Genomic DNA, 56,077 nt, shown 5'->3' with positions numbered 1-56,077 from the left:
GCGCTTGAACGCGGCCCGGGTGCCCGGCCCGGCGATGCCGTCGATGGCGCCCGTGTAGCCGTAGCTGTCCTTCAGCAGTCGCTGCAGCGCCTTGATGGTGTTGGGGCCCGGGTCCCCGTCGATGTCGTCCGTGTAGCCCCAGTACGTCGCGAGGCAGCGCTGGAAGGCCTTCCAGCTGTTGGTGCCCAGCTGACCGTCGATGGCGCCCGTGTAGCCCCAGTAGTCCGCGAGGAAGTCCTGGACGTTCTTGGCCTCGGCCGAGGTCAGACCGAAGTTCTGCGTCGCGGCCACGGCGGCGGGCTGGGCTGCCGCCGCCGTCTGCGCGGTGCTCGCGGTCGCCGCGAAGCTGGTGCCCGCGGTCGCCACACTGCCGGCGGCGAGGCCGACAACGGCGATGAGGCCGGCGATGGTCCTGCCCAGAGCGTTCGGTCGCATGCGTTCCTCTTTCGGTTGTGGGGTCGGCACTTGCGCCGCCGGGCGGAGCAAGTGGCGGGACCAAGGTGCAGGGCTTGCGGGCACGGCCGCCACGGCTGGGGGACAGGTGGCGGTCTTCCGGGACGGTCACCCTGCTGAGCTGCGACGACAGCGTTCCGCGGGACGGTGATGTGGGACGCCTGTGACAGATGTGGCGTGCTCATGCAGAATGCGCAGCAGCGGAGGAGATCTCTGTTCACGCACTGACCATGCTGACGACCGCTTTGGGGGAAACATGCCGCGCTCCACGACGCTGCCCGCGGAACCGGACCCCAGCGCACGGCAGTTGGCGGCACGCTTACGCCGGCTGAAGGATCACAGCGAGCTGACGATGCGCCAGCTCGCGGCCAAGACCGGCTACAGCGCCAAGTCCTGGGAGCGGTACCTCGGAGGTACGTCGCTGCCGCCGCGGGAGGCGGTGGAGTCGCTGGCCCGGATCACCGGCACGGATCCCGTCCCCCTGCTGGCGTTGCACGAGATCGCCGTCGACACCCGGGCCGGCCGCCGCGCCAGGCCCACCGGGCAGCAGCGGGAACAGGGGCAACCGGAAAGTCCGACCGGCCCGCAAGTCGCATCACCGGCCACACCGAACACCGGCATCTCACCAAGGGCCACCGAACCGGCTCCCGGCCACTTCCCGCACCTCGCCCTCACCGCAGGCGTCGCCGCCCTGGCCGTAGCCCTCTTGGCGGCGCTGCTGCTCGTGCTGCGCCTCGGCGACGACACCACCCCGGCGGCCGTCACCGTCCCGCCCCGCACCACCGCCTCCTCCCCACCGCCCTCCTACACCTGCCGCATCACCCGAATCGACGGCCGTTGGTCGGCCGGCATCAACAAGGGTCGCAACACCGAGATCGTCTACGGCGCCACGGGCGCCGACGTCGCCGAGGCGCAGTGTCTGCTGCGCCGGGCGGGCATCTCACCCGGCGGGATCGACGGAATGTTCGGCCCGCTGACGCTGCGGGCGGTCAAGACGTTCCAGCAGCGCGCGGGCCTTGTCGTGGACGGCATGCTGGGCCCGCGCTCCTGGAAGGCGTTGCGCGGATGACACCCGGCGCACCCTCGCCGCCGGGTGCCCGACTGGCTGCCGTACTCCAGCAGTTGCGGCAGCGCACCGGACTGAGCCTCGCGCAGCTCGCGAACGCGACCACCTACAGCAAGTCGTCCTGGGAGCGCTACCTCAACGCCAAGAGCCTGCCACCGCGCAGCGCGGTCAGAGAGCTGTGCCGTCTCGCCGACGAACCCGCCGACCGCTCGTTGGCGCTCCTGGACATCGCCCGCGCGGACCGGACAGACGACAGCACGCCGACCCAGGGAACACCGGCCCGACAGCGCACGGCCGCCCGGACGGACACGCCGGCCCCCGCCCCCACCACCGGCCGAACCGACACCGGCCCGAGCGAGACGGCCCCGACTGACCACGACCACAGGCGCGTGAACGTCGTCACCGCCCTCACGTCGATCTGCGCCGTCGTCCTCGGCACGCTCGTGATCGTCAACCTTCCCCCGTCGCACCGTGAGGAGGCGCCACCGTCCACCCTGCCCCCTGTGGCGACCGGGGCGCTGTGCCGGCACACCGCCTGTCAGGACAAGGACCCGATCACGACGAGATGTGGTGCCGAGCCGCTGACCCTCGCCGAACACGAGTCCGCTACCGGCGCCTGGATCCAGATCCGCTACAGCCAGGAGTGCGGGACGAGCTGGGCCCGGATGTGGGGCGCTGTCGTGGGCGACCGCGTCGAGATCCGGGCAGGAGGCCCGCACGGCTCCCTGCACAGCGCCCAGGTCACCACCCCGCACGAGGCGGACACCTACGTCCACACCCTCATGAGCGTGGTCGGCCCCGGAACATCCGTGCGGGCCTGCTTCAGCCCTGCGGCCGGCGGCGGAAAGGAATGCTTCAAGGCCATTCCCCGCATGGGACTGTGATCTTGCCCTGAACACGGCCGTCGGGAGCGGTCAAGGTGCGACTGCGTCGTTTGCCGTCTGGCCGAATGGAGGCCCGGCTGCCCGCCCATGAGAGCAGGAGGACGCCACCTCCGGATGCGGCGGAGCGGCCCATGGGCATCACAGCTGACGGCCATCTGCGGCAACGGGTGCGCGGGGCCCTTCGGCGTACGGAACAGGACTACTCGGGTGCGCTGGGCAGACCGTTGGGCGGATGTGCCGCGGCCCTGGCGGGGTTCGGGATGTACAACGCGGCCTGGGCGACGGCGGTACGGCTCCGGAGCGGCCGCTGCCCGACCGGCCCGAGCCGTGGGACGTGCTCCTGACCTCCGCGGCCACGTTCCGGGAGGCGCAGTCCGAGGACGGCAGGGAGACAGTGAACCTGCCAACGGCGTGGTGGATGTACGACCTCCTGCCCGCTCCCCGCGCCGCGCAGGCCGTACCTCCGTATAATTGCGCTCATCTGTGAGGTGCCTGCGACAAACGGGCACCGTTCCGCTTACGCATCGCTGTCCTGGGAACTTGGTGGTGCACGACACGCCGCCGCAGCCCCCGCTGAGGGATCGCCCGGGGACGGGACGGCGTCACGCACCTCAAGGAGCGACCGTGAGCATTCGTATCGGAGTGGAGGAAGAGTTCCACGTCCTGGAGGTGGAGACCGGGCTGCTTGTGCCGCGTGCCGCCCTCGTCCTGCGACGCCTCCCCCAGCGGACCTTCACGACCGAGCTGCACCAGTCCACCGTGGAGTCCAACAGCGCAGTGCACTCGACGCTGCACGATCTGTACGCCGACCTCTCCACCACGAGACGGCAGCTCGACGCCGCCGCCTCCTCGCTGGGGCTGGCGGCCGTGGCCGCCGGTACGGCCCCGCTGGCACCCGGTGCCTCCGCCCACCCCACCGCCGGTACGCGCTACCGCCACATGGTCGAGGAGTACGGCAAGGTCGCCGACGAGCAGCTCATCTGCGGCGCCCAGGTCCACGTCGACATCCCCGACCGCGACACGGCGGTACGGGTGATGTGTGCCGTCTCTCCCTGGCTGCCCGTACTCCTGGCGCTGTCCGCCAGCTCTCCGTTCTGGCAGGGGTCGGACACCGGCTACGCCAGCTGGCGCACCGTGCTGTGGCAGCGCTGGCCCACCGCGGGTCCGGCCCCGTGCTTCGCGAACGCGGCCGAGTACGACGCCGCGGTACAGGACCTCATCCAGGCCGGGATCATCAGCGACGCGGGGATGATCTATTACGACCTCCGCCCGTCCGCGCATCTGCCGACGCTGGAACTCCGGATCTGTGACGCCTGCCCCCGCGTGGAGACTGTCGTGCTCATCGCCGGACTGTTCCGCGCCCTGGTCACCGAGGCTCTCGGGCGGCTCGCGAAAGGCGGGGCACGGGCGTGCGACGGGCGGCACGAATGGCTGCGCGGCGCCTCCTGGCGGGCCGCCCGGTCCGGCCTCGAGGGCACCCTGGTCGACCCCGAGACCCACCGGGAAACACCCGCGCCCCGGGTCGCGCGCAAGCTCCTCACCCGACTGCGCCCCGCGCTCGAGACGCACGGTGACTGGCGCACCGTAAAGCCGCTGACCGAGGCGGCCCTCGCCGACGGCAGCGCCGCCCGGCGCATGCGCCGCACGGCACAGGAGGAAGACCTGCTGTCCTGCGTCGACATGCTGATCGCCGAGACCCGAGGCGAGCGCAGGGGACGCAGGCCGGCACCCGCCGACCGCGGGAACATGCCGCCCTTCGGGATGGGCACGGCCGGTCCCCCCGTCGACTCCGGGGCTCCGGAGGCCATCGGCCACTGAGGGGCCGGTGACCGCCATGAGCGGCGCAGGACGCCCCGCGGCATCACTCCACCTGTTCACGAGAGGCTTCATCATGTCCAGCAGCCCCCTCAGGATCGTGACCGGCACGCGCGCCCCCGCACCCCCGTACCGGCACGCACCCTGTGGTGTCCGGAAGGGAGGCGGCCTGTCATGTGCGGTGTGAGCGGGGAGATCCGCTTCGACGGCCGAAGGCCCGACCTCGGGGCCGTGCAACGCATGACTGACCGGCTGACCACGCGCGGACCCGACGGCGAGGGAATCTGGACACATGGCGCGGTGGCGCTGGGACACCGACGACTGAAGATCATCGACCTGTCGGATCTCGGAGCACAGCCGATGACCGACACCGGGGGCGAGCTCACCGGAGTCTTCAACGGCTGCGTGTACAACTACCGGGAACTGCGCGAAGAGCTCCGCCGCCTCGGCCACCGCTTCGAGTCGACGTCCGACACCGAGGTGGTGCTGAAGGCCTACCGGCAGTGGGGGACCGCCTGCGTCGAGCACTTCTACGGCATGTTCGCCTTCGCCCTCGTCGAACACCGCACCGGCCGCGTGGTGCTCGGCCGTGACCGGCTGGGCATCAAACCGCTGTACCTGGCCCGGACACCGGGCAGGCTGCGGTTCGCCTCCTCGCTGCCCGCCCTCCTCGCCGCCGGGGGCGTGGACACCTCGCTCGATCCTGTCGCCGTCCACCAGTACCTGAGCTGGCACGCCACCGTGGCGGCACCGCGCACCGTCCTCAACGGGGTGCGCAAGCTCCCTCCGGCCACCGTGCGCGTAGTCGAGCCCGACGGCACCCACCGGGACCACCGGTACTGGCAGCCGTCGTACACGCGGCGAACGGAACACGCGGGCATGGGCCCCGACGAGTGGCGTGACATGGTCCTGGAGGCGCTGCGTACGGCCGTACGCCGCCGGATGGTCTCCGACGTGCAGGTCGGAGTGCTGCTGTCGGGCGGCCTCGACTCCAGTCTGATCGTCGCGCTGCTCGCCGAGGAGGGCCAGCGCGACCTGATGACGTTCAGCGTCGGGTTCGAGGCGGAGGGCGGGGAGGAGGGCGACGAGTTCCGGTACTCGGATCTGGTCGCCCGGGAGTTCGGCACCGACCACCATCGGCTGATGGTCCCCTCCGACCGGGTCTCGACAGCCCTGGACGGGGCGGTCGCGGCGATGAGCGAGCCGATGACCAGCCACGACGTGGTCGCCTTCTACCTCCTGTCCGAACAGGTGTCCAAGGATGTGAAGGTCGTGCAGAGCGGGCAGGGCGCCGACGAGGTCTTCGCCGGCTACCACTGGTATCCGCAGCTGGCCGAGGTCGCCCGCGAGGAGGAACCGGAGCGCTACGCCGAGACGTACTTCGACCGGCCGCACGCCGATCTCGCCCACGTCCTCCAGCCCTCCATGCTGACCGCCGACGACGTCTCGGGCCGCTTCGTCAGGGAGCACATGGCGGTACCCGGCGCGCAGACCGCCCTGGACGCGGCCCTTCGGCTCGACACCTTCGTCATGCTCGTGGACGACCCCGTCAAGCGCGTCGACAACATGACCATGGCCTGGGGCCTGGAGGCCCGGGTGCCGTTCCTCGACCACGAACTGGTGGAACTGGCCGCGGCCTGCCCACCGGAACTCAAACTGGCCGACGGCGGCAAGGGCGTGCTCAAGGAAGCGGGCCGCAAGGTTCTGCCTCTCGAAGTCGTCGACCGCCCCAAGGGCTACTTCCCGGTCCCGGCGATCAAGCACATGGCGGGTCCCGTCCTGAACCGGGTCCGCGAGGCACTGGAGGCCCCCGAGGCGAAAGGCCGGGCCGTCTTCCAGGAGTCGTACGTGGCCGAACTGCTCGCGGCGCCCGACGCGCACCGGACCAAACGCGGAGCCAACGCCCTGTGGCAGGTAGCTTTGCTGGAGATATGGCTGCAGACGCACGGGATCAAGTGACCGAGGAGCCGACCGCACGGATCTCGCGCGGAGCGGCGCCCGCCCCGTGGCCGGACGCCCACCCGACCGGCTGCGCCGCCGCCCCGGCCCCTGTGCCGTTGCCCGAGGCCGGAGGCCCCCGGAACGTCGTGACCCGGCTGCAGGCACACGGCTGCTGGTACCCCTCCGCCGACCCCGAGGGCACCTGGGTCGCGTTCATCTGCGACCGCGGCGGCGTCCCCCAGCTGTGGGCCGGCCCCGTCGACGGTGACGACGTGCACCTGCTCGACTCCTCCCCGGACCCCGTCAAAGAGGTCTCCTGGTCACCGGACGGCCGCTGGATCGCCTACACCACCGCACCGGGCGGCGGCGAACACACCCGGGTGCTGTGCGTGCGGCCCGACGGCTCCGACCGGCACATCCTGGCCGGCGCCGACCCGGCCGAATCCGCCCACCTGGGCCGCTGGGCGCACGACGGCTCGGCCGTCGCCGTCACCGTCGCCGCCCCGCCCACCCGCGCGTACGGAGACGGTACGGGGGACCCCGTGGACGTCGGGTCCGCCGAAAGCCACCCCGACGGCACCCGCCTGCCGGCCGACTGGGCCGACCGCGACGGCCACCCGACGCTCCTGCGTGCGGCCGCGTACGACGTGGGACCGGGGACAGGGCCGACCGCACCACAGATCGACCTCACCACCCCGGCGGCACCCGCCGTCCGCTCCGGCGGCGGCCTGTCCGCCTACCTGATCGATCCCGACGGCCTGGCATCACCCGTCCTGCTCGCCACCGAGACGCACGCCGCCACCCTGCGCGTGTGCGACCTCAGTCGCGACGGCGCGCTCGTGCTGCTGCGGCGGGGGCCGCGCGGACGCCGGGAAGCGGTCCTCCGGCGCATCGCCGACTCGGCGACGACCTGCACCGTTCCCGTCGCCGACGGCGATCCGTGGATCGGCCGGTTCTCACCCGACGCGCGGACGCTGTGGCTGCGCAGCAACGCCGACCGCGAGTACGCGGCACTGGTCGCCGTCGCTCTCGACGCCGACGGCACCCCGCGCGGCAGGTCTGTAGTGGCGGAGCGCGAGGGCAGCGACCTCGAACTGCTGGCCTTCGCCCACGGCGGCCGCACCGCCGTGCTGGCGTGGAACGTGCAGGGCGCGAGCGAACTCGAATCCATGGCGATCTCCCCGACTGCACCCGCCCCGGACGGCCCGGTCGGGACGACCAGTCGCATCCCCCTGCCCCACGAAGTCGTCACGCGGATCGTGGCGGCCGGCCCGGGGGGACTGGTGCTGGCACTGTCCGGCTCGCAGCGTCGGCCGGGTGTATGGACCCACGACGGCGCGTATACGCCCCGCACTCCGTGGTCCTCCCGTGACGAGGACGCCGTCCCACCGGGCCGCCCGCCCGTGCGCCCCGTCCCCCTGCGCCTCACGGCCCGGGACGGACTGCCGCTGAGCGGCTGGTACTACCGGGCACCGGGGCGCCCCTCGGGCGAGCCGGCGCCCTGCGTGATCCATCTGCACGGCGGTCCCGAGGAACAGGAACGCCCGGTGTTCAACCCGCTCTACCACGAGCTGCTGGGGCGCGGACTGGATGTCTTCGCCCCCGATGTCCGCGGCTCCTCGGGGCACGGCAGGTCGTTCGTCGACGCCGACCTCGGCGCCGGCCGCTTCGCCGCTCTGGACGACGTGGCGGACTGCGCGACCCACGCCGTGACGGCCGGTCCGGCCGACCCGACCCGGCTGGCGGTCATGGGCCGCTCGTACGGCGGCTATCTGACCTTCGCCTCCCTCGTGTGGCACCCGGGTCTGTTCCGTACCGGCGTCGCCGTCTGCGGCATGTCCGACCTGCTGACCTTCTTCGCCGGTACGGAGCCCTGGCTCGCGGAGTCGGCGGCACACAAGTACGGCCACCCCGAGCACGACCGCGAGCTGCTGCGCACCCTCTCCCCGATGAGCCGCATCGACGCCCTGCGGGTCCCGCTGCTCGCCGTCCACGGCGAACACGACACCAACGTGCCACCGGGGGAGTCCGAGCAGTTCGTACGGGCCGCGCGTGCACGCGGTGTCGCCGCCGAACTCCTCACTCTGCGCGACGAGGGCCACGACTTCCTGCGCGCGGACAACCGGCGACTTTTCCGCCGGGCGGCGGCGGACTGGATGGAGCGCCACCTCCCCCCGTGATTTTCTCGCCACCATGGGTGAGGGTTCGACCACCGGGCGGCTGGGGTACCCGATATGTCCACAAACCAACTGGAACCAACCGGAACTTTCCGGAGGTGATGGGAGTGACAACCTCTCCCAGGTCGTCGATGGAGACCCATCCCGACATCGTCGCCATGCGCAACCGTCATGAGATGGCGGAGCGCGCCACCAGCACGCCGAGGGCGCAGGCCATCGAATCCATGGCCTTCCTCACCGGCGTCTACCTGGCGGCCTCCCCATGGATCGCGGGGTTCAGCAACCTGTCCGCCCTGGCCATCAACAACCTCGTCGTCGGCATCGCCTACGCGCTGCTGATGAGCGGAGGTTTCGGCCGCGCCTACGAACGTACGCACAGCATGGCGTGGGCCGCCTGCGCGCTCGGCGCGTGGACCATCATCTCGCCATGGGCCGTCTCCGGTGACGTCAGCACCACCAGGACCATCTGGAACAACGTCATCGTCGGCGCCATCGGCCTCCTGATGGCTCTGGCCGCCAGTGCCGTCGCCAGCGAGAAGCGACCGTCGCGAGGAGAACGCACGTCCGTCTGAGTAGGCAGGATTTACCGTTGCTGCCCGCGGCCTGGCCCGCCCGGGCACAGGCAGGGCCGCGGCGTGGAGCCGCTGGTGGCGGACAGTGCCGGCGCCGAGCGGGCAACGAACCGCACAGCTGCCGCTCAGTGCGGAAGCTCCACCGTCACACAAGGGCTCAGCGCTCGCAGGAAGTCCGCCGCGTCGAACATCGCGTCCCCGGAAGCATGGTGTGGGGGACTTGCAGAGGATGTGCGTGGCTGCCGGTAGCGTGAGCGCCGTGATGGTGGGCACCGAAGAGACCCGGCTGGTCATCCTGCGCGGCAACAGTGCCTCGGGCAAGTCGTCCGTCGCGGCCGGCCTGCGCGAGAGGTTCGGCCGCGGTCTGGCCCTGGTCGGTCAGGACAACCTGCGCCGCATCGTGCTGCGCGAGCGGGACCGGCCGGGCGCGCCGAACATCGGACTGATCGACCTGACGGCCCGCTACGCCCTGGACGCCGGCTACCACGTCGTCGTCGAAGGGCTCCTGTACGCCGACCGCTACGGTGAGATGCTCGCCCGGCTGCGCGCCGACCACCGGGGCCCGACCCACGCCTACTACCTCCACGTGCCGTTCGAGCAGACCCTCGTCCGGCACGCCACCAAGCCGATCGCGAACGAGGTCGGCGAACCGCAGCTGCGCGACTGGTACCGCCCCCTGGACCTCCTGACAGGCGCGATCGAAACCGTCATCGAGGCCGACAGCACCCTGGAGGCGACCATCGACCGCATCATGCACGACACCGGCCTGGCCGCTCTTCCTGCTCTCGAACTCTGAGCAGTGGGCGGCCGGCCGTTCACTGCCATCGGTAGAACCCCTGACCGGACTTGCGGCCCAGCTCGCCGCGGGCGACCTTCTCCCGCAGCAGCCGCGGCGGCGCGAACCGCTCGCCGAGCGTCGCGTGCAGGTGCTCCGCGATGGCCAGGCGCACGTCGAGTCCCACCACGTCGGTCAGGCGCAGCGGGCCCATCGGGTGCCGGTAGCCGAGGCGCATGGCCGTGTCGATGGCCTCCGGGTCGGCGACGCCCTCCTCGACCATGCGGATCGCCTCAAGTCCGAGGGCGAGGCCGAGACGGCTGCTGGCGAACCCGGGCGAGTCCTTGACGACGACGTCCTGTTTGCCGAGGGCGTGCGTCCAGCGGACCGCCGAGGCCAGGGTCGGTGCTGCGGTGTCAGGCGTCAGGACCAGTTCGACGAGGGCGGACACCGGCACGGGATTGAAGAAGTGCATCCCGAGAAACCGCCCCGGAATCCTCAGGCCCGCCGCGAGTTCGGTGACGGACAGGGCACTGGTGTTGCTGGCCAGCACGCATCCGTCGTGCACGGCGTCCTCGGCGGCGGCGAGCAACTCGCCCTTGAGTGGCGCGTCTTCGAAGACCGCCTCGACTACCAGGTCGGTGTCGTGGGGCAGTTCGGCGACCGAGGAGACGACGGTCACCAGGTCCGGCACCGTGAGGTCCGGCAGGCCGGCGAGCGTCCCTTGCTCGGCCGCCTGCCGAAGTCCCTTGGCGACCCGCTCCATTGCCGCGGCCGCCGTGGCTCCGTCGCGCTCCACCACGACCACCCGCGACCCGGCGGCCGCGAAGGACTGGGCGATGCCGGAGCCCATGCGACCGCCGCCGACGACCCCCACCACTGCGGGTGGCGCTGCTGCCGAGGTCATGCCCGGCCTCCCTGCTTCTCCAGGAAGCGCGTCATCCGCTCCTCCTTGTCCGGGCTTTCGAAGAGCACCGCCTGGGCGAGGTCGTCGGCCAGCGGATGCGCCCCCTGGGCGTCGGTGACGAGCTTCGTGAGCCGCAGGGCGAGCGCCGAGGAGCGGGCCATCCGGTCGAGCAGCGCGTGCGCTTCGTCGGCCAGCCGGTCCTCCGCTACGACGTCCAGGACCAGCCCACAGCCGAGTGCGGCGGGGGCATCGAGGACGCGTCCGGCGAGCAGGACCTGCTTGGCCACCGACTCGCCCACCAGCTCGCGCAGCCGCCAGCACGCACCGGCGGCGGCGAGGATGCCCAGGCCCGGTTCGGGGTTGCCGAAGACCGCGTTGGGCCCGGCGAGCCTGACGTCACAGGCGTACGCCAGCTCGGCGCCGCCGCCCAGCGCCCAGCCGGGCACGGCGGCCACGGTGGGCAGCGGCAGCCTGCGTACCCGTTCGAACAGGCGGCTGTTGATCCCCTCCAGTGCCTCGTCCCGCCCGCGCCGCCGCAGTTCGCCGATGTCGGCACCGCCGGCGAAGACCCCGCCGTGCCCGGTGAGCAGGAGGAGCTTCGGGGTGTGCTCCAACTCCTCGCACACGCGGTGCAGTTCGGCGATCATGCGGGTGTTGATGGCGTTGCGGGCGGCAGGCCGCCGCAGGGTGACGACCACCCGGTCGGCGCGCTCCTCGACCGTCAGCGTCTCGTACGCCGTCTTCTCGTACGACGCCTCCTCGCGCGCGCTCACACCCGCTCCACGAGCATCGCCACACCCTGTCCGACCCCGACACACAGGGTCGCAAGGCCCCGTCGGCCGCCCTCGCGTTCCAGTCGGCCCAGCAGGGTGAGGAGGATGCGGGCGCCGGAGCAGCCCAGCGGGTGGCCGAGGGCGATGCCTCCGCCGTCGGCGTTGACGCGGTCGGGGTCGAGCTTCAGCCGTCGTACGACCGCCAGAGCCTGGGCGGCGAAAGCCTCGTTGAGCTCGATCGCGTCGAGGTCCTCGGCGGTCCAGCCCGCCCGTTCCAGCGCCTTGGCGGTGGCCGGCACCGGGCCGAGTCCCATCAGGTGAGGCTCGACCCCGGCCGAGGCGGCGGTGACGACCCGGGCCCGGGGAGTCAGTCGGTAGCGCTCCACCGCGGTTTCGCTCGCCACCACCAGAGCGGCACTCCCGTCGGACAGCGGTGAGGAGTTGCCCGCAGTGACGATCCCGCCCTGACGGAAGACGGTGCGCAGGCCGCTCAGCTGCTCCAACGTGGTCGTCGGCCGCGGCCCTTCGTCCTCGGTCACCTCACCGCTCGCGACCGGCACCGGGACGATCTCCGCCGCGAAACGGCCCGCCGTCCGCGCGTCCACCGCGCGTCGGTGGCTGCGCAGTGCGAAAGCGTCCGAGTCCAGGCGGCTGATGCCGTCCAGGGCGGCGAGGTTCTCCGCGGTCTCGCCCATCGACACGGTCGTCGTCGCCGGCAGGCGCGGGTTGGTGAAGCGCCAGCCGAGCGAGGTGTCGTGAACCTCGCCGGGCCGGGCCCAGGGCGTGCCCGGCTTGGCCGTCACCCACGGCGCACGGGTCATCGACTCGACCCCGCCGGCCACGACCAGCTCGGCATCGCCCGCACGGATCGACTGCGCCGCCGACGCGACGGCCGTAAGCCCCGAGGCGCACAGCCGGTTGACGGTGTATCCGGGCACGGTGTGCGGAAGCCCGGCCAGCAGTACGGCCATCCGCGCAACGTCCCGGTTGTCCTCGCCGGCCTGGTTCGCGGCGCCGAGGATCACCTCGTCCACGGCGTCGGCCGGGATTCCGGCGCGGCGCACGGCCTCGCCCACGACGAGCGCGGCCAGGTCGTCGGGGCGCACCGAGGCCAGCGCGCCGCCGTAACGGCCCTGCGGGGTACGGGCCCCGTCGATCAGGTAGACCTCATCGGACATCGGTGTGCTCCTCGGTGGAGGACTGCAGGACGGAGAATCGGCCGGTGACGAACGCCGGGTCGGTCAGGGTCGCGTTGGCCGCCGGGTTGGCCGACGTGCCGTGGAAGTCGCTGAAGGCGGCGGACTGGTTGGGGAACACCTTGCCGGTCGCGTACACGCAGGCGGTGAGCGCGCCGTGGCGCCGTACGGTGTCGTGCAGGACGCGCAGGGAGTGCGCGGTGTCGTCGGTGGCGATGACCAAGGAGACGGGACCGAACCACTCACTCGTGTAGGTCTTCATCCGTACGTCGGGGTGGGTGGCCAGGGCGTGAGCGGCGCGCTCCTCGGGCCGCGAGGCGGCCAGCAGCACCACGTCCGGGTCGAAACCGGCCTCCGCCAGGACCTCACGGGCGATCCGCACGGTGATCGCCAGTGGCAGCACGGCCCGCCGGTGCGGTTTGACGGTCACCGCGTTGCCCGTGACCAGACTCGCGAAGAGTCCCGGACAGCCGTTCCAGGTGGGAAACGTGTTGCAGGCGACGAGCACGGCCACGCCCCGGCCGACCGGGGTATAGGTCTTGTCCATGACCAGCGGTCCGCCGCGCCGCCGGGGCTTGCTCCAGCGAGCCGTGGCCGGATGGCGCCGCTGCGCCTCCCAGGCGTACGCCACCGCTTCGAGCCCGCGGTCCTGCGCGTGCGGACCGCCCGCCTGGAAGGCCATCACGAAGGGCGACCGGTGGTGTGCTGGACGGCGTGCGCGATTTCGAAGCTCGCCGCGTTGAGGCGGGCCAGGATCTCGGCCGCCACGCCGGCCCGGATGTCAGGGGTCGCCGAACGCCATGCCTGGGACGCAACCTTGGCGGTCGCGACGGCGGCTTCGGGCGCCAGATACGGGTAGCTGATGCCGAGGGGGAAGCCGTACGGCGACACCTCCGTGGCCGGGACGGTGCCGGTGGTGGGGTGCCCGGCGAGCGGGAACGCGCGGTCGAGCAGGGCGCGGAAGGCCGCCTCGCCCGACTCCGCCGCCCCGGCCCCGTACACCGAGGCGCTGCGGGTTTCCGGGTACGGCGTCCAGTAGCCGCTGTCGGTGGTGCGGGCCACGGCCTGTTCGAGCAGGTCCGCGTGGCGGGCGTAGAAGGTTGACATGAAAGCTCCAGGCCGAACGTTCGATCGGTTGGTGGGTGGATTGGGCCCAGGCGTGAGGGCGACGAGAAGAGAGGGTCGGTCAGATGTCGGCGAGCAGGATCGCCGGGCGTTCCACACAGTCGGCCACGAAGCGCAGGAAACCGCCGGCCGAACCGCCGTCACAGACCCGGTGATCGAAGCTGAGCGAGAGCTGCGTGACCTTGCGGACGGTGAGCTCGCCGTCGACGACCCAGGGTTTGTCGACGATGCGGCCCACGCCGAGGAGCGCCGCCTCCGGGTGGTTGATGATGGGCGTGGAGCCGTCGACGCCGAACACGCCGTAGTTGTTGAGGGTGAAGGTGCCCCCGGTCAGCAGGCCGGGCGGCAGGCTGCCGGTCCGGGCCAGTTCGGTCAACCGGGCGAGTTCCGCCGCGAGTTGGACGGTCGTCAGCCGGTGTGCGTCGCGGGCGACGGGGACGACGAGGCCCCGGTCGGTCTGGGCGGCGAAACCCACGTGCACCTCGTCGAAGCGCAGGATCTCCCGGCGCTCCGTGTCCACGGTCGAGTTGAGCTCGGGGTAACGGCGCAGACCGGCCACGCAGATGCGGGCCAGCAGCGCCAACAGCCCGACACGGCGGCCGGGTACGGCGGCTTCCAACGCCCTCTTGGCCTCAAGCAGCCCGGTCGCGTCCACGTCGACCCAGGTGGTGGCGTCGGGGATTTCGGTCCGGCTGCGTGTCAGCTTGTCCGCGACGGCCTTGCGGACGCCGCGCAGGGGGATGCGGACGGGGCCGTCGGAGACAGGTTCCGGTGTGGGCCGGGTCTCGGCCGGTACCGGTGTCGGTGCCGGTTCCTGGCGGGCGACCGCCTCTTCCACGTCCCGTCGCAGGACCACCCCGGCCGGACCCGAAGGCGTCAGCGCGGCGAGGTCGATGCCGTGGTCCCGGGCCACCCGCCGAACGAGGGGCGAGATGACGCGCGGAGCATGCGCCTCTGTGACCGGCGCCGGTGCGGGCGTCTCCGCAGCGGTGGCCATACGACGGCGGCGACGGCGAGGCTCGGGCTCGTGCCCGGTGCCGTAACCGATCAGGACGTTGCCGGAACCGGCCTGTTCCTCCTCGCGGTACCGCTCGGCGGCGGTGGTGTCCACCACGGCCCGTTCCGGTGCCGCGGGTACGGCCGCACCCACCGTGATCAGCGGTTCCCCCACCCCCAGCGGCGTGCCCGCCTCCGCATGCAGCCGCAACACCGTGCCCGCGTACGGCACCGGGACCTCGACCGCGGCCTTGGCGGTCTCCACCTCGACCACGATCTGGTCGACCGTCACGGTGTCGCCGACGGCGACCTTCCACTCGACGATCTCCGCGTCGGTCAGGCCCTCGCCGAGGTCGGGCAGCCGGAACACCTGCTCGTTCAGCGTCGCGGTGGTCATGCGACCGCTCCCTTCACAAGGTGCCGGGTGTCGGGCTCGTCGGCGAACTGCAGGCGGTCGACGGCGTCGAGGATCCTGTCGACACCGGGCAGATGCGCGTGCTCCAACTTCGGCGGCGGATACGGAATGTCGAAGCCGGTCACCCGCAGGACGGGAGCGGCGAGGGAGTGGAAGCAGCGCTCCTGCACCCGGGCGGCGATCTCCGCACCGACCCCGGCGAAGCCCTGCGCCTCCTGCACGACCACGCAGCGCCCGGTCCTGCGGACCGACTCCGTGACCGTCTCGTCGTCGAAGGGCACCAGGGTGCGCAGGTCCACGACCTCCAGCTCGATCCCGTCTTCGGCGGCGGCCTCGGCGGCCGCCAGGGCCACCGGGACCGAGGGGCCGTAAGCGACGACCGTGGCGTCACGCCCCGGGCGCCGGATCGCCGCCCGCCCGAACGGCAGTGCCCCGCGCGTGGTCAGGTCGGTGTCCTCGCGCGACCAGTACAGCTTCTTCGGCTCCAGGAAGACCACCGGGTCGGGGTCGGCGACCGCGTCCCGCAGCAGCCAGTACGCGTCCTCGGCCGTGGCCGGGGTGACGACCTTCAGGCCGGGGGTGTGCGCGTAGTAGGCCTCGCTGGAGTCGCAGTGGTGCTCGACCCCGCCGATCCCGCCGGCGTAGGGGATGCGGATCACCATGGGTAGGCCGATCCGTCCGCGGGTGCGGTTGCGCAGCTTGGCTACGTGCGAGGCGATCTGCTCGAACGCCGGGTAGGCGAAGGCGTCGAACTGCATCTCCACCACCGGCCGGAAGCCGCCCATCGCCATGCCGACCGCGAGGCCGACGATGCCGGCCTCCGCGAGCGGGGTGTCGAAGCAGCGTTGTTCGCCGAAGTCGCGGGTCAGCCCGTCCGTGATGCGGAAGACCCCGCCGAGCGGGCCGACGTCCTCACCGAAGACGAGGACCCGTTCGTCCTCGTGCAGCGCGTCGCGCAGGGCGGTGTTGAGCGCCTGCGCCATCGTGACCTTGGCCATCGTCGTCAGTCCTCCTGGGCCTGGGTGGCTTCTGCGAGCTCGACCGCCAACTGGGCACGCTGCTCGCGCAGTTGCGGGGTCGGTTCGGCGTAGACGTGGTCGAACAGTTCCAGCGGGTCGAGCACGGAGTCCGTGTTCATGCCGGCCCGCACCCGTGCCGCCAGTTCCTCGGCCTCCTCCCGTACGGCTGCCACGACCTCGTCGCTGAGAGCGCCCCGTGAGCGCAGATAGGTCTCCAGACGATCGACCGGGTCGGCGGCCCGCCACTGCTCGACCTCGTCGTCCTCCCGGTAGCGGGTGGCGTCGTCGGCGTTGGTGTGGGCGTCCATGCGGTAGGTGTGCGCCTCGACGAGCACGGGGCCGTTCCCGGCGCGGGCGTGCTCGACCGCGGAGGTCAGCACCGCGAGCACCGCGACGAGGTCGTTGCCGTCGACCTGCTCGGAGCGCACTCCGTAGCCGATGCCCTTGTACGCGAGGGCGGGCGCCGCGGTCTGGCGGGCCAGCGGTACGGAGATCGCGTACTTGTTGTTCTGGACGAAGAAGACGACCGGCGCGCGGAAGACGGCGGCGAAGTTGAGCGCCTCGTGGAAGTCGCCCTCGCTGGTCGCGCCGTCCCCGACCAGCGCCATGGCCACCCCGTCCTCGCCCTTGCGGCGCAGGGCCTCGGCCGTGCCGGTCGCGTGCAGCACCTGGGTGGCCAGCGGGGTGCACTGGGGCGCGGTACGGGTGGCGGCGGGGTCGTAGCCGCAGTGCCAGTCGCCGCGCAGCAGCGTCAGGACCTCGGCCGGGTCGATGCCCCGGGTGACCAGGGCGACGGAGTCGCGGTACGTCGGGAACAGCCAGTCGTCGGGGCGCAGCGCGAGCACGGCGCCGATCTGGCAGGCCTCCTGGCCGCGGCTGGACGGGTAGACGGCGAGGCGGCCCTGTTTGGTGAGGGCGGTCGCCTGGGTGTCGAACCGGCGGCCCAGGACCATCCGCCGCCAGGCCTCGAGCAGGACCTCGACGGGAGGCTCGGTGTGGTCGGCCGGCGGCCGGGCGACCGGTGTGCCGTCCTCGGCCACGAACCGCACCGGCGTCAGCGACGGCAGGAGGCCCTGGACCGTCTGGCGGAGGCTCTTCACGGACATGGAGGGCACTCGCTTTCTCTGGACACTTGACAGGAGAATGGTGGCCATAGCGGAATATGTGTTCAATAGCTCGGCCAAACCGGCGATGAACTGCCGAAACGAAGCGCCTTGGAGGACAAAGTGTCCGAGGAAATCCCACTGCCGGGGGCAGTGGCCGGACGAACTGCCGTCCCGCTCGACGACATCGACCGCGAGATCCTGAGCCGGCTCCTCCAGGACGGCCGGATCTCGGTCCGCGCCCTCGCCGAGCAGGTGCACATCTCCCGCGCCAACGCCTACACCCGCATCGGCCGGCTCGTGGCCGAGGACGTCATCACCGGCTTCACCGCGCAGCTCAACGCCCAGCGGGCGGGCCTGGGCACGAGCGCCTACGTGACGATGAGCATCGAGCAGAACGCCTGGCGCGACATCTCCCGCGAACTGCGCGAGATCCCCTACGTGGAGCACATCTCCCTCGTCACCGGCGACTTCGACGTCCTGGTACTCGTCCGCGCCCCGGACAACCTCGTGCTGCGCCAGGTCGTGCTGGAGAAGATCCAGGGGATCCTCGGGGTGCGCTCCACCCGGACCTGGCTGGTCTTCGACGAGGTGCGGGGGCGCGGCGCCACCTGGACGAACTGAGGACAGACGCGGTCATACGTCGACCAGCTCGGCGGCGACCTCGAGACGGGCCGCTGGGACGGGAGCCGCCGGCGGTGCGTGCCGCCGGGAGCGCACCACGCGGAACCGACCCGTGACGAAGTGGGCACCGGAGCCCGGCAGTTCGGCGAGCGCCGAGGACGGGTCGGCGGGCAGGTCGTCGAGGTTCTCCACCAGATGCACCCCCGTGTCCAGTGCCGCCGTCTCGGCCGCCGCGAGCACCAGCGGGTCGGTGGAGTGCACCGAGGCGTACAGGGCACCGTGCCGCCCCACGGTACGGCGTAGAAGAGCGAGGCTGTGCGACGTCGAGTCGGTGCCCACCAGGAAGGAGACGAGCCCGGGCCACTCGCGCGTGTACACGCGTTCGTCGCAGGCACGCAGCCGCACCAGAAGCGGGGTGCGCAGGTCGGCGTACGGGTGGTCGGGGTGGGCCACCGGCCCGGAGGCGTGCAGGACCGGGCCGTACCGCGCGGCCTCCGTGAGGGCGCCGCGCACCTCGTGGGCGGTGATCGCGCCCAGCAGCCTTGCCGCGCGGCCGGGATGCCCGAGCAGCCGGTCCACCGCGTCGCCGAGGTCGGCGCCGAGGTCCCGCAGCGTCTTGTGCCCCTCGTCGGTGCTGAAGCCCCGCTCCGGAACCAGGATGTTCTGCGGCGTGGTGCGTACCGTCCCGTGGCACCGGCAGGAGGCGAGGGCGAGTCCTCGCACCAGGCCCCGGTAGTCGTCGGTCGAGTCCACGACCACGGTGTTCAGTCCGGTCCGGTTGGCGAACACGGCGGCCTGGCGGGCGTGTTGCTCCAGCCAGTCGGCGAAACGCCCGGGGCCCGTGTAGTCGACGATGCGCACCGCGGGGTCCGTGGCCAGACGCCGGTGCACCTGTCTTTCCGGTTCGGCCACGGCCAGGGTCACGAGGTCGGGGGAGTGACCGGCCTCCACCAGCACCTGCCGGGCGACCCGCACGGTGATCGCCAGTGGCAGCACGGTGCGCGGGTGCGGGGCCACGACGACCGGGTTGCCGGTCACCAGACTGGCGAACAGGCCCGGATACCCGCTCCAGAGCGGGAAGTCGGGACAGCCGACGAGCAGCGACACCCCGCGGGGCACCAGGGCGCAACTGCCCTCCAGCGGTCGCCCACCCCGTTCGGCGCTCTTCCAGTGCAGGTCCGCCGGGACGCGTTCCGACTCGGCGAAGGCCTGGGCCACCGCCTCCAGGGCACGGTCCTGGGCACGTGGCCCGGCGGCACGCAAGGCTGTCTGGACGGGCTGGCCGGTGGTGTGATGCACCGCGAGGGCCAGTTCGTGGCTGCGGGTGTTGAGCCGGCGCAGGATCTCCACGGCGAGTCCGGCGCGCTGGTGCGGTCCGGCGGCCCGCCAGCCGGCCGCCGCGCGCCCGGCCGCCGCGACCAGCTCCGTGGGATCGCAGCGCGGGTAGTCGATGGCCAGGGCGAGACCGTACGGCGACGACTCCGTGCGCACCCGGCCGAGTTCGCCGGGTTGCCCCAGCTCGAAGGGCCGCCCCAGCAGTGAGCGGAACACCTTCCCCGCGGTGCGGGTCGACCTCATCCCGGCGTCGGCCGCGTCCTGGCCGGTCGCCTCGGTGAAGGGGCGACGGGACTCACCGGCGGCGATCGCGCGAACCACGCTCTGCAGCAGTTCGCGGTGGCGCTCGTAGGGACCGGCACGCATGGCCGTCAGCCTCGCCGACTCGCCGCGAGCGCGAGCAGGGCGTCGTTCTCCTCCGGCAGCCCGATCGTCACCCGGACGCCCTCGCCGGGGAACGGCCGGACCACGACCTTCCCGTCGGCGCAGTGCCCGGCGAAGCCGGCGCTGTCGTCGCCGAGCGGCAGCCAGACGAAGTTGGACTGGGAGTCGGGCACGTCGTGGCCCATGGCCCGCAACCGCCCGGTGACCCGCTCGCGTTCGGCGACCGTGAGGGCGGCCCGCCGGGCGACCTCCGCGCCCTCACCGAGGGCGACCACGGCGGCCCGCTGGGCGAGCGCGCTGACACTGAACGGCACCTGCGTCCGGCGTACATGCGCCGCGATCCCGGGCGGCGCGACGCAGTAGCCGACCCGCAGCCCCGCCAGGCCGTACGCCTTCGAGAAGGTCCGCAGCACAGCCACGTTCGGCCGGTCGCCGAGGAGGGCGAGCCCGTCGGGGACCAGGGCGGGATCGGCGTACTCCCGGTAGGCCTCGTCGACGACGATCAGCACGTCCCGCGGCACCCGGTCCGCGAAGTCGAGCAGTTCCCGCTCACCGACCGCCGTGGAGGTCGGGTTGTTGGGGTTGCAGACGAAGACCAGCCGGGTCCGGGCGGTGATCGCCGCGGCCATGGCGTCGAGGTCGAGGCTGTGGTCGCGCAGGGGCACCCGCACCGCCGTACCGCCCGCCACGGCGGTGAGGATCGGATACGCCTCGAACGAACGCCAGCCGAAGACGACCTCGTCACCGGGCCCGACGACGGTGTGCAGCAACTGCCCGCACACCTCGGAGGACCCGGCGCCCACCGCGATCCGGTCCGGCTCAACGCCGTGGTGCGCCGCCAGGGCCTCGACCAGCGAGGCGGCGTGCAGATCGGGATACCGCGAGACGCCGCCCGCGGCTTCCGCGAGGGTCTTGGCCACCCCCGGCAGCAACCCGTACGGCGATTCGTTGCTGGCCAGTACGACGGCGCCGGGCAGTTTGCGGCCCGGGACGTAGGCGGGCAGCGGGGTCAGGGACGCACGGACACGCACCATGCTGGTCTCGCTTCTGCAGCGCGGGGACCCGAGGCCATGCCGTCGGGCACTTGACAGGGCAAATCGTGCGGAGTGGACGACAAGCGCTCAACTGTTTGGGAAATTCGGCTACGAATCGCCGAAATCCAGGGAGCTGATCGGCAAACCGTCTTCCGGGGAGCCCTACCGGGCCTTTCGTACGAGACGGACGGCGCGCCCTGTGCCGGACCCCAGGTCACCCCCTTGATCACGGGACGGACACAGCGGGCCGTGGAGGCCCCCACCGCGCCCGAGGCGCCAGCAGACTGCTCGCGGCCCGAGCCACGCGATGTCCGCGGCCCGCCCCGTTCCGATCGAGGGAGACCATGCACAGCATCCAGACCCGCCTCCGCCACGCGGCCCTGATGGCGGGCGCGACGGGCCTCGCGCTGCTCGCGACCGGCTGCTCGAACGCGTCCGCGGGCGCGGGGACCGGTGGCTGCCGCGACGCCGGCGACTGGTCGGGACGGGAGCAGGCGGCCTGGGTGCGGACCGCGGTCGCCTTCCAGGGGACGACCGACGGAACGGACCCGTCGTACGAGAAGGCAACGGTCGTCGTCCGCGCACCGCGTACGGGCGATGTCCGGGCGCTGTGCCGACCGCTCGCCGTACAGGTCGAGTTCTGGACTTTCACGGCCACGACGACGAGGCCGGAGATGTCGTTCGTCATGCGCTACGGACTGTCCACGGACGGCACCAGAACCCGAACCGTCCCTTTTCCGACGGGCCTTCCCATCGGACACGACGGCACCTGCATCCGGGTCCTTGTCGCGGCGTACGCGGGCACACCCCTGGTCGGGGAGGGACTTCCCCGGATGACAGGGGACTTGGCCACAGCCGGGGACGCGGACGTGCGCTTCAGGGCGGAGCGGATCGGGGTCCACCGGCTGCTGCCGCCACGGGGCCCCGCACCGTGCGAGGCGGACCGCTCGACGCCGAGCTCATCACCCACCGGGTCGACGAGCTGGGACATTTACCATCCATGACCACGAAGTCGGAAGAACTACCGGCCCCGGATACCCGCACGCCATCGATCAACTTCGTGATCACCGCTTGTCACGTCCCACCGACTGATCGTGCCGTCCTTGCTCAGCGCCGGCCAGACAGGCCGATCGCCATCATGCACGGGGGTCAAATCGGTGATCGCAGCACCCGAACTCGGCGGATGCGTCGGCTCGTCGAGCGCTATGCCGAGTTGGGCAGGTGCGGGGAGCGGAGCACGAGAAGGGTGATCTCGCTGGGGGCGAAGACGCGGAACGGCGGGCCCCAGAAACCGGTGCCGCGGCTGGTGTAGAGGAGGGTGCGGGGGCCGTGGCGGGTGAGGCCGGCGAGGGCGGGCTGGTCGATGCGGACGAGGTGGTGGAAGGGCCAGATCTGGCCACCGTGGGTGTGGCCGGAGAGCTGGAGGTCGATGCCGGCTGCCGCTGCCCGGTCGATGAACTTGGGCTGATGTGCCAGGAGCAGGACGGGCAGGTCGGGATCGGCGCCGTTCAGGGCTCCGGCGAGGTGGGCGCGGTGACCTGCCAGGCCGGAGGACTCGGCGGTGACGTCGTCCACGCCGGCGACCACGAGGGTGTCGCCGCCGCTTTCGAGCAGCACATGGCGGTTGCGCAGCGGTTCCCAGCCCAGCTCGTCCATCAGGTCGACCCAGCCCTGGGCCTCGCTGTAGTACTCGTGGTTGCCGGTGACGTAGACACGGGCCCGGGTGGCCCGCACGGTTGCCAGTGGGGCGGCCTGGGCGCGGCGGCGTTCGGCCGTGCCGTCCGCGATGTCGCCGGTGTGGCAGACCAGATCGGCCTCCAGGGTGTTCACCGTCTCGCACACCCGTGCCGACCAGCGGGCTCGATCGAGTGGGCCGTAGTGGGTGTCGGTGATGAGGACGACACGCAGGCCGTCCAACCCGGCGCCCAGCCGCGGGAGTTGCACGTCGAGTCGGCGCACGCGCGGTACGCGGCGGGCCTCGGCGTAGCCCCAGGCGAGCAGCACGGCGGTGACACCGAGGACGGCCCACGCGACGATTCGGGCCCGGTCCTGGCTCTCGCCGACGCCGGCCACCGTCAGGGCGAGCCGCAAGAAGACGCCGAGCAGGACGGACCAGGTGAACAGGACCCAGCTGCTGCCCAGCAGCGTGTCACCGATGATCGCCGCCCGGTCCTGCTGACGCCTGCCGTGGCCGCGCATCATCGCGAGCGGCATACCCCCGAGGCCGAGGACGAACAGGGCGGTGCCGACCAGCGTGACGGGCAGCGACCAGTGCTGGCCGGTGTACAGGAGCACCCAGCAGGGCACCGTCCACAGAAGTACGGGCGCGGCCAGGGGGAGGTAGCGCATCAGGCGGTGCAGTCGGCTCTGCCGCGGAGCTTGCTCTGCGCTGTCAGCGGGTCGGGTGTCGCTGGTGTCGGTCACGCTTGCCCTCTCTGACCAGGCTGCCGTCTCCCGCACTGTATCCGGTCGCCCTCGGCCCGGCCGGGTCGGTGTTCATGGCCGCGGCCCTTTGGGGCGAAGGGTGCTCTGCGGGACGGCTACGCTCTGCCGCCGACACCTTCCGTGGGTGGAGCCGCGACCAGGGCGCGGCACAGCGCCACGCGGACCATGACGGGTACGGATACCAGAATCACGGGCACGGGGTTCACCTGGCGGCATCGTCCGTTCCCCGCCACCGCCGTAGGGCGAGACCAGCTTCGCCGCCCGCCTCCTGTGCTTGCTCCTGCCGGACGTGTTGGTGCTGTGACAAGGGCGTCGACGCCAACAGCTTCCTCGCCGCCGTCGCCGCGACCCGCGCCTCGGGTATACCGCCTGTCCACGAACGTGACCGATCCTCCGCGAAGGGGGTAGCGGCCGGCCGGGCGCAAATGAGATCGACAACGGCCTCCCGCGCGTGGGCGGCCGTCAGGGTGTTGTTGCGGGCAACTGGGTGGGCACCGCGGGCAGCATGATGCCATCGCCGATGGGCGCGGTGTGCGGCAGGAGTCCGCCGGACCGGGCGATTTGCAGCAGGTTCGGGAGCGTGTACGGCTCTGCGCCGTCGAGGTCGACCTGATAGCCCAGATCGCCGAGGCTCGCTGCGGTCATCCGACTCAGCGGGTTGTTGCTGCCCGAAATGAACGGTGACATGAGTTCGTTGACGAATACTGCTTCTCGCCAGTGGCTGTCCCTGGTTCCTGGTCCGCCGAAGTTGGCGACCGGTACCGGTACCGGCTGGGCCTCCGAGACGAGCGTGGCGAACTCCTCTTGGGCTTGAGGGCCAGTGAACTCGGGGTTGCCGCCGCCGGCTCCGGTGAGGAGACCGAAGGGCTTCCACAGGGTTCCGATGCCCAGTACGTGCCCCATTTCGTGGGTGATGACGTCAACGAGCGTGCCCTCTGTCTCCATGCGTGCCAGATCGGCGGAGTCGAACCTCATCACGCCTTTCACGGGAAGCCGAGGACCGAACTGGGCGGCGCCGTCACGGAAGTCGGTCGGGCCGGCCATGCCCAGGACGCCGCCGGGGCCGTCGATCGTGACGCCTTCCGCCTCGATCAGCAGGTCGTCGATGATGTCATCGCCGACGACTGCGGTGTCCAGGTCCCCAACGATGACCTTGGCCCAGCGATCGGCGGCAGCTGCGAAAGCGTCCTGCTGATTCGCTGTCAGCCCGCCGAGGAAGCGGACCTCGATGGTGAACGGTGATGTGGTGTTGGCGATTTCCTTGGCGCGTTGGAAGTCGGCTACCGCTCGATACGTGTTGAAGGTGCCAGTGGCGACTTTGCCCATCACGGAACTCCTTGCCTTGCCTCCGGTGAGAGTCACCCCCTTCACCAGGCTAGGCCGAACGGAGTACCGGCGCGCGTCAACACTTCCGTCCCTCTTTACCAGGCCACCGAGTCGAGACGCGGGCAGCGTCGTCCGTGCACCAGTTGACGTACCCGCCTTCGGTCCGGGTCGGAATCCTCCAGTACCGGTCCGGTGAACACTGATGGCTTGCACTCGAAAGCTTGGCGTGGCTAGGAATGCGTAGCCAGCGACCTCACGGTCCCTTCACTACCGTGCCATGCAGCCGGGTGCACTGCGACAAGGACGAGAAGAGGCCATATGGGGAAATACTGGATACTTTTGGATGGAATGAGTGCTCAGTTCTGGCTCGGGGATCCGCTCCGTATGGAAGGGAGCCATCCCATGGCCCACGGCATATCACTCCACATCGGGCTCAAAACGACGCCCGCGACATGGGGCAGATAGCCAAGGACGTCGGCTTCGACGACCGCACGATCCTGCTCACGACAGAGGCAACAGTCGACAATGTGACCGCCGAGCTCCGCTAGGCAGCCAGGATCCTGACGCCCACTCGGGTCACGGCGGCCAGCTGCCCGACAGGAACGGCCCCGAGGACGAGCCCGACCGCCTCGACGAGACCATCGTCCTCTACGACCGCGAGCTCATCGACGACGAGCTGCACAAGGAATGCGAAGCGTTCGCCGAAGGGGTCCGCATCTCCGCCTACTTCGACTGCCGCCACAGCGAAACAGCCGTCGGAGCGGTGCGGAACCTCCTCACCTCGGAGACGATGGAGCAGCAGTACCAGCGCAACCTGCAGCCGAAGGACACACTTGACCTGCCGGCCAGCGTCCTCCTCATCTCGGCCTGCGCGGACAACCAACTGGCCGCTGACGGCTGGGATCCGCGGAGTTCGGGGTGGGCGTGTGGGGAGGAGGCAGTCATGCTTGGCCTCGACCGGTGCGCACAGAGCGTCGCCGTAGACGCCGCCCTGCGCTCCTCCCGCACAGCGGGCTTGCCCGCCATGCCTACGAATCGGTCTCAATCCCCGTCAAGGTTTGGGCGCTGACGGCCGTCCGGCCATCATGTGGCCATGCACCGGCCGCTCAGTATCCACACCCCCGAATGGTTCACGGCCGACGACTCGACCCTGAACGTCGCGCTCGTGTACCCGATGCAGGGCCCTGCCGGGATCTTCGGTCCTGCCTGTGAGGCGTGTGCGCGGCTGGCCGCCGAGGAGATCAACAGGGCCGGCGGTGTGCTCGGCAAGGAGCTCCGGCTGCTGGAGGTCGACGGCGGTGCCGACCCGCGGAAGGTCGCCGACGAGGTCGAGGCCCTGGTGGCGACCGGTGTGGCGCACGGGGTGACCGGTTGGCACATCTCCTCGGTCCGGCAGGCGGTGGCGCCGCGCATCGCGCACCTGGTGCCGTACGTCTACACCGCCCTGTACGAGGGCGGGGAACGCACCGACGGTGTCTTCATGACCAGTGAGACGCCCGACTGGCAGCTGCTGCCCGCCATGCGGCTGCTGGCCGAGACACGTCGGGTGCGGCGGTGGTTCGTCGTCGGCAACAACTACGTCTGGCCCAGGCGCACGGCCCGGGCGGCTCGTCGCTACGCCCGCGCGTGCAGGGGTGGGCGGGTCTGCGGTGAGGCGTATCTCCCGCTGGGCGCCGAGGACTTCCGTGACGTGCTGCGGCGCATCGAGCACGCGGACGCGGACGGAGTCCTGATGCTGCTGGTCGGCAGTGACGCGGTCCGCTTCAACCGGGCCTTCGCCGCCTCCGGCCTCGATCAGCGGTGTCTCAGGCTGAGCACGCTCATGGACGAGAACATGCTGATGGCCAGCGGTCCGGAGGCGACCGGTGACCTCTTCAGCACGGCCGGGTTCTTCGCCTCGCTGGCGAACCAGGACACCCTGGACTTCCACGGCCAGTACGCCGACCGCTTCGGCATCGAGGCTCCGGCCCCCGGAAGCCTCGGCGAATCCTGTTACGAGGGCGTACTGCTGCTCGCCTCGCTCATCGAGCGGGCCCGCACCCTGGACGTCGCCGCCATCTCGGCCGCCGCCGAGACCGTCTCCTACGAAGGGCCGCGCGGTCTGCTCCACCTCCGCGACCGGCATGTGCGTCAGCGCATCTACCTGGCGGAGGCGGACGGGCTCGACTTCAACGTGCTCGCCCAACTCCGCGCTCCGCACGACCTGGTGTGACGCCGTCAGGGACGGTGACGCCGCGACCCGAGGTTCCCGGACCTTCCAGGGTTTCGGCCAGCCTTGCGAGCAGTTCGTCCAGTTCCTCGCCGGGGAGCGACTGCTCCAAGTCCCCCCACTCGGCCCGTACTTCACGGACCAGCAACTGCCACCGCTGCATGCCTCGCGGAGTGAGGTGGGCCAGCACCCGACGCCGGTCCGCGGGGTCGACGCGGCGGAAGACCCAGTTCTGGTCGACGAGTTGGTCGACCAGCTTGGTGAGACTCGGGGCCGGCAGGAAGGCGTGGTCGGCGAGGGCCGTCATGTTGTGCCCCTGCCCGTCGGACAGCAGGTCGAGCACCCTCCACGCCTCCACCGAGCAGTCGAACTCCTCCAGTACGGACTGCACTCGGCGCACGGCGAGACGTTCGGCCCGGGTCAGCAGGTAGAGCAGTTCCTGGGGCTGCCTAGCCATCGTGCTCCTCCGCTCGTGCTGTCGACCGCTGTCCGAGCCTACCTGTGATCACCGGGCCCTTGACAAGAGGAACCGAGAAACTGATCCTTCCTGCAGGAAGCATTAATTGCCGTCGCTGTGATGCCGTCAAACCTGCATCTTCAGCGGGGGCCTTTTTGTTTTGCTCGTAATGTTGCTTCCACTGGAAACCATTCTTCAATTGCCGTGAAACGCACCGGAAACAGTCTCCTCGCAGGCTGTGGTCGCACTTCAGCGACCAGCCCGGACGCCACCCCGGAACGGCTGGAGAACCCGTGCGCCAACGCCGCCGCTTCTGAAGAGTGTCCCGCCCCTTCCCTCCCACGGCTCTTTCGAGCCACTCCGATCTTTCGCTTCGCCCTTCGGGGCAAGGAGGTTGTGCATGTCCGGGCTCAGCATCAGCAGACGCGGTCTTCTGGCCGGCATATCGGCAGCCGGCGCGTCCGCCGCCCTCAGCGCCTGTGGGGCCAAGACCGGCACCGAGACGGCGTCGGGCTCCGGCGCCACGGCGGACACGTCCGGCAGCACGGTCAAGGTCGGTCTGCTCAACTCGCTGTCGGGCACGATGGCCATCAGCGAGGTGACGGTCCACAACTCGCTGCTGCTCGCCATCAAGGAGATCAACGCCTCCGGGGGCGTTCTGGGCAAGAAGCTCAAGCCCATCAGCCAGGACGGCGCCTCCGACTGGCCGACGTTCGCCGAGAAGGCCGAGGCCCTCATCACGGACGACAAGGTCGCGGCCACCTTCGGCTGCTGGACCTCGGCCAGCCGAAAGGCCGTCAAGCCGGTCTTCGAGCGGTACAAGTCGCTGCTCTTCTACCCCGTGCAGTACGAGGGCCTGGAGCAGTCGCCGTACATCTTCTACATCGGCGCCACCACCAACCAGCAGATCGTGCCGGCACTCGACTACCTGAAGAAGCAGGGCCTGACCAAGCTGTACCTGGTTGGCAGCGACTACGTCTTCCCGCGCACCGCCAACAAGATCATCAAGGCGTACGCGAAGGCCAAGGGACTGACGGTGGTCGGCGAGGACTACGCGCCGCTCGGCTCCACGGAGTTCAGCACCATCGTCAACAAGGTCAAGGGCTCCGGCGCCGACGCGGTGTTCAACACCCTCAACGGTGACAGCAACGTGGCCTTCTTCAAGGAGTACAAGTCCGCGGGACTCACCGCCAAGAGCCTGCCGGTGCTCTCCGTCTCGATCGCCGAGGAGGAGGTCAAGAGCATCGGAACGCAGTACCTGGAAGGCCAGTTGACGGCCTGGAACTACTACGAGACCACACCGGGCGCGGCGAACAAGAAGTTCGTCGCGGCCTACCAGGCGGCGTACGGCAAGGACAAGCCGACGTCCGACCCGATGGAGGCCGCCTACATCTCCGTCTACCTCTGGAAGGCGATGGTCGAGAAGGCCGGCTCCTTCGACGTCGCCAAGGTGAAGGCCGCCTCCGACGGCATCGTCTTCGACGCCCCCGAGGGCAAGGTCACCGTCGACGGCGCCACCCAGCACGTCTACAAGACGGCCCGCATCGGCAAGGTCGGCTCCGACGGCCTGATCGAGGAGGTCTGGAACTCGGGCAAGCCGATCAAGCCGGACCCGTACCTCAAGGGCTACTCCTGGGCCTCCGGCCTGTCCTGAGGCACGCCCCACGGGTTCGACCCGGCTCCGACACGGGGCCGGGTCACGCCCATGGCAAGCCCGCACGTCGCCAGCCCGCACGTGCATGCCCGCACGTCGTACCCGACCCGGAGCCGCTTCATGACGGTCGTCCTCAACCAGTCCTTCACCGGCATCAGCATCGGTGCCGTCTTGCTTCTCATCGCGCTCGGCCTGACTCTGACGTTCGGTCAGATGGGCGTGATCAACATGGCGCACGGCGAGTTCATCATGGCCGGCGCCTACACGACGTACGTCCTGCAGAAGTCCATCAGCAGCGCCAGGGTCTCCCTCCTCGTCGCCCTGCCGCTCGCGTTCCTGGTCGCCGGAGCCATGGGCGCGCTGCTGGAATGGCTGCTCATCCGGCGGCTCTACACGCGCCCGCTGGACACCCTGCTGGTCACCTGGGGCGTGTCGCTGATGCTCCAGCAGCTGGCCCGGGACGTCTTCGGCGCCCCCAACGTGCAGACGGCAGCGCCCGACATCCTCACCGGCAACATCTCGGCCGGCTCGGTCACCTTCGCCAACAACCGCCTGTTCATCCTGGGACTGGCGCTCCTGTGTGTCCTCGGCCTGACCCTGGTCCTGCGGTTCACCCCGCTGGGCCGCCGTATCCGGGCCGTCGTGCAGAACCGCGACCTCGCCGAGGTGTCCGGCATCGCCACCGGGCAGGTGGACCGGATCACCTTCTTCATCGGCTCCGGCCTGGCCGGCGTGGCCGGCGTCGCGCTCACCCTGGTCGGACCGATCGGCCCGACGATGGGGACCAACTACATCGTCGACGCCTTCCTGGTCGTGGTCGTCGGTGGCATCGGACAGCTGAAGGGGGCCGTCATCACGGCGTTCGCGCTGGGCGTGCTGCAGTCCGTGCTGGAGTACTCGACCACCGTCAGCGTCGCCAAGGTCGTGGTGCTGGTGGCGATCGTCGCCTTCCTCCAGTGGCGACCCCAGGGCCTGTACACACTGCGCACCCGGAGCCTGGCATGACGACCACGACAACGACCACGTCTCCCGAGACCGTGACCCCGCCCTCCACGCCCTTGCTGAACCGCTTCCGCGTGCCCGGAGGGTTCGTCCTCGGTGCCGTGCTCCTGCTCGGCGTCGCCCCGCTCGTCCTCTCCGACTTCCGCCTCTCCCTCCTCGCCAAGTACCTGTGCTACGCGATCGTGGCCGTCGGCGTCAGCCTGGCCTGGGGCCGAGGCGGCCTCATGGTCCTCGGACAGGGCGTCTTCTTCGGTCTCGGCGGCTACGCCATGGCCATGCACCTCAAACTCACCGACGCCGCCGCCACCGGCGAGAAGCTGCCGGACTTCATGCAGCTGTACGGCACCGGCGACGCGCTGCCCTGGTGGTGGACGCCCTTCGCCAACCCTGGCTTCGCGCTCGCCATGACCGTGCTGCTGCCCATGGCGGTCGCCGCGCTGCTCGGCTTCTTCGTCTTCCAACGCAGGGTGAAGGGCGCCTACTTCGCGATCCTCAGCCAGGCACTCGCCGCCGCCCTCTCCATCTGGCTGGTCGGCCAGCAGGCGACCACGGGCGGCACCAACGGCCTCACCGACATCCAGGGCTTCTTCGGCTACTCGCTGGACGACCCGGTCAACCAGCGGATGGTGTACTTCATCATCGCCGCCGTGCTGCTCCTGCTGATGGCCCTCGCCCGTCAGCTGTTCGTCAGCCGCTACGGCGAACTCCTCGTCGCCGTACGGGACTCCGAGGAACGGGTGCGCTTCCTCGGCTACAACCCGGCGAACATCAAGCTCGTCGCGTACGTCGTCGCCGCCGGCATGGCGGGCCTTGCGGGAGCCCTCTTCGTCCCGGCCGTCGGGATCATCTCCCCGGCCCTGATCGGCATCGTGCCCTCCATCGGCTTCGTCATCGGCGCGGCGGTCGGCGGACGGGCCTCCCTGGTGGGAGCGGTGCTCGGCGCGATCGCCGTGGCCTGGGCGCAGAGCACGCTGTCCGACGAGTTCCCCGCCGCATGGACCTACCTCCAGGGACTGCTGTTCGTGCTGGCGGTCGGCTTCCTGCCCGGCGGCCTGGCCTCCCTGGGCGTCGTCCTGCGCAAGCGCCGCACCGGCGGCGGCACCCGATCCCGTACCTCTGGGGAGACAGCATGAGCGGCGAGGGACTGACCGTCCGCGACCTGCGGGTGACGTTCGACGGGTTCACCGCCGTCGACGGCGTCGACCTGGACATCCGCCCCGGCGACCTGCGCTTCCTCATCGGCCCGAACGGTGCGGGCAAGACCACGCTGGTCGACGCGATCACCGGCCTGGTGAAGGCCACCGGATCGGTCCGCTTCGGCGACCAGGACCTGCTGGGCAAGCCCGTGCAGAAGATCGCACGGCTGGGCATCGGCCGTACGTTCCAGACGGCCAGCATCTTCGAGGAACTGACCGTGCTGCAGAACCTCGACATCGCGGCGGGCGCCGGGCGGGGCGTGTGGACGATGCTGCGCCGCCGCAAGGACATCCCCGAACCGGTCGCGAAGGCGTTGGAGACGACGGGCCTGACCGAGCTGCGCGACCGCCCCGCTGGCGTTCTCGCCCACGGACAGAAGCAGTGGCTGGAGATCGGCATGCTGCTCGTCCAGGACGTGAAGCTGCTCCTGCTCGACGAACCGGTGGCCGGCATGAGCCACGAGGAACGCGCGGCCACCGGCGAACTGTTGCAGCGGGTGAGCGAGGACCACACGGTCGTCGTCATCGAGCACGACATGGACTTCATGCGCTCCTTCGCCCGCAGCGTCAGCGTCCTGCACGCCGGCAAGGTGCTCAGCGAGGGCACGGTCGCCGAGGTCCAGGCCGACGCCAAGGTCCAGGAGGTCTACCTCGGGCGCGCCTCCGAACCCGAAGCGACATCATCCGCCGCCGTCGCCGAGGAGGCGTGAGACGCATGCTGGAGATCAGTTCCGTACAGGCCGGTTACGACCGCACCACCGTGCTGCACGGTGTGACGGTCTCGGTCCCGAAGGACGCGGTCGCCACCGTTCTGGGCCACAACGGCGCCGGAAAGAGCACCCTCCTGCGGGTCGCCATGGGCCTGCTCAAGCCGAAGAGCGGCGCGGTCCTGCTGGACGGCGAGGACATCACGCGCCTCGCGCCGCACCAGCGCGTGGCCCGCGGCATGGCGTACGTCCCCCAGGGCCAGCAGTCCTTCCCGCATCTGACCACCGCCGAGAACCTGCAACTCGTCGCCGACGGACGCCCCGACGGCAAGGAGGCGACCGCCGAGGCCCTGGACCTGTTCCCCGTCCTGCGCGAACTGTCCGGACGCCGCGCCGGCCTGCTTTCCGGCGGGCAGCGGCAGCAACTCGCCATCGCCCGCGCCCTGATCACCCGGCCGAGGCTGCTGCTGCTCGACGAACCGACCGAGGGCATCCAGCCGTCCGTCGTCGCCGAGATCGAGGAGACGATCCTCGCGCTGACCCGGCGCGGTGGCCTTTCGGTCCTCCTCGTGGAGCAGCACGTCGGCTTCGCCATGCGGGCCGCGCAGCAGTACTACGTGCTGGAGGCAGGCCGTGTGACCTCCTCGGGTGAAGGCGGCACGGGCGCCGAGCAGACGGTACGGGCCGCGCTCAGCGTGTGAGTCCCAGCCGGGGAACGTGCGGCCCTCGACGGTGAGAACCTGATCCCGTCGAGGGCCGTCCGCGCGTCCGCCGCTGTACCGGGCGAGACTCAGGTGCTGCATCGAGTGCATCGGCCGGAGGCCCGGAGACCAGGAACGAACCCGACGAGTCGGGTCGCAGACCGGTCAGCTCCTCGATGCTCGGGCCGGGCCCGTGTACCGCGTGGGTCGCGCCGACGGCTGTGAGGGTCTTCAAGGTGCGGTAGACCGTGGCGGGATGGATGGCGCCACCGGAGTGCGTCAGTTCCATGTCGCTCGGCTTGGACGTCCTGTGGATCAACCCTGTACAAGTCCCCAATGCCGGGCGGCGGTTACGACGTCGTCGACCTCTGCGCCATCGACCCCAGTTCGGCACAGTCGCTGACGCTGAGCAACTCATGGCCGCGGCCCAGGAGGCCCTGGAGTCCTAGCTCAGACACCAGCCGCAAACTAGCCGGGTGGTCACACGCCCACCGCCGTGGCGGCCTGTTCGTCGTGTTCGCGCAGCATCCGCATGACGGTGGCGGGCGAGGGGTGCTGGCCCTTCTTCGCGCCCGTGGTGATGACGAGCCGCTTGGCGATGTCGCGCAGGCTCATCTCTTGGTCGCGTAGGTGGAGGGCCATGGACAGCATGGACTTGTCGGTGACGCCCGTGCCGCCGATGGTCTTGCCGCGCTTCCGCGCGCTCTCGTGGCCTTCGAGAGTGCGGTCGCGGATGTACTCGCGCTCCATGCCGGACATGGCCGCGAGCACGGTGAACACGATGCCGGAGGGGTCGTGTGAGCCCTTCAGTTCTCCGGTGAGGAACTCCAGGCCGACATCGCTCGCCTTGAGTTCCTCAGCGAGCATGGCGAGTTCGATGCCGCGGCCGAGGCGTTTGTGGTCGTGGACGACGAGGGTGACGGCGACGCCGGAGGAGCGGATCTCCCTGGCGAGCTTCACGGCGGCCTCCAGCTCGGGGCGCCGGGTGGCGCGGGTGGAGATCTTCTCCGAGAAGACGCGCGTCACTCCGGCCTCGGCGAGGGAGTCGAGTTGTGCGTTGAGGGACTGCCGGGCGGTCGAGGCGCGGGCGTAGCCGAGGCGGACGTGTCCGACCGGCTTGGTGCCGGCGCGCATGGGCCGGGGCAGTTCGGTCCACACGGACCCCGGTTTGCGTACGGCGGGGGTCGGCACGCTCAGGGCCTTGGCGAGTTGGGGTACGAGGCGGAAGCGGGCGGTGTGGTACTGGATGGCCACCTTGTTCTTGCCGGTCCGGCATGGGGAGCCCGCGGGGGCGGCGCAGGTGGACATCGGGCAGTCGTGCGATTCCACGCATTTGAAGTCGTCGCTCACGACCCCAGACTGTTTCATGAGGGCGTTTCAGGCGTCCAGTCGTTTGCAACAACTCATGAAACATGATCCCCGCAGGTGAACTGCCGGGCGGCCGGGTGTTTCATGAGCGACCACCTATGAAACACCAACGGCGCAACAACGCCAGTTCTTGTCATGCCCGGCTCGCCGTCGGGGGCCTGAGGGTGCCCGGGCTGCGAGTCAGGGATCCTTCCGTGTTGGGCGCTACGCGGCAGTGCGCACGGCGTAGTCGGCGAGGGAGGGCGCAAGTAGGCCGAAGACCTCGTCAGTTGCTGCGCTCAAGGTGGCTGCGATCTGCCGGTTCGTGCGGCCTGCGGCGGCGAGGTCGAGAGCGTGGTGGAAAAGGGTGCGGTGGGCCGTGGCCAGGAGAGCGGCAGCCGCCCGGGGGGCGAGGGCTCCTGCGGGTGTCGCGGTCTCGGCGGTCAGCGCCGCAGCGAGGGCGTCCTCGCGCTGTTCGTGGAGTTCGCGCAGGCGGGCGCCGAGGGTGGGGCTGCCGGTGACCATCCGGGCGAAGTCCGAGCCGCAGAAGCCGGCGAGGGCGTCATGGCGCGCGACGGCTGCCAGGTACTCGCGGTACAGGCCGGCCAGCGCGGACTCGCCCTCGCGGCGGGAGCCGAGTGCGGCGGCGAGGCTGCCGCGGAAGGTCTCGTGGAAGTCGAGGGCGAGGTCCTCCTTGCGCGGGAAGTAGTTGGTGACGGTCATCTTGGCCACCTGCGCGGCGGTGGCGATCTCGGCGATGGTCACCGCCTCGAAGCCGTGCTCCAGGAACAGCCGCGTCGCGGCGTCGGAGATGGCCTGGCGGGTCTGCTGCCTCTTCAGTTCTCGCAGTCCAGCGGTCATGCACGCCATCCTAGCGTAGGTCGGACATAAAAATGCGTTTGACTCTTTGATGGGTCGCACCTAATTTTATGTCGGTCCGATAAAAGCAAGTGGAAGGGAACCGAGTGAACCTGCGCATCACCCCGGCCGAGTCGGCCGCCGTCCGCGACCGGCTGGCCCGACTGGCCGACGGCATCCCGGATCTGCCCGCCGATGCCGACCTCGCCCCCGCGCTGCCCGCCACCGGCGGGGTGCCTGGCCGGTGGACCAACGCCTCCGGCCAAGCCCCTGCCGAGACCGGCGTCGTCCTCTACGTCCACGGCGGCGGCTTCACCGGCACAGAACCCCGCGCGGAACGAGCGTTCGCATACCGGCTGTCGCAGGCAACGGGCCGCCCGGTGTTCGGCGTGGCCTACCGGCTCGCCCCGGCACACCCGTATCCGGCGGCGCTGCAGGACGTGGCCGCCGTGCACCGCAGCGTGATCGAGCAGGGTGTGCCTGCCGGCCGCATCGTGCACGTCGGCGAGTCGGCCGGCGCCACCCTGGTGCTGTCCGCCCTGCTGGCACTGAAGGCGGCCGGGGACACGCTGCCGGCCACCGCGGTCGTGGTCTCCCCGCTCGCCGATCTCACTCTCTCCAGCCCCTCCCTGACGGCAGACCGGGGCCGCGACACCATCAGCAAGGCGGCACTGGAGACGGCGTGCACCCAGTACCTGGCCGGGGCGCGGCCCGACGCCGCGCCGCAGTCCCCGCTCCACGGCGACTTGTCGGGCCTGCCCGACCTGCTGGTGGTCGCTGGCGGAGCCGAAGTGCTCGCGGACGACGCGCGTCGGCTGGCCGCCGCCGCGACCGCGGCCGGGACCCCCGCGCGCCTTGACCTGTACGAGGACCTCCCGCACGTCTTCCACCTGGCCCTGCTGGCCGGCGCCCCGACCGCCGCCACTGACACCTTCCTGCGCCGCCTGGCGCAGTGGACCCACGAGAGGACCGCATGAACCTGCGCGTCACCCCAGAAGAACCCCTGCGCCTGATGAGTGTGCACGCCCACCCCGACGACGAGTCGAGCAAGGGCGCGGCGACGCTGGCCAAGTACGCCGCCGAGGGCGCCGACGTCCTCGTCGTGACCTGCACCGGCGGCGAGCGCGGCACCGTCCTCAACCCCGCGATGGACCGGCCCGAGGTGCGCGCCGACCTGCCGCGGATACGCCGTGCGGAGATGGCCGCCGCCCGCGACATCCTCGGCATCCGTCAGCACTTCCTGGGCTTCGCCGACTCCGGGCTGCCTACGGACGGCGAGCCGCTGCCGGACGGCTGCTTCGCCGCGACTGCGCTGGAGGAGTCGACCGCGCCGCTGGTGGCGCTGATCCGTGACTTCCGTCCCCATGTGCTGATCACCTACGACGAGACGGGGGGCTATCCGCACCCCGACCACATCCGTACGCACCAGATCACCGCCGCTGCCTTCGAGGCGGCGAGTGACCCCGGCCGCTTCCCCGGGGCCGGGCCCGTCTGGCAGCCGCTCAAGCTCTACTATCACGGCGCCCTGTCCAGGGCCTGGTTCCAGGCCCTCCACGACGGCATGACCGCCCGCGGCATTGCCTCCGGAATGGAAGCGGTGCTCGCCGAGTTCGGCCCGGAATCCGCCGAGGAGCCGAAGTTCACCACCCAGATCCGGTGCGCCGAGCACTTCCCCACGCGGGACAGGGCGCTGCTGGCGCACGCCACCCAGATCGACCCGAACGCCGGGTTCATGCTCCACGACCGCGCCGTGGAGCGTGAGGTATGGCCCACCGAGGACTACCACCTGGCCCGCTCCCACGTCCCGGTCACCCTCCCCGAGGACGACCTGTTCGCCGGGATACGCGCCGAGCGGCCCACGGTGCTGGTCTCCGGCGGCGGGGTGGCCGGATCGACGGTGGCGTACTGGCTGTCGCAGCACGGGTACGCCTCCACGGTCGTCGAACGCGCCCCCGCGCTGCGCAGCGGCGGACAGGCGGTCGACTTCCGCGGCCCGGCCCTGACCGTGCTGGAACGGATGGGCGTACTCGACCGGGTGAAGGAGCGCGACACCGGTATCGGCGACTGCACAGTGGTGGACTCCGCCGGCGAACCGTACGCCGTGATACCGGCCGTGCTATACGCCGGCGAGTTGGAGGTGCTCATCGACGAGTTGATCGAGATCCTGCACGACCGCGCCGCGGAGGCCGGGGTCACCTACCGTTTCGGCGACTCCGCCACGGCGCTGGCGCAGGACGACAACGGGGTGCACGTCACCTTCGAGCACGCCCCTCCGGAACGCTTCGACCTGGTGATCGGCGCCGACGGGGCGCATTCGGCAGTCCGACGACTGGCCTTCGGCCCCGAGGAAGCCTTCGCGCACTATCTGGGCTGCTACTACGCCTACTGGGAGGCCGATAACCACCTTGGGCTCGACGCCGAGGGCATGGCCACCGGCGACGGCGAGACGGCGGCGCTGAGCGTGTTCACCGTCAAGGACAACAGGTAGGCCCGGGTGGGGCTGCTGTTCAAGGCCGATCAGCGGCTGCCCGTCGACCGGAACGACCGAAAGGCGCAGACGAAGATCCTCAAGGCCCGCGCCGCACACCTGGGCTGGCAGGCCCCGGCCCTGCTGGCCGAGCTGGACAGAACCGCCGATCTCTACTTCGACGCCATGGTCCAGATCCGCATGGACGCCTGGTCCACCGGCCGCGTCGTACTACTCGGAGACGCCGGATACTGCGCCGCCCCGACCTCGGGCCGCGGCACCTCCCAGGCCCTGGTCGGCTCCTACGTCCTGGCCGAGCAACTGGCCGCGGCCGACGGCGACCACTCCACCGCCTTCGCCGCCTACGAACACGCCATGCGCCCCTATGTCGAACACAACCAGGCCATCGGCGTCCAGGGCAGCCAACACGTCTTCGCCCGCCCGACCCAGGAGATGTTCGACGCCATGGCAGCCCAGACCCACGCCCCCCAAACCGATCCCGGGCTGGAACCGCTCCTGCCGACCTGATGACCACGGCCAGCCCAGGTGGGGAAGCGACCGAAGACTCGGCAGCGTCTCGCACGTCCTTCATCACATATCTCGACGCGATTGGTCGGCGACGACCACCGGTACACGTGGGCGTGGTACGACGGCGGCCGGCCCCAGATCGAGGCGCTTGTCCATGTCCAGGCGGAAGGTGCCGTACGGGTTGACGTTTGACCAGAACAGCGCGGTCAGGCCGCGCCGGTCCTCGTCACTGAGCCTCGATGCCCAGGCCGTTTCGGCCAGGACCTGCTGCACCAACAGGGTGTTGACGTGCACGAGCGCGGACTGGAGCAGGTGCAGGGCGAGCATCGACGTCTCGGCGTGCTCCTTGTCGGGGCCGGTCAGGGCGCCGTCCTTGCCGTAGTGGAGCACGGTGTTCGCGCTGTTCCAATTCTCCACGACCTGGAGCCCACCGTGGATCTCGCGGCGCAGGCCGGGACTGGCCAGGTAGTCGCAGGCAAAGATCGTGCGCACGGCCCGGCCCAGTTCTTCGAGTGCCTGGTAGGTGGGGTGCTTGGGGCCACCCCGGGTGAAGCGCCGCAGCACCTGCTCCGCCTCCGCCGTTCCAAGCCGGAGCGCGGTCGCGTACTTGACCATCTGGTCGTATTGCTGCTCGATCAGCTCCCAGCGGATCGGCCTCGTCAGCGAGGCGCCGAGGGCGGGCCAGCCGGGCGGGGCGTCGTCGGGCCGGTATAGACGGATGCTGCCAATGTTCTTCAGCCGGGGCAGCAGGCGGAAGTTGAGCAGTTCGGTGAAGGCGAACCCGACGACGCTCGCGCCGTGCGTGTCGACGTAGTTCGACTCGATCTCGGCGTCCGTGCAGTGCCGCAACAGGCCCTCGATCATCGCCGCGACCTCGGACGACGAACAGCTCTTGAGCTGAGAGTAGATACAGACGTTCTTCCGCTCGACGTGCCAGTAGATCATCACGCCGTTGCCGCCGTAGCGGGCGTGGTACTCGGTCATGAAGTTCGAGGACCAGGACCCGAACTTCTTCGAGTCCGAGGCGCACGCGGTGCCGCGGCCCCACCATGCGGTGTCGCGGGCGGCGAAGGTGGCGTTCACCAGCCTGGTGACGGCGGCCCGGAGGTTGTCGACAGTGATGAAGTGCCGGCGCACGTGCCGCAATGCGGCCTCGGTCTCGCCGTGCTCGCCGGTCGCCACGATCGCCCGGATGCCCATATTGGTGCCCAGAGCGAAGAGGGCCAGCAGCAGGCGGCGCTGGAGGACGGCACGCTCGATGCGCTCGTAGGCGGCCACCGAGGAGAACTCCTCGGTGAAGCCGGTGAGGAAGTCGGCGTTCTTCAGCACGTCCAGGAGGTCCAGGACGCCCCAGCGGCGTGCGACCTCCTCCTTGAGGGCCGCCAGGCCGGTGGGCTCGGCCAGCGGCTCCAGCTTCGGAACGGTGATCCATGGCTCGCCCTTGCGGGTGGTGACCTTGACCCCGCCCGCGCTGCCGTCCGCAAGCGAGGCGGAGAACCGGTCCAGGCCCGCGGTCATGCGCTTCTTCAGATCCGCGATGAACGCCCTCGGGTTCAGCGGCTGCCGGATCGCGGCGTAGTGCACGGCGCGGGTGGCCTCGAAGTCGCCGGGCAGGTCATCCTCCGGATTGCGCCAGCGCGCGGCGCCCTCGACGTAGATTTCGCGGCGCCGTACGGCGTCCCGCAGCGCGACCAGAACGCACAGCTCGTACGGGATGCGCTCGACCTTGCCCTTGTCGTCGACGACGTCCTCGCGCCAGTCCTTGCGCACCACGCCGTCCATCGGCACCACGTCCGTGGCGTCGTAGAAGCGGGTCTTGCCGTCGACGTCGGCGTACTTCTTCAGTAGCTTCATCGCGTCCATCACCGGCCGGTAGGCGGTGTTGTTGCACCTGAAGCCCAGCGTGTTCAGCAGCGGAGGCAGCATCTGCCGGTAGTAGGAGCTGTAGGAGGAGCGAAGGGTGGTGCGGACCTTGGCCTTGAAGACCTTTTCGTTCGCCTTCGCCTCGGCAACCAGCTCGCGGAGCGTCTTCTCCCCGACCACCGGGAACAGGGCCCGGCGTACGACCTCGTCGGGCTTGTCGACGGCGGCTGTGGCCAGCTTGAAGAGGATGCCCTCCTTACCGCGGACCTTCTTCAATTCGGCGGTGAGCTGCTTCTCCACCCGCCGCTCGGGGCGTTGATCTTGTGGACCCTAGCGACCAGCAAGTCGACCAGGGCGTCGGTGATCTCCGCCTGCCGGGACGAGCACAGCGCCGCGAGCAGCGTGATCCGTACGTCTTCGCTCGTGTCGCGGAAGTCCGAGGGGTACATCTTGATCGCCCGTGCCCGCCAGACAGCCACCAGCTTCTCCGAGCAGTCCGTGAACAGCCCATCGGGCAGCCCGAGCTTGCGCACGTCGTTGAGCTTGGTGATCTCGGTAAGCAGGGAGTCCAGGCCGACCGCGCCCGGGTCGCGCTTGAGCGCGGCCAGCAGAGCGGTACCCGCCTCGTTGTCCTCGGACACCAAAGACAGCAGCCGAGCCGTGCCCGCCTCCCCCAGGCGGCCGATCGTGCGGGCGCAGAACGTCTTCTCCCACTTGCCCCGCGCTGCGACCAGGACCTTCTCGACGCGGGTACGGCCCGGCGGCTCGATCTTCCGGGCCCGGCACTCGACCAGCAGGGCCTCGCGCTGCCGGTCCTCCACCAGCTCGACCGGACAGACCTCCACGGCCAGCCACTCGGCCAACGCCTTCTCATCCGCGACCGTCGAGGGCCGGAATCCCAGGGCCTCACGGATCTGCTTGCGGTGGTACTCGGCGGTCCGGCCGACCAGCGTGTACTTCGCGAAGTCGGTGGCCGGGACCTTCACCAGATCGGCGACGTAGTCCACCGCGGCCGGTGGGACCTCTTCCAGGACATCGGGGAACCGGCCTTCCAGCTCGAAGAACTTCAGCAAGAGGCCGAAGCCGAGCCGCGTTGTCCCGCTCTTGTTCGCGACCAGGTCCCAGTCGCCGTCTACCAGCGTCCAGTTCGCCAACAGCTCCTCTGGCGACCACTCTTGCCGCACGCCCGCCCCTTTGGCCTCGATCACTCGATCAGACCAACGACAACACCCAGGTCAGGGAAACGGGGCTCGTCCGGCTACCCAAGACCTACTTTGCGGCTGGTGTCTGAGCTAGGACGCCGGGGCCCAGGAGCAGGGGATCGCGTCATCCCCGGCATCGTGCCCAACCGGCCGCGCCGGCCGCTGGCCCCGGCCACATATGTTGACGGGCGAGGCGGACCCGGAGCACCTTGACCAGGTCACTCACCCGGACACCACCGCAGGACTTGTTTTCGCGGGTGACAGGCTCTCGCATGGCAGTACGCTTCTGGTTCACGCGTAGCAAGGTGGACTGAGGTGGCCATGCACCGAAGGACTGTGCTCATCGGCGTGTTAGCAGGGGTTGGGCTTGTGTGCGCTTCCGCCCTCTCGACGGCTCAGTCGGATGTGAACGAAGGAGAAGGGCGGGGTGGTCAGTTCACAGTGACTGACCGTAATGGGAACACGCCCACAGCAAGTCCCCCTCTCACAGCGCGACAACGTGAGCAGAGAAAGCAAGTGGAGACGCGCGAACAGGCCCGGAAGCGGATCGACTACGTAAATCGCCTCCGGCGAGAGGATTCATCCCCCGACTGAGAACATGGCCAGGACGAAAGATTTCCAAGTGAGTGGCTGCCCTTTCTGCTTGATCGGCTAAGGCCCGATGGTCACGGACCTGGTCGCGTACCGCCGAAGAACGTTTCGTCCGGCCGACAGAGACCATGCCGAACAACGCCATACCTGGCCAGGCGCTTCACCACCTGACGCGCAGTGGGCGCGGATCGAGCCAGACCGACGGCCGACCCGCTCACTGTCAGGCTGGGCTCTGCGGTGAAGTCCGCGTCGGTCGTGGCAGGTCTGGTCCGCGGTCCCATGGTTGCGGTCCCGCGGGGAGCGCAAGGCTCTGACCGGCATGCCAGTAGGCGTTTCTTCCATCGAACTGACTGTCGGATGCAGCTCGGTGACATCGGATATCTTGTGGAGGAGAGTTCCTGATCACGGCGGCGGGCTCCGCTGTGAAACCGCTGGGGGGAAACACCGTGGATGACCTGACCAGTTCAGCGCCCCGTCTACTGCGATGGATCGGCCGAGGGATCGCTGGCGCCCTCGAATTCATCGACCTGCGAGACGGACTCCGCGGATCCGGGCGGACCAAGCGACGTCGTGAGCGTCGAACCCAGTGAGGTGAGTGCTGTTTCGTCGTTTCGCAGCCGATAGGGCTGCGTTGTTCGTCGAAGGGCATCTTGTGCTGGAGGCAGTGGTACAGCTGTCGGATCATGCAATTGAACAGGTTGCACTGGGCGGCCGTGAGCGTACTCACGGACGCCGCGAACTTCCGCACTCCGCTCCGCCCCCGGTCGACGGATACGCCAAGGAACGAGCGACGGAGCATCGCAGGCCCCGGACACCGGCGTTGACCGCGGTCAGTCGCAGTGAGCCTGCGGCTCGTGGCGCAGATCGGTCGTCGCGGCGTCCCAGTCGATCTCACTGCGTTCGTCGTCGGCGGGCACCAGTTCGTGCGTGTGCGCCAGCCACTCCGCCAGGGGCAGCAAGGGCAGCTCGTTCGATATTGCACCGGTGGTCATCGGTCACTCGGTCGGCGGCCTGATCGCCCAGCACCTCATCGGCGCCGACATCGGCCAGGCGGCGGTGGCGATCGCTCCCGCCACGGTCAACGACATCGCGTCGCCCGCCCCGCCGTCCGGACTGCGGCTGCCCTACGGGGCCGACGGCGGCGATCCCTCGGCGCCCGATCCTCTGGTGTCTTTGTCGCCGGAGCAGTTCCACCGCTACTTCGCGAACAGGGTCACTGCGGAGGAGTCGGCCCGACTCTTCGAACGCTATGTGGTGCCCACACCCCGACGACTGCTCGCCGACCTCGGATGCACGGACTCGGCGCGCGGTCCACGTGCCGCGGTGGACGTCGACAACGCGGCCCGCGGCCCGCTGCTGCTGATCTCGGGACAGGAGGACCTGCTGGTGCCCGACGCCGCGACACGCGCGGCCTACAAGCAGTACAGCGACGCTCGCCGTGACCGATCTCAAGCAGTTCGCGGACCGCGCGCACTCACTGGTCATCGACAACGGATGCAGTTGCGTCGCGGACTACGTGCTCGGCTGGCTCGACGAAAACGGCCTGCGGGCCCACCGCTTGTAGTGACCGCCAACACGGAGCCCGTACGGGAGACGGGTGCATGCGCTCGCCGATCTCCTTGTTGGTCAGGCCGCTCGCGGCGAGGTTGGCGATGCGACGCTCCTGCCAGGTGAGCTCGGCGAGCTGGGTGGTCGCACGGGTGCCGAGCCCCGAGACGCGGAGTTCGGCCTGGGCACGCTCCGCCCAGGTGGCCGCGCCGAGGCGTTGGAAGGTCTGGGCCGAGAGGGTGAGCGTTCGTGCACCCCCGCGCCACGCAGGACAACGTCACCCCAAGCGTCCTGGTAGATGCGCGAGTGTGCGGGCACCGCGTCGCCCAGGCTGTCCAGCAGCTCGTGGACCCGCTGCCACCACGCCTCGTCACTGCCGTAGGAACTGGCCGCGCCCCTGCCGGCCGCCGTGTGCGACCCGGACTTCCCCGGAGCGACCGCACAGCCGACCCCAGGCGGCTTCACCCTGTGCGGCTCTGGGGCCTTCCCCCGCACGAGGAGATGGGGCACGTCATCGCGTCGAAGGCACGCCCAGGACGAGCGGGGTCGAGATCGTGGTCTGCCTCGCTGACCCGTATGTTCCCGCCGACTTCGCCACTTCTACGGCGGGTGAGCCACCGCGGGCCGGCGACGCGGCGTTCCTCCGTACGGCGGTCACCGCCCTGGCCGCGGGCACTGCCCGCCGTATCACCGACGTACTGGCCGCCCCGCATGCAGGTGGGGCGGCCAGTGCCCCCAAGCCGTCGCGGCCGCCGAGCTCGCCGCCGTCCTGCACGACGAGCGGCTCAGCCTGACCGCGGCCCTGTACGACGCCCCGTCCGTCCGGCACTGTCTGCCCTCCGCCACCGGGCAGCCGCTCGCCGCGCATGTCCCACCAGCCGGTCAAGCCGTCCAGTATGTGGTCGCCGCGGCGCACGAACACGCGGTGACGGCAGACTGGAGCAGCGCCCGCCGCCCCCCTGGTGAGCCTGATCGAAGACGGTTCACCGATACTTCAGCAGGCGCGCTACACGACGGAGGTCCTGCCGCCGAGCGACAGGACCTCCTTGAGGAAGGCTGAACACGGTGACGACCGCCGCATATCAGGGTGAACCCGGCTCCAACTCGGCGACCGCCGCGCGCGCCCTCTTCCCCGAGGCCCGCGAACTGCCCTGCACCAGCTTCGAGCAGGCCCTTGACGCCGTGACGCTCGGCGCCGCCGACATCGCCGTCATCCCGGTCGACAACTCCGCGGCAGGCCGCGTCGCCGACGTACACCATCTGCTGCCCGAGTCGGGGCTGTTCATCGTCGCCGAGTACTTCCTCGCCATCCGCTTCGACCTGATGGGCGTGCCCGGCGCGACCCTGGACCAGGTGGAGTGCGTACGCAGCCATGTGCACGCCCTCGGACAGTGCCGCAAGATCCTGCGGGAGGGCGGCTGGCGCACCCTCGTCAGTGACGACACCGCGGGAGCCGCCCGCGAGGTGGCCGAACTCGGCGACCCGCGGCATGCCGCGCTCGCCCCGCCCGCCGCGGCCGAGCTGTACGGCCTGGATGTGCTGCGTGCCGAGGTCGAGGACGACCCGGACAACACCACTCGCTTCGTCGTCCTGTCCCGGGACGCGGCCTTCGCCCCGCACACCGGGGAGCCGACGATGACGAGCCTGTTCTTCTGCGTCCGCAATATCCCCAGCGCGCTCTACAAGGCACTCGGCGGCTTCGCCAGCAGCGGTGTGAACCTCACCAAGATCGAGAGCTACCAGATGGGCGCGGGCCTCAACCCCAGCCGCTTCTACGTCGAGATCGAGGGACACCCCGACGACGAGCGCGTCGCTCTCGCCCTGCACGAGCTGCGCTTCTTCTCCACCGAGGTGCGCATCCTGGGCGTCTACCCCGCGCACCCGCACCGCGCCAGGAGCTGACAAGGGACGGGTTCCCCGTCGTCGTCGCCGTGGGCGTCGGGGAACCCCTCACCGGGACGACGTAGCCGACCGCGCCGAAGGTTCATACCCAACACACATGTGTGTGGCCATCGACACTTGCCGAGCAACATGGCCTGATCGGGCGCAAGCCGCGACGACCTCCTTAAGGCGTGAGCATGACTCACTACCGCAAGGTTCTCGTCCTCCACTTCGGTGGTGTGCTGACAACACCCCTGCTGCCCGCCGCGCTCACCTTCGAGCGACGCGCGGGACTCGCCGAGGGAACCCTGCTCACCAGCCTCTACACCTCGGCATCCCGCCGGACAACCTGATGGGCCGCATCTTCGCCGACCTTCGCCCCGAGCCTCGCCGTCTGCGCCAGGACGTTTCCTCCGGATCAGTAACGGGACTGCAGGCAGCTGGCGAGCCCATGCCCGGTTGGGATGGGAGCCGCACGTTGTTCGAGCGAGGCGTACGATGCCTGCCGTGGATGCCTCACACGACAACTTGCGGTGCGGGCTCTGTGGGCAGGTTATGGATGCCCAGCACGAGCAGAACCACGAGGAACCGGTGGTCAGCGCCGGCAGGAGCATGGAGTACGTAGTTGTCGAACTGCGTGGAGCAACTGCTCATTGTCAAGCCGTCGATGACCCGTCTCGAATGTTCAAGACCGGGGCCGACGTGCTGGCGGAGCAATTGGGGATTGCCCAGCCCAATCTTCTTGGCTGCCACTACACGTGCTGGGAGACGCCTGGGGAATACGGTGTCTTCCGGCGTGCCTTCGAACTGGTCTGACCTGTGACAGTGCGCCGGACCGTTTCGATCTCCTCGGGTCCCCGGCGCAGGCGCAGGCGCCGACGCGGCGTGCGTCTGGGGCAGGTGCGGGGACGGCTGGAGCGGTCATGCAGCCCCGGCTGGCCCTCGGCCCGGAAGCGGTTGGCCCAGATGAGCACATTGCACACCAACAGACATCTGCCGTGCAAGATCAGCCGGGCATGAGCGTGGGTCACCAGGGCAATCTCCGCTACGCCCGGAGGCACCTCCATGAACAACAACCGGTGGCAGGCGTGTCACCAACCTCCCGGTCGAGTACCCCCTAGCGCGGCATCGCACCGAAGACCGCCCACTGCGGGGAGCCGCACGGCTCCGGCCTGGGCCGCGTGCGGTGGGTCGCCGAGTGGGCTGTCGCCTGTGTCGAGGGGAGACGCCTTGAAGCGCTCCGCCGCCGGCAACGAACAGCCCCGACTCCGCAGTGTCCACATGCCCGGTACCGTGCCGACACCCCCGGTAGCGGAACGAGCTGAGCGGCGGCGGAACCTCCTCGTGCCTCCGCCGCCGCTTCGCGCCGACGGCCCCGCCTGGACCTCAGACGTCCCTGGGGCCGTCGGTGTGTCAGGCGGCTCCGAGCCCGTTCAGCAGGGTGTCGACGACCACGTCGGCGGCCTGCCCGGGGTTCAGCTCGGGCAGCTGTCGGGACACCAGGTGCATCAGCTGCGGCAGCAGCGCGCTCGCCCACCCCTCGGGGAGACCGGTGCGCAGCAGGCCCTCGTCGGCGGCGCGCTGCAGGAAGGCATCGACCTCGTGGACGGAGGCGTCGCGGCGGGCGTGGACGCTGTCGTCGGCGAGCATGCGGGCGAGGTCGACGGGCCAGGTCCGGTTGACGGCGATGATGTTCTCGACGTAGCGGTGCAGGGCGACGGCGACGGGTGCCTCGCGCAGCCGCGCGTCCTCGATGGCGTGCTCGATGGCCGTGAGGCGGGCCTCGTAGATGGCCGCGAGGAGATCCTCGCGGGAGGCGAAACGCCGGTAGACGGTACGCCGGTCGACACCTGCCTCGGCGGCGATGCTCGCGATGCTGGCGCCGGGATCGGCGGCGAGCATACGTGCCCCGGTGGCCAGGACGGCTTCCAGATTGCGTGCTGCGTCGGCTCTCACCGGCCCGAGTCTAGTGCCGGAATGTGCTGCCTGAGACGGCTAGCACCTCTCTCGAGTAGAACATCAGCCTGTAAGCGCTACGGTAACGTGACAAATAAATAGGGTTAAGGCATTCTTATGATGCATGTCTAGAGAGGCCCCTTCCATGTCGAAGGCATCCGAATCCTCATCACCCAAGGCAGGCGGCGTCGTCGCCGCGATGTCTCCACCGCGTTGCCCCGTATAGCGCAGGACCTGAACGGGTTCGACGACATTGCATGGGTCAGCGCCGCCTACTTGCTCGCCTCGACCGCGGTCACCCCGCTGTGGGGCAAGCTCGGCGGCATGTTCGGCCGCAAGCGGCTGTACCTGGCCTCGACCTCGATCTTCCTGATCGCCTCAGTGGCCTGCGGCCTGGCCCAGAACCTGCCCGAGCTGATCGGTGCCCGCGTCGTCCAGGGCGTCGGAGGCGGCGGCATGATCGTGCTGACCTCTGCCTTTGTCGGCGACATCGTCGCCCCGAGCGAGCGCGGCCGCTACCAGGGCATGTTCGGATCGGTCTACGGCGTCGCCAGCATCGTCGGCCCCCTGCTGGGCGGCGTCTTCACCGACCAGCTCTCCTGGCGGTGGGCGTTCCTGATCAACCTGCCCGTCGGCATCGTCGCCCTGACCATCGCCGCCCGCGCCCTGCCCGCGGTCACCCGGGGCGCGAAGGCCCGTATATCGATTACCTCGGCGCCACCGTCCTGGCCGCCATCGCCACGGGCCTCGTCCTCGTCACCTCCTTCGGCGAGCGCTGGGGCTGGGGCTCACTGGCGATCGTCGGCCTGATCGTCGCCACCGTCGCGCTTGCCGTACTACTGGTGCCCGTCGAGCGTCGTGCCGCCGCCCCGGTCCTGCCGCCGGCCATGCTCGGTTCGCGGACCGTGGTGTTCTCCTCGCTGATCGGCTTCTTCGCCAACGCCGCGATGTTCGCCGTACTGGTCTACCTGCCGACCTACCTGCAGATCGTCCAGGGTGTCTCGGCCACCCTGTCCGGCATCTACATGCTGCCGCGCGTCGCCGGTCTGGTCATCAGTCAGTCCGAGCGAAGGTCTGTACGTGTTCACGTGCTGTGCCCCGCCGCGGCGGGCTTGGCGGGTCGGCATCGCGTGCCGACCACCACGACGCGAGCGGAAAACCAGGGGCCGTCCGGTACCGACGACAACCCCCTCGACGACGCCGTCACCGCCGTATTGGCTGCCGTCGGTGACGCGGTCATGCAGCTGGAGCGATAGGAGTGCGGCTGGACGTCTAGAACGCCGCCTTCGACAATGTGTGGCGCGGTTGGTAGACGCCGCTGTGGGCATGCAGGCGAGGGTCCGACGCACGACCGACCGCGCCTGGGTCAGCTCACCGGGGTCGAGCGCCTGTGGGCCGTTCGGCGCGAGGGCCACCGGGTCTCCCGGGTTCGGCCGATACGTTCGGCCCGAAGCGGGCACGGAGGAGCCGGCGAGTACGGTCGCACGCTCGTCCGGGAAGAGATACGTGTTCGTCTGGATCGCGGAGTGGAGTCAGTAGGCGCCGACAACCTGCCCGTCCAGCCAGGCGGTTGAGGTCTCTCGCCCGTCCCGCGAGGCGGTGTGTCGCGCGCGGTGGGTGGCGATGAACGGGTTCCGCAGGACCCTCAGGGATCTCGCGGCCGACTGGGTCCCCCGTGCACCGGGACCGGCCGCCGAGCGGGCGAGGGGGTCAGCGGGCCGCCGCGGCCGACGCGGACTTCTTGCGGGCGCGGTACGCGGCGGCCTTGATCTTGTTGCCGCAGGACTCCATACCGCACCACTGGCGCCGCATGCCCCGGGAGCGGTCGATGTAGACCCGGGTGCACTCGGGGTTGCCGCACTCCTTCATCAGGGGTAGGTCAGGGCCGCTGAGCAGTTCCACCGCCTGTCGGGCGACGGTCGCCAGTGCCTGCTCGGGCGTCGCCTCGGTGAGCCGCCCGGTCAGGGTGAGCTGCGGTGTCACGGGGGTCTTGCGCGCGGCGGCGTTGACCGCCTCGAGCGCCTCCGCGTCGAACTTTTCGCCGAGGCGCCGGTCGGTCACGAGCCGGTAGATGGCCTCGCGTACGGCCGTGGCCTCCTGGACGTCGTCCTCCCCGCCCGGCGTGATGGTGTCCACCAGGCCGGACTCCAGGTACCAGGCGTTCAGCCGCTCCGGCGTCACGAACACCTCGAACCGGGTCGAACGACGGGCCCGGAGAGTGGCCGCGAAGTCGAGCGCCGGGTGGCCGCATACGAAGACATGGTCAAGATTCACATCACCATCTTGACAGGTGACTCATGTCGAGGGCAAGAAGCGTTACCGTTCCAGCCGGTGCTCCCGGCCCTGCCGGCGTCGACGCAGCCAGCGGTCATGGCTGGCCACGACGATCGCGCCCGGACCAGGACCCAGCGCGGCCTCCATTCGTCGCACAGGGTGGGGGAGAGGTGGTTGGTTGGCTCGTCGAGCAGGAGCAGTTGGGGCGGACGGGCCACCAGGAGGGCCAGGGCCAGCCGCCTGCGTCGTAGCCGACGCCCCCCCAGCTCTTGAGGTCGAGGTGGAACTGGGCGGGGTGGATGGGCCCGAGGTCGCGCAGGCGGGCGTACCGGGCGGGGCGTTGGTCTTGAAGCGGCGCCGATGACCACCCGGCCGTCCTGCAGCTCCGGGTGCTCCTGGTGCGGGCAGCGCTCCCGAAGGCTTACGACGCGTCTCTTCCCTTGCGGCGGTTGGGTCGTCGCCATGGGAACGAGTGGGGTTCCGGTCGGCACGTCACCTCTCTGGAAGGTGACGCAAGGAAGGCAAGTCATCCCTCCGTGGGTCCGACGGCGGTCACTCGGGGGCCGCTCCCGGCCCGTCGAGCAGTTCCCGGAGGAAGCCGTCCCGGTCCAGACCGTCCATCTCGGCCTTGGCCGGGGTGCTCCGATAGGTCGCGTCGAGCCACTCCGCCAACGGCGCGATGGGCACCTCGAACAGGGCGCTCAACTCCTCCGACTCGAACAACAGCCAGGACGAGGGCCGCTCCCCGGGCGCCATCGGTCACATCCGTACGTCTCCGGAGCCGCACGTCGCCGTCAGACCGCGGTGGAGCAGCTCACGGCCGAGGCGCCAGACGAGCGCCGGTCCTCGTTCCGACATGAACTCGACCGTGATCACTGCCGGTAGATCCGGGTCGAAACGGAAGATCGCGGGGGTCGGCTGCCGGGTGAACTCGTCCAGCGTCCGGTCGAGATCCAGGCGAAGCGAGGGCGCGAGCTCGGGCGCCTAGTGCGCCCGCAGAGGTGACTGATCACGATGCAGGACAGGAGTTCCCCCTCGATGGGACGAAGTGTGTGTTCACCACTCTTCGCCGGACGCGGTGGGCGCACATCGGTCAGTTGACCCTATGGCGTTCGTGGGCATACGGCGGACCCCTTGTTGAACGCGTTCAAAAAAGCGAGCTACGCTGATGCCGAGCGAAGCCGAGGGGGTTCGATGAAGGTAGTGCTGCCCGGGGGAACCGGACAGGTGGGCACGATTCTCGACCGTGCACTGACGGCGGCCGGCCACGAGGTGACGGTAGTGACACGACGTCCCGTGCGGGCGCACGACATCGGATGGGACGGGGCCACGCTCGGCCGCTGGGCCGCGGCGATCGACGGCTGCGATGTCGTGATCAACCTGGCCGGGCGCAGCGTGTCCTGCCGTTACACCGCCGAAAACCTGCAAGCCATGATGGACTCCCGGGTGGATTCGGCGCGGGTGGTCGGCGAGGCGATCGCCGCCGCCGCGCGGCCACCGCGCGTCTGGCTGCAGATGAGTACGGCGACGGTCTACTCCCACCGCTTCGACGCGGCACATGACGAGGCGACCGGGGTAATCGGAGGCTCGGAGGCCGGGGTGCCGGACTACTGGGCGTACAGCGTCGAGATCGCGAAGAACTGGGAGCGGGCGCAGGCCGAGGCGCCGACTCCCGCCACCCGCAAGGTGGCGTTGCGCTCGGCGATGGTCATGAGCCCGGACCCGGGCGGTGTGTTCGACGTACTGTCGCGACTGGTGCGACTCGGGCTTGGCGGTCCGGTGGCCGGCGGCGCGCAGTACGTCTCGTGGATCCATGACGAGGACTTCGTGCGAGCGGTGGAGTTCCTGATCGCCCGGGACGACCTCAAGGGGCCGGTGAACCTTGCCGCGCCCGGCCCCCTTCCGCACCGTGACTTCATGCGGGCCTTGCGCACGGCCTGGGGTGCCCCGGTGGGGCTGCCGGCGACGCGCTGGATGGCCGAGTTGGGAGCGTTCGCGCTGCGCTCGGACACGGAGCTGCTGCTCAAGAGCCGTCGAGTGGTGCCGGGTCGGCTGCGTGCCGCCGGGTTCGCCTTCACGTATTCCGAGTGGGAGAGGGCCGCTACGGCTCTCGTGCAGCGGGCCAGGAGCCGGTCTCAGTAGTCGGCGACCGCCCCACGGCCAGGCGTTCTACGACTTCCGCTCCGAGCACTGGTTCCACTTGCGCACCACGAACCCGATTCAGTCGGCTTCGTCACCGTACGGCTGCGGACCAGAATCACCCGGGGCGCCGGCAGCGTGGTCGCCGCCCTGGCCATGGTCTTCAAGCTCGTCGAGCCCGTCCAGCAGCGGTGGCGGGCGCGGGCTCCAGCGCGGACCAGGGTGACGAGATGGGGCGCGCTCACGTTCGAGTGCGGCCGCCGCGTCGGACGCTCCGAGAGCCACGTGGCCTGGAAGGACCGCAACTGATCCACAGGTCATGGCTCCTGCCCCCTCAGCCCGGCAGCGGGTCGGCGCGTCGGGCCGATGAGTTCGCCGGTTGCCTGAAGTCTTCCTTGTGACAAGCCCTGCCAGGCGGGTCAGGAAGCGCCGGATGCCGGTGTCATGGAGGAGAGATGGAGATCAGGATGAACAATCCGATTCGGCTGTACATGTCGATGTCGCTCGACGGCTATATCGCCGGCCCGGACGACCGGCCGGGGCAGGAGCTCGGACGCGACGGCGGGCGCCTCTTCAACTGGCTCGACGACCGGGAGTCCGACGGTCCGAGCGGCCAGGTCTACCGCGAAGCGACGGCGACCGGGGCAGTGATCTCCGGCCGTCGGACCTTCGAACTCGCCGGACGCTGGCAGGGCGACCACCACGACGGCGTACCGATCTTCGTCCTCACCCACCAGGTGGATGACGGGGACGTGCCACCCGGACACGCGCGTTTCGTCACCGATGTCGAGGACTGCGCCCGTCAGGCTCGCGCAGCCGCAGAGGACCGGCCGGTCATGGTCCATGGGGCGGGGGCGGCCCAAGCACTTCTGCGAGCCGGGCAGTTGGACGAGATGGAGATCCACCTGGTTCCGGTCCTCCTGGGGGAGGGCCGACGGCTGTTCGACCACCTGGGTAGCGATCACATCGAGCTCGACCTCGTCCGACGGCTCGAGGACCGAGACGTCACGCACCTCCGCTACCGGGTGCATCCACCCGAGGAGGCCGCGTGAAAACGCTCTTCGCCGCCTACCGAGTCACGGACCTGGACCGCTCGCTTGGTTTTTACACCGCCCTGGGCTACGCCGAACTGGGCAGGGTCGAGGCCGGCGCCGGGGCTCGCCTTGTGATCCTCAAGTTCCCCGACGAACCGGCGGCCTCGCTCGAACTGGTCCACCGCCCCGGCGACGGACCGGTCGACGTGGGCAGCGGGTTCGACCACCTCGCGATCCAGGTGGAAACGCTCGCCACCGCCCTCGAGACACTGACCGAAGCCGGTCTGGGACCCGAACCCATCCAGTACCCGGGCGGCCCTGACGGCCCGAAGACGTCTTGGCTCACGGACCCGGATGGTTACCGGATCGAATTGGTGGAGTGGCCGTCCGGACATCCCGACGGCATCACCGCAGCAGACTTCTCCTGAAGCGATCACAGCCTGGTGAGCGACGAAGCTCCCCCCCCGATACGCGAGTTCTCGGTGTGAGGCCGGGCGGCCAGAGCCCGCGTGTGCAGACCGTACGCATGAACCTACCGGTGGGACGGCCCACTTGGCGTGCGGTGGCCGAGCGCCTTGTGCCGGCCCACTGCTCGCGGGCCGGCTGGCCCGGCACCTGCGCAGACTTCACGACCGCCATGAGCCATACGGCCCAGACGCCGGGGACGGTCAGCTTCGCCCGATGAGGACGATCACTCGTGAGCATCCTCTGCCCGGCCAACGGCGGCCGGCCGAGTGGCTGTACCGGCACGCAGCCGGCTGCGCCGTCCAGGTCAGCGGATCACGAACGTCATCGCGCTGCGGGCGGGCAACGTGACGGTGAAGGATCCGTTCGACACCCCGGTCGTGCCCTGCGACGCGACGGTCCTGGTCGCGTCGGTCAGCCACGACGCGACGCTGGAACCGGCACCGTTCGCCAGGGTGAACTGCTGACTCACCGCGGCGGCCGCCTTGTTGACGGCGACCACGACCGTGGAGCCGCCGCCCCGGTACGCCGAGACGTACACGTTCGTCGCCGGATTCGCCGTCGCTCCGATCCGGACGTACCCGGGTCGGACGAACCTGGCGAAGTGCGCCATGGCGGCACCGCGCTTACTGATCTTGCCGTCCTCACGCATCGGACCGTAGCTGCGCCTGATGTACCACCAGATGTAGGCCTGGAACTCGGCGTCCACCATCGCCCGATGGATGTGCTCGCCCACGTCGAGCGCCTGCGGCCAGAGATCCGCAGAATCCGAGCTGTTGGGGTAGTAGACCTCCGTCATCCAGAGCTCCTTGCCCGCGCCCTTCTGCTTGAAGAGGGGGTACGGGAAATTCGCGAACGGCGTGCCGTAGAGGTGGGACCCGATGATGTCCACGTTGCTGAGCGCCACCGGGTCGTTGAGGATCGGGTCCGACATGTTCTTCAGGTACTGGAAGGACTCCGGTGCGATGACCCTGGTGCTGATCGAGCCGGCGTTCTCCCGCAGGAACCGAACCATTTCGGCGGGGGTCCACCATGTCCAGTCCTGCGCGTAGTCGGGCTCGTTCTGCACCGAAATGCCGTACAGGTTCGCTCCGTTGTTCCGCATGTGCGTGGTGAAGTCGTTGAGGTGCTGGGCGTAGGCCCCGTACATGTCGTACCTGAGACGTCGCGCGTTCGTCTGACTGCCGTGGACGAAGGTCTCGACCATGGCGGCGGGTGGATTCCACGGTGACGCGATGACCGCCACCCCGAGTTCGCCCGCGCGCTTGGCGGTCGCCAGGTCACGGCTCCAGTTCGCCCGGTCCTCGGGCACGGGGATTCTCAGCAGGGAGAATCCCAGCTGTCCGTCCGCGGTTCCGAACGCCGCGTCCCGCTGGGCCGCGGTGAGGTCGCCGATCCAGGCCGCGTGGCTCATTCCGCCGAAGCCGCGGATCGTCTGCCGGGTGGCCGAGGGGTCGATGACCGCGGTGGCGGCAGCCGTCACGGCCCCGGTGTCAGAGGCTCTGGCCACCGACGCCGTCGAGGCGAGGACGGGCAGGGACCCCATCGTCGCCAGGACCACCCTCCGGCTCGGCGATCTGCGGTCCCTGCTCTCGGTGTCGTTCCGACGCTGGGTCATGTCTCCTCCTCCTTGCTGCGGGCCTTCTTCCGCACAGACCCATGGGAGCGCTCCCATAGGCAGAGATGACTCACGCTTGCCTTTTCGACGGAACATGTCGCCCCGGTCACCGCTCAGCGGTACGGCAGGACACCAACGTTGTTCGAGATAGTGAACGGCGTCCAAGTGGCGGACCTGACGAAAGTTAACGATGCCACTCACCGCGGTCAAGCCCTTCGACGGTCCTGGCCGAACCCGGTGCGGGTGAGCCTGGCCGACGTCCCTTCGGTGCGGTGGCAGAGCGGCTGACTCCGGCACGAGAAGTTGGCGCGGAGCAGGGTGAGGGGTAGCCAGGGAGACCGAGAGGAACCACGTGGACGCGAGTCGCGACGCGAAGACATCGACGGCGACCACGTCCTGCGGCTCCCGATCGTCGCCACCCGAACCCACTGCGTAAAACTCGGATCAACACATCGGCTGCGGGACAAGGCCTCGACAAGGCGAGCGCGGCCGGCCTCCGTCGAGACCAGAATGCCGGCCGCACTCCTCTCCACTCGGCGCGACCACGCCCACCCGGCCCCGCGGTCAGCGTGTCCAGTACCGGATGTTGCGGAAGCGGGCCTCCTGCGCCCTGAGCCGTGGTTGTAGACGCCGTTCTTGAAATAGCGGGTGGCCGGACCCTGGTCGGCGACCGTAAGGACCAGGGAGTCGTCGAGGTAGACCTTGACTGTGCCGGCGCCGCTGGTCGCCTGGTGGGCGATCTTGACGTTGAACCAGCTGTCGTACGCCCCCGTCCTGAGCACTGTGCCGTCGTAGCGGCGCACGGTGCCGCCGCCCGTGTCGTAGACGTTGAGCATGATGTCGGTGGCCGGTGTGCCCGAGGGGTGGACGCCGCGCAGGATCTGTACGAAGGAGGCGCTGTCCGTGCCGGAGGGGAGGTAGATGTCGGCGTCCCATATGCGGTCGCCGGTCGTGTAATAGGACTCCGTTAGGTCTGTCTCGATCTTGGCCTTGAGTGTGACCCGCTGGGCAGGGGTTGGTGGCAGGTGGTGCAGATGCCGGTCCAGCACCTCAGGGTGTTCTGGAGGGCGTCGAGGACTTGGTAGAGGGTGAGACCGGTCCGGGCGCTTTTGGGGCCAGGCGCTGTTCGGTGAGGAAGGCGTGGGCGGCGGTCACGAGGGTGACGTGGTGGTGCCAGCCAGGCCAGGAACGCCCTTCGAAGTGGTCCAGGCCCAGGCCGTGTTTGAGTTCGCGGTAGTCGTGCTCGATGCGCCAGCGGACCTTGGCCAGACGGACCAGGTCGGCGATCGGGGTGTCGGCCGGCAGGTTGGACAGCCAGTAATCGGTCGGGGCTTCTGCGTCGGCGGGCCATTCGATCAGCAGCCAGCAGTCGGGCAGAACACCGTCCCACCAGCCCTGTTCGGACGAGGCGGCGGCTTTGATGGGGCGCTCGACTGCTTTGCCGGCCGGGCGCACGCGCACGGCGGCGAAGCGGGAGCGTAACTCGCCTCGCGAGCCATGCCGCCAGGTGAGCGGGGTGAATGCTTGCGGCCCGAGGCCGGCGGCCAGGGCTGCCACCGACGGTGCGGCCTGCCGGTAGCGGGGCTGGGGCCAGCAGCCGATGGCCCCCTTGCGGGCCGGAGCGACGGGCTTCGTCTCGAAGGGGTGGGCGCTCACATCCGACCGGACGGCCAGGACGTAGGCAAGCCCGCGCTCGGACAGTGCGGTCCGCAGGTGTGCGTTGGTGCCGTAGGCGGCGTCGGCCACCACGACCGGAGGCTTCATGCCCCAGCCGGCGAGCGTGTCGAGCATGTCCAGGGCGAGGCGCCACTTCTCGCGGTGCGTGACGTCCGCCGGGATGCGGGCGAGGCCCCGGCGAGCGGTGTCCGACGCCCATTCCTGGGGCAGGAACAGCCGCCATTGCAGCGGGCAGGACGCGGTATCGGTCGCGGCGTGGACGCTGACCGCGACCTGGCAGTTGGCCCGTTTTCCCAAGGCCCCGCAGTACTGCGGAGCCACCCCGGCCGACATCCGGC

The 56,077-nt window shown here is 70.1% G+C and carries 53 protein-coding genes and 7 pseudogenes (1 of these 60 cut by a window edge); 30 read left to right on the top strand and 30 right to left on the bottom strand.

Annotated features, from left to right (window positions below; all coding sequences use genetic code 11):
* Positions 1–435, bottom strand: partial view of a peptidoglycan-binding domain-containing protein gene (locus AB0D34_RS42335; RefSeq protein WP_362672283.1) — the 5' portion only. The gene continues 12 nt to the left of window position 1, outside the view; only the first 435 of its 447 coding nucleotides appear in the window; its start codon is at positions 433–435; the stop codon falls past the left edge of the window.
* A gap of 274 nt (positions 436–709) precedes the next feature.
* Here AB0D34_RS42335 and AB0D34_RS42330 point away from each other — a divergent pair, with 274 nt between their 5' ends.
* From AB0D34_RS42330 to AB0D34_RS42300, 7 genes are all read left to right on the top strand, one after another.
* On the top strand, positions 710–1,522 hold the full coding sequence (locus tag AB0D34_RS42330; RefSeq protein ID WP_362672280.1) for a peptidoglycan-binding protein: 813 nt from the start codon (positions 710–712) through the stop codon (positions 1,520–1,522).
* Entirely contained in the window at positions 1,519–2,403 is an 885-nt protein-coding gene (locus AB0D34_RS42325) for a DUF2690 domain-containing protein (RefSeq protein ID WP_362672277.1), read from the top strand. Before AB0D34_RS42330 ends, AB0D34_RS42325 begins: the two co-directional genes overlap by 4 nt.
* 624 nt (positions 2,404–3,027) lie before the next feature.
* Positions 3,028–4,221, top strand: a complete 1,194-nt coding sequence (locus tag AB0D34_RS42320; protein WP_362672275.1) for a glutamate--cysteine ligase — start codon at positions 3,028–3,030, stop codon at positions 4,219–4,221.
* A gap of 171 nt (positions 4,222–4,392) precedes the next feature.
* Positions 4,393–6,177, top strand: a complete 1,785-nt coding sequence (locus AB0D34_RS42315) for an N-acetylglutaminylglutamine amidotransferase (RefSeq protein ID WP_362672274.1) — start codon at positions 4,393–4,395, stop codon at positions 6,175–6,177.
* Positions 6,150–8,339: a prolyl oligopeptidase family serine peptidase gene (locus tag AB0D34_RS42310; RefSeq protein ID WP_362672272.1), complete on the top strand. Its 2,190-nt coding sequence runs from the start codon at positions 6,150–6,152 to the stop codon at positions 8,337–8,339. The genes AB0D34_RS42315 and AB0D34_RS42310 overlap by 28 nt, the downstream gene beginning before the upstream one ends.
* A 128-nt stretch (positions 8,340–8,467) precedes the next feature.
* Positions 8,468–8,908, top strand: coding sequence for an SPW repeat protein (locus tag AB0D34_RS42305; protein WP_362672314.1), 441 nt, complete (start codon positions 8,468–8,470; stop codon positions 8,906–8,908).
* 229 nt (positions 8,909–9,137) lie between these two features.
* Positions 9,138–9,704 (top strand): AAA family ATPase, encoded by a 567-nt coding sequence (locus AB0D34_RS42300; protein ID WP_362672269.1) that lies wholly within the window; start codon positions 9,138–9,140, stop codon positions 9,702–9,704.
* Between the two features lie 19 nt (positions 9,705–9,723).
* On the opposite strand, the gene AB0D34_RS42295 is transcribed toward AB0D34_RS42300, so the two are convergent.
* From AB0D34_RS42295 to pdhA, 7 genes and pseudogenes are all read right to left on the bottom strand, one after another.
* On the bottom strand, positions 9,724–10,590 hold the full coding sequence (locus tag AB0D34_RS42295) for a 3-hydroxyacyl-CoA dehydrogenase family protein (protein ID WP_362672267.1): 867 nt from the start codon (positions 10,588–10,590) through the stop codon (positions 9,724–9,726).
* Positions 10,587–11,363 (bottom strand): enoyl-CoA hydratase/isomerase family protein, encoded by a 777-nt coding sequence (locus AB0D34_RS42290; RefSeq protein WP_362672264.1) that lies wholly within the window; start codon positions 11,361–11,363, stop codon positions 10,587–10,589. The genes AB0D34_RS42295 and AB0D34_RS42290 overlap by 4 nt, the downstream gene beginning before the upstream one ends.
* Positions 11,360–12,541: an acetyl-CoA C-acyltransferase gene (locus tag AB0D34_RS42285; protein WP_362672261.1), complete on the bottom strand. Its 1,182-nt coding sequence runs from the start codon at positions 12,539–12,541 to the stop codon at positions 11,360–11,362. The genes AB0D34_RS42290 and AB0D34_RS42285 overlap by 4 nt, the downstream gene beginning before the upstream one ends.
* Positions 12,531–13,666, bottom strand: a pseudogene (locus AB0D34_RS42280) (aldehyde dehydrogenase family protein). The gene AB0D34_RS42285 and the pseudogene AB0D34_RS42280 overlap by 11 nt, the downstream one beginning before the upstream one ends.
* A 79-nt stretch (positions 13,667–13,745) precedes the next feature.
* Positions 13,746–15,077 carry a dihydrolipoamide acetyltransferase family protein gene (locus tag AB0D34_RS42275; protein WP_362672259.1) on the bottom strand — a complete coding sequence of 444 codons (1,332 nt, stop codon included), beginning with the start codon at positions 15,075–15,077 and terminating at the stop codon, positions 13,746–13,748.
* A complete protein-coding gene (locus AB0D34_RS42270; RefSeq protein WP_362672257.1) occupies positions 15,074–16,093 on the bottom strand; it encodes an alpha-ketoacid dehydrogenase subunit beta in 1,020 nt (339 codons plus the stop codon). The genes AB0D34_RS42275 and AB0D34_RS42270 overlap by 4 nt, the downstream gene beginning before the upstream one ends.
* Positions 16,094–16,098: 5 nt before the next feature.
* The gene (gene pdhA, locus AB0D34_RS42265) at positions 16,099–17,220 is read right to left on the bottom strand and encodes a pyruvate dehydrogenase (acetyl-transferring) E1 component subunit alpha (protein ID WP_362672255.1); all 1,122 of its coding nucleotides are present in this window, start codon (positions 17,218–17,220) and stop codon (positions 16,099–16,101) included.
* 120 nt (positions 17,221–17,340) lie between these two features.
* Between pdhA and AB0D34_RS42260 the strand changes: the two genes are divergently transcribed.
* Positions 17,341–17,841, top strand: a complete 501-nt coding sequence (locus tag AB0D34_RS42260) for an Lrp/AsnC family transcriptional regulator (protein ID WP_362672252.1) — start codon at positions 17,341–17,343, stop codon at positions 17,839–17,841.
* A gap of 12 nt (positions 17,842–17,853) precedes the next feature.
* Here AB0D34_RS42260 and AB0D34_RS42255 read toward each other — a convergent pair whose 3' ends face one another.
* The gene (locus AB0D34_RS42255; protein ID WP_362672250.1) at positions 17,854–19,542 is read right to left on the bottom strand and encodes an aldehyde dehydrogenase family protein; all 1,689 of its coding nucleotides are present in this window, start codon (positions 19,540–19,542) and stop codon (positions 17,854–17,856) included.
* A 5-nt stretch (positions 19,543–19,547) separates the two neighbouring features.
* Entirely contained in the window at positions 19,548–20,594 is a 1,047-nt protein-coding gene (locus AB0D34_RS42250; protein ID WP_362672248.1) for a histidinol-phosphate transaminase, read from the bottom strand.
* A gap of 344 nt (positions 20,595–20,938) precedes the next feature.
* Between AB0D34_RS42250 and AB0D34_RS42245 the strand changes: the two genes are divergently transcribed.
* Entirely contained in the window at positions 20,939–21,598 is a 660-nt protein-coding gene (locus AB0D34_RS42245) for a hypothetical protein (RefSeq protein WP_362672246.1), read from the top strand.
* A gap of 199 nt (positions 21,599–21,797) precedes the next feature.
* On the opposite strand, the gene AB0D34_RS42240 is transcribed toward AB0D34_RS42245, so the two are convergent.
* The 3 genes from AB0D34_RS42240 to AB0D34_RS42230 all read right to left on the bottom strand — a co-directional run bounded on the left by AB0D34_RS42240 (position 21,798) and on the right by AB0D34_RS42230 (position 25,107).
* Complete coding sequence (locus AB0D34_RS42240; RefSeq protein WP_362672245.1) at positions 21,798–23,018, bottom strand: metallophosphoesterase; 1,221 nt, start codon at positions 23,016–23,018, stop codon at positions 21,798–21,800.
* Positions 23,019–23,501: 483 nt separating this feature from the next.
* The gene (locus tag AB0D34_RS42235; RefSeq protein ID WP_362672242.1) at positions 23,502–24,365 is read right to left on the bottom strand and encodes a peptidase; all 864 of its coding nucleotides are present in this window, start codon (positions 24,363–24,365) and stop codon (positions 23,502–23,504) included.
* Positions 24,366–24,909: 544 nt separating this feature from the next.
* The gene (locus AB0D34_RS42230; protein ID WP_362672240.1) at positions 24,910–25,107 is read right to left on the bottom strand and encodes a hypothetical protein; all 198 of its coding nucleotides are present in this window, start codon (positions 25,105–25,107) and stop codon (positions 24,910–24,912) included.
* Between the two features lie 351 nt (positions 25,108–25,458).
* Here AB0D34_RS42230 and AB0D34_RS42225 point away from each other — a divergent pair, with 351 nt between their 5' ends.
* Positions 25,459–26,577, top strand: coding sequence for a substrate-binding domain-containing protein (locus AB0D34_RS42225; RefSeq protein WP_362672237.1), 1,119 nt, complete (start codon positions 25,459–25,461; stop codon positions 26,575–26,577).
* On the opposite strand, the gene AB0D34_RS42220 is transcribed toward AB0D34_RS42225, so the two are convergent.
* Positions 26,534–27,031, bottom strand: a complete 498-nt coding sequence (locus tag AB0D34_RS42220) for a MarR family transcriptional regulator (RefSeq protein WP_362672235.1) — start codon at positions 27,029–27,031, stop codon at positions 26,534–26,536. The genes AB0D34_RS42225 and AB0D34_RS42220 overlap by 44 nt on opposite strands.
* A 400-nt stretch (positions 27,032–27,431) precedes the next feature.
* On the opposite strand from AB0D34_RS42220, the gene urtA reads away from it, so the two are divergent.
* The 5 genes from urtA (at position 27,432) to urtE (ending at position 32,291) form a co-directional block, all read left to right on the top strand.
* On the top strand, positions 27,432–28,685 hold the full coding sequence (gene urtA, locus AB0D34_RS42215) for an urea ABC transporter substrate-binding protein (RefSeq protein ID WP_362672232.1): 1,254 nt from the start codon (positions 27,432–27,434) through the stop codon (positions 28,683–28,685).
* A 120-nt stretch (positions 28,686–28,805) separates the two neighbouring features.
* Positions 28,806–29,690 carry an urea ABC transporter permease subunit UrtB gene (gene urtB / locus AB0D34_RS42210; RefSeq protein ID WP_362672312.1) on the top strand — a complete coding sequence of 295 codons (885 nt, stop codon included), beginning with the start codon at positions 28,806–28,808 and terminating at the stop codon, positions 29,688–29,690.
* Positions 29,687–30,820: an urea ABC transporter permease subunit UrtC gene (urtC, locus tag AB0D34_RS42205; RefSeq protein ID WP_362672229.1), complete on the top strand. Its 1,134-nt coding sequence runs from the start codon at positions 29,687–29,689 to the stop codon at positions 30,818–30,820. Before urtB ends, urtC begins: the two co-directional genes overlap by 4 nt.
* Positions 30,817–31,593 (top strand): urea ABC transporter ATP-binding protein UrtD, encoded by a 777-nt coding sequence (gene urtD, locus AB0D34_RS42200; protein WP_362672227.1) that lies wholly within the window; start codon positions 30,817–30,819, stop codon positions 31,591–31,593. Before urtC ends, urtD begins: the two co-directional genes overlap by 4 nt.
* 5 nt (positions 31,594–31,598) lie before the next feature.
* Positions 31,599–32,291, top strand: a complete 693-nt coding sequence (urtE, locus tag AB0D34_RS42195) for an urea ABC transporter ATP-binding subunit UrtE (protein WP_362672225.1) — start codon at positions 31,599–31,601, stop codon at positions 32,289–32,291.
* 480 nt (positions 32,292–32,771) lie between these two features.
* Here urtE and AB0D34_RS42190 read toward each other — a convergent pair whose 3' ends face one another.
* Both AB0D34_RS42190 and AB0D34_RS42185 read right to left on the bottom strand, forming a co-directional pair.
* Positions 32,772–33,641 carry a recombinase family protein gene (locus AB0D34_RS42190; RefSeq protein ID WP_362672223.1) on the bottom strand — a complete coding sequence of 290 codons (870 nt, stop codon included), beginning with the start codon at positions 33,639–33,641 and terminating at the stop codon, positions 32,772–32,774.
* Between the two features lie 222 nt (positions 33,642–33,863).
* Positions 33,864–34,499 (bottom strand): TetR family transcriptional regulator, encoded by a 636-nt coding sequence (locus tag AB0D34_RS42185; RefSeq protein WP_362672220.1) that lies wholly within the window; start codon positions 34,497–34,499, stop codon positions 33,864–33,866.
* Positions 34,500–34,603: 104 nt separating this feature from the next.
* On the opposite strand from AB0D34_RS42185, the gene AB0D34_RS42180 reads away from it, so the two are divergent.
* The 4 genes and pseudogenes from AB0D34_RS42180 to AB0D34_RS42165 all read left to right on the top strand — a co-directional run bounded on the left by AB0D34_RS42180 (position 34,604) and on the right by AB0D34_RS42165 (position 37,491).
* Positions 34,604–35,473, top strand: a complete 870-nt coding sequence (locus AB0D34_RS42180; protein ID WP_362672218.1) for an alpha/beta hydrolase — start codon at positions 34,604–34,606, stop codon at positions 35,471–35,473.
* Positions 35,470–36,342, top strand: a pseudogene (mca, locus tag AB0D34_RS42175) (mycothiol conjugate amidase Mca); the annotation flags it as partial. The gene AB0D34_RS42180 and the pseudogene mca, both read left to right, overlap by 4 nt.
* A 15-nt stretch (positions 36,343–36,357) precedes the next feature.
* Positions 36,358–36,984, top strand: coding sequence for an FAD-dependent monooxygenase (locus tag AB0D34_RS42170; protein ID WP_362672309.1), 627 nt, complete (start codon positions 36,358–36,360; stop codon positions 36,982–36,984).
* Positions 36,985–36,990: 6 nt separating this feature from the next.
* Entirely contained in the window at positions 36,991–37,491 is a 501-nt protein-coding gene (locus tag AB0D34_RS42165; protein WP_362672216.1) for a hypothetical protein, read from the top strand.
* A gap of 63 nt (positions 37,492–37,554) precedes the next feature.
* Here AB0D34_RS42165 and AB0D34_RS42160 read toward each other — a convergent pair whose 3' ends face one another.
* The 3 genes from AB0D34_RS42160 to AB0D34_RS42150 form a co-directional block, all read right to left on the bottom strand.
* Positions 37,555–39,654: a Tn3 family transposase gene (locus AB0D34_RS42160; RefSeq protein WP_362672214.1), complete on the bottom strand. Its 2,100-nt coding sequence runs from the start codon at positions 39,652–39,654 to the stop codon at positions 37,555–37,557.
* The gene (locus AB0D34_RS42155; RefSeq protein ID WP_362672212.1) at positions 39,627–40,538 is read right to left on the bottom strand and encodes a DUF4158 domain-containing protein; all 912 of its coding nucleotides are present in this window, start codon (positions 40,536–40,538) and stop codon (positions 39,627–39,629) included. Before AB0D34_RS42155 ends, AB0D34_RS42160 begins: the two co-directional genes overlap by 28 nt.
* 1,439 nt (positions 40,539–41,977) lie before the next feature.
* Positions 41,978–42,139, bottom strand: a complete 162-nt coding sequence (locus AB0D34_RS42150) for a hypothetical protein (protein ID WP_362672209.1) — start codon at positions 42,137–42,139, stop codon at positions 41,978–41,980.
* A 446-nt stretch (positions 42,140–42,585) separates the two neighbouring features.
* Between AB0D34_RS42150 and AB0D34_RS42145 the strand changes: the two genes are divergently transcribed.
* Positions 42,586–42,711, top strand: a complete 126-nt coding sequence (locus AB0D34_RS42145; RefSeq protein ID WP_362672207.1) for a hypothetical protein — start codon at positions 42,586–42,588, stop codon at positions 42,709–42,711.
* Between the two features lie 24 nt (positions 42,712–42,735).
* On the opposite strand, the pseudogene AB0D34_RS42140 reads toward AB0D34_RS42145, so the two are convergent.
* Both AB0D34_RS42140 and AB0D34_RS42135 read right to left on the bottom strand, forming a co-directional pair.
* Positions 42,736–42,939: pseudogene (locus tag AB0D34_RS42140) on the bottom strand (hypothetical protein); the annotation flags it as partial.
* Positions 42,940–43,206: 267 nt separating this feature from the next.
* The gene (locus tag AB0D34_RS42135) at positions 43,207–43,617 is read right to left on the bottom strand and encodes a hypothetical protein (protein WP_362672205.1); all 411 of its coding nucleotides are present in this window, start codon (positions 43,615–43,617) and stop codon (positions 43,207–43,209) included.
* A gap of 143 nt (positions 43,618–43,760) precedes the next feature.
* Between AB0D34_RS42135 and AB0D34_RS42130 the strand changes: the two genes are divergently transcribed.
* The 3 genes from AB0D34_RS42130 (at position 43,761) to AB0D34_RS42120 (ending at position 45,392) form a co-directional block, all read left to right on the top strand.
* Complete coding sequence (locus AB0D34_RS42130; RefSeq protein WP_362672203.1) at positions 43,761–44,597, top strand: prephenate dehydratase; 837 nt, start codon at positions 43,761–43,763, stop codon at positions 44,595–44,597.
* Positions 44,598–44,773: 176 nt separating this feature from the next.
* Positions 44,774–44,929: a hypothetical protein gene (locus tag AB0D34_RS42125; protein WP_362672201.1), complete on the top strand. Its 156-nt coding sequence runs from the start codon at positions 44,774–44,776 to the stop codon at positions 44,927–44,929.
* A gap of 154 nt (positions 44,930–45,083) precedes the next feature.
* Positions 45,084–45,392 (top strand): hypothetical protein, encoded by a 309-nt coding sequence (locus AB0D34_RS42120; RefSeq protein WP_362672199.1) that lies wholly within the window; start codon positions 45,084–45,086, stop codon positions 45,390–45,392.
* A gap of 65 nt (positions 45,393–45,457) precedes the next feature.
* Here AB0D34_RS42120 and AB0D34_RS42115 read toward each other — a convergent pair.
* Positions 45,458–45,607: pseudogene (locus AB0D34_RS42115) on the bottom strand (leucine zipper domain-containing protein); the annotation flags it as partial.
* Between the two features lie 90 nt (positions 45,608–45,697).
* Here AB0D34_RS42115 and AB0D34_RS42110 point away from each other — a divergent pair.
* A pseudogene (locus AB0D34_RS42110) lies at positions 45,698–45,805 on the top strand (IS5/IS1182 family transposase); the annotation flags it as partial.
* Positions 45,806–45,989: 184 nt separating this feature from the next.
* Here the strand turns inward: AB0D34_RS42110 and AB0D34_RS42105 are convergent.
* Positions 45,990–46,478, bottom strand: coding sequence for a TetR/AcrR family transcriptional regulator (locus tag AB0D34_RS42105; RefSeq protein ID WP_362672306.1), 489 nt, complete (start codon positions 46,476–46,478; stop codon positions 45,990–45,992).
* A gap of 267 nt (positions 46,479–46,745) precedes the next feature.
* On the opposite strand from AB0D34_RS42105, the gene AB0D34_RS42100 reads away from it, so the two are divergent.
* Together AB0D34_RS42100 and AB0D34_RS42095 are read left to right on the top strand one after the other, a co-directional pair.
* Positions 46,746–47,342 (top strand): MFS transporter, encoded by a 597-nt coding sequence (locus AB0D34_RS42100; RefSeq protein ID WP_362672196.1) that lies wholly within the window; start codon positions 46,746–46,748, stop codon positions 47,340–47,342.
* Between the two features lie 32 nt (positions 47,343–47,374).
* Positions 47,375–47,788, top strand: a complete 414-nt coding sequence (locus tag AB0D34_RS42095) for a hypothetical protein (RefSeq protein ID WP_362672194.1) — start codon at positions 47,375–47,377, stop codon at positions 47,786–47,788.
* A gap of 454 nt (positions 47,789–48,242) precedes the next feature.
* Here the strand turns inward: AB0D34_RS42095 and AB0D34_RS42090 are convergent, their stop codons facing one another.
* From AB0D34_RS42090 to AB0D34_RS42075, 4 genes and pseudogenes are all read right to left on the bottom strand, one after another.
* A complete protein-coding gene (locus AB0D34_RS42090; RefSeq protein WP_362672192.1) occupies positions 48,243–48,806 on the bottom strand; it encodes a CGNR zinc finger domain-containing protein in 564 nt (187 codons plus the stop codon).
* 42 nt (positions 48,807–48,848) lie between these two features.
* A pseudogene (locus tag AB0D34_RS42085) lies at positions 48,849–49,054 on the bottom strand (ABC transporter ATP-binding protein); the annotation flags it as partial.
* A 304-nt stretch (positions 49,055–49,358) separates the two neighbouring features.
* Positions 49,359–49,562: a hypothetical protein gene (locus tag AB0D34_RS42080; RefSeq protein ID WP_362672190.1), complete on the bottom strand. Its 204-nt coding sequence runs from the start codon at positions 49,560–49,562 to the stop codon at positions 49,359–49,361.
* 3 nt (positions 49,563–49,565) lie between these two features.
* A complete protein-coding gene (locus AB0D34_RS42075; RefSeq protein WP_362672188.1) occupies positions 49,566–49,664 on the bottom strand; it encodes an SsgA family sporulation/cell division regulator in 99 nt (32 codons plus the stop codon).
* A gap of 336 nt (positions 49,665–50,000) precedes the next feature.
* Between AB0D34_RS42075 and AB0D34_RS42070 the strand changes: the two genes are divergently transcribed.
* From AB0D34_RS42070 to AB0D34_RS42055, 4 genes and pseudogenes are all read left to right on the top strand, one after another.
* Positions 50,001–50,948 (top strand): TIGR01777 family oxidoreductase, encoded by a 948-nt coding sequence (locus AB0D34_RS42070; RefSeq protein WP_362672186.1) that lies wholly within the window; start codon positions 50,001–50,003, stop codon positions 50,946–50,948.
* 22 nt (positions 50,949–50,970) lie between these two features.
* A pseudogene (locus tag AB0D34_RS42065) lies at positions 50,971–51,254 on the top strand (IS256 family transposase); the annotation flags it as partial.
* A gap of 158 nt (positions 51,255–51,412) precedes the next feature.
* Positions 51,413–51,997 carry a dihydrofolate reductase family protein gene (locus tag AB0D34_RS42060; protein ID WP_362672184.1) on the top strand — a complete coding sequence of 195 codons (585 nt, stop codon included), beginning with the start codon at positions 51,413–51,415 and terminating at the stop codon, positions 51,995–51,997.
* On the top strand, positions 51,994–52,407 hold the full coding sequence (locus AB0D34_RS42055) for a VOC family protein (protein WP_362672181.1): 414 nt from the start codon (positions 51,994–51,996) through the stop codon (positions 52,405–52,407). The genes AB0D34_RS42060 and AB0D34_RS42055 overlap by 4 nt, the downstream gene beginning before the upstream one ends.
* Positions 52,408–52,751: 344 nt before the next feature.
* On the opposite strand, the gene AB0D34_RS42050 is transcribed toward AB0D34_RS42055, so the two are convergent.
* The 3 genes from AB0D34_RS42050 to AB0D34_RS42040 all read right to left on the bottom strand — a co-directional run.
* Complete coding sequence (locus AB0D34_RS42050) at positions 52,752–54,062, bottom strand: glycoside hydrolase family 30 beta sandwich domain-containing protein (protein ID WP_362672179.1); 1,311 nt, start codon at positions 54,060–54,062, stop codon at positions 52,752–52,754.
* Positions 54,063–54,268: 206 nt separating this feature from the next.
* Positions 54,269–55,111: a hypothetical protein gene (locus AB0D34_RS42045; protein ID WP_362672177.1), complete on the bottom strand. Its 843-nt coding sequence runs from the start codon at positions 55,109–55,111 to the stop codon at positions 54,269–54,271.
* Between the two features lies 1 nt (position 55,112).
* Positions 55,113–56,077, bottom strand: a 965-nt coding sequence (locus AB0D34_RS42040; RefSeq protein WP_362672175.1) for an IS701 family transposase, incomplete at its 5' end; no start/stop codon positions are given.

Source organism: Streptomyces sp. NPDC048420 (genome assembly GCF_040651535.1).
Classification (GTDB): domain Bacteria; phylum Actinomycetota; class Actinomycetes; order Streptomycetales; family Streptomycetaceae; genus Streptomyces.
Note: the sequence above shows the minus strand (reverse complement) of the source record. Positions and strands in the feature narration are given on the sequence as shown.

Excerpts from the sequence above, each read along its gene's own strand:
- AB0D34_RS42330 (WP_362672280.1), top strand. The coding sequence starts at position 710 with ATGCCGCGCTCCACGACGCTGCCCGCGGAACCGGACCCCAGCGCACGG.
- AB0D34_RS42325 (WP_362672277.1), top strand. The coding sequence starts at position 1,519 with ATGACACCCGGCGCACCCTCGCCGCCGGGTGCCCGACTGGCTGCCGTA.
- AB0D34_RS42315 (WP_362672274.1), top strand. The coding sequence starts at position 4,393 with ATGTGCGGTGTGAGCGGGGAGATCCGCTTCGACGGCCGAAGGCCCGAC.
- AB0D34_RS42310 (WP_362672272.1), top strand. The coding sequence starts at position 6,150 with ATGGCTGCAGACGCACGGGATCAAGTGACCGAGGAGCCGACCGCACGG.
- AB0D34_RS42305 (WP_362672314.1), top strand. The coding sequence starts at position 8,468 with ATGGAGACCCATCCCGACATCGTCGCCATGCGCAACCGTCATGAGATG.
- AB0D34_RS42300 (WP_362672269.1), top strand. The coding sequence starts at position 9,138 with ATGTGCGTGGCTGCCGGTAGCGTGAGCGCCGTGATGGTGGGCACCGAA.
- AB0D34_RS42295 (WP_362672267.1), bottom strand. The coding sequence starts at position 10,590 with ATGACCTCGGCAGCAGCGCCACCCGCAGTGGTGGGGGTCGTCGGCGGC.
- AB0D34_RS42285 (WP_362672261.1), bottom strand. The coding sequence starts at position 12,541 with ATGTCCGATGAGGTCTACCTGATCGACGGGGCCCGTACCCCGCAGGGC.
- AB0D34_RS42275 (WP_362672259.1), bottom strand. The coding sequence starts at position 15,077 with ATGACCACCGCGACGCTGAACGAGCAGGTGTTCCGGCTGCCCGACCTC.
- AB0D34_RS42270 (WP_362672257.1), bottom strand. The coding sequence starts at position 16,093 with ATGGCCAAGGTCACGATGGCGCAGGCGCTCAACACCGCCCTGCGCGAC.
- pdhA (WP_362672255.1), bottom strand. The coding sequence starts at position 17,220 with ATGTCCGTGAAGAGCCTCCGCCAGACGGTCCAGGGCCTCCTGCCGTCG.
- AB0D34_RS42255 (WP_362672250.1), bottom strand. The coding sequence starts at position 19,542 with ATGCGTGCCGGTCCCTACGAGCGCCACCGCGAACTGCTGCAGAGCGTG.
- AB0D34_RS42250 (WP_362672248.1), bottom strand. The coding sequence starts at position 20,594 with ATGGTGCGTGTCCGTGCGTCCCTGACCCCGCTGCCCGCCTACGTCCCG.
- AB0D34_RS42245 (WP_362672246.1), top strand. The coding sequence starts at position 20,939 with ATGCACAGCATCCAGACCCGCCTCCGCCACGCGGCCCTGATGGCGGGC.
- AB0D34_RS42235 (WP_362672242.1), bottom strand. The coding sequence starts at position 24,365 with ATGGGCAAAGTCGCCACTGGCACCTTCAACACGTATCGAGCGGTAGCC.
- AB0D34_RS42225 (WP_362672237.1), top strand. The coding sequence starts at position 25,459 with ATGCACCGGCCGCTCAGTATCCACACCCCCGAATGGTTCACGGCCGAC.
- AB0D34_RS42220 (WP_362672235.1), bottom strand. The coding sequence starts at position 27,031 with ATGGCTAGGCAGCCCCAGGAACTGCTCTACCTGCTGACCCGGGCCGAA.
- urtA (WP_362672232.1), top strand. The coding sequence starts at position 27,432 with ATGTCCGGGCTCAGCATCAGCAGACGCGGTCTTCTGGCCGGCATATCG.
- urtB (WP_362672312.1), top strand. The coding sequence starts at position 28,806 with ATGACGGTCGTCCTCAACCAGTCCTTCACCGGCATCAGCATCGGTGCC.
- urtC (WP_362672229.1), top strand. The coding sequence starts at position 29,687 with ATGACGACCACGACAACGACCACGTCTCCCGAGACCGTGACCCCGCCC.
- urtD (WP_362672227.1), top strand. The coding sequence starts at position 30,817 with ATGAGCGGCGAGGGACTGACCGTCCGCGACCTGCGGGTGACGTTCGAC.
- urtE (WP_362672225.1), top strand. The coding sequence starts at position 31,599 with ATGCTGGAGATCAGTTCCGTACAGGCCGGTTACGACCGCACCACCGTG.
- AB0D34_RS42185 (WP_362672220.1), bottom strand. The coding sequence starts at position 34,499 with ATGACCGCTGGACTGCGAGAACTGAAGAGGCAGCAGACCCGCCAGGCC.
- AB0D34_RS42150 (WP_362672209.1), bottom strand. The coding sequence starts at position 42,139 with ATGACCACCGGTGCAATATCGAACGAGCTGCCCTTGCTGCCCCTGGCG.
- AB0D34_RS42125 (WP_362672201.1), top strand. The coding sequence starts at position 44,774 with ATGACTCACTACCGCAAGGTTCTCGTCCTCCACTTCGGTGGTGTGCTG.
- AB0D34_RS42105 (WP_362672306.1), bottom strand. The coding sequence starts at position 46,478 with ATGCTCGCCGCCGATCCCGGCGCCAGCATCGCGAGCATCGCCGCCGAG.
- AB0D34_RS42080 (WP_362672190.1), bottom strand. The coding sequence starts at position 49,562 with ATGGCGCCCGGGGAGCGGCCCTCGTCCTGGCTGTTGTTCGAGTCGGAG.
- AB0D34_RS42075 (WP_362672188.1), bottom strand. The coding sequence starts at position 49,664 with ATGTCGGAACGAGGACCGGCGCTCGTCTGGCGCCTCGGCCGTGAGCTG.
- AB0D34_RS42070 (WP_362672186.1), top strand. The coding sequence starts at position 50,001 with ATGAAGGTAGTGCTGCCCGGGGGAACCGGACAGGTGGGCACGATTCTC.
- AB0D34_RS42060 (WP_362672184.1), top strand. The coding sequence starts at position 51,413 with ATGAACAATCCGATTCGGCTGTACATGTCGATGTCGCTCGACGGCTAT.
- AB0D34_RS42050 (WP_362672179.1), bottom strand. The coding sequence starts at position 54,062 with ATGACCCAGCGTCGGAACGACACCGAGAGCAGGGACCGCAGATCGCCG.